Genomic DNA, 40,932 nt, shown 5'->3' on the forward strand with positions numbered 1-40,932 from the left:
TCACTGCCCGAACGCCGAGGCGGTCGTCATCCGCGCCGGAGCAAAAGGTTGTTTCGTGCGGCTGGCGGATGGCGGCGCCAAGGCCATACAAGGTTTCAACGTCGCCGCCGTCGATACCAACGGCGCCGGCGACACGCATATCGGCGCCTTCGTCAGCGCGCTGTCACGCGGCGTGCCGCCGTTCGGAGCGGCGGGCTACGCCAATGCGGCGGCAGCGCTCTCGGTCACCCGCCATGGCGGGTCGTCGGCGCCGACCGCCCACGAGATCCAGACCTTCCTCAGCCATGACGATCAATCCGTGCATGGCGGCAGGCAAGAGGCCCATTTCCGACAGCAAAAATGACTTAAACAAGCTCGCCAACCGGGCAAACAATGAGAGGAACGAACATGCGCATGCCCAAACTGACTGCTTTTCTGATGGCAACCGCCGTCTTCGCTTCCGCACTGGTCGCCAGCGCCGACGAGGTGCATGTGCTCAACTGGAAGGGCTACGGCGCCGACGAGCCCTGGGCCATCGCCGCCTTCGAGAAGGCGACCGGCAACAAGGTCGTCAACGACTTCTTCAATTCCGAACAGGAAATGCTGACCAAGCTCAGGACCAATCCCGGCCTCTACGACGTCGTCATGATCAACGCCGCCTTCAACGACCAGGCGATGGCGGAAAAGCTGATCCAGCCGATCGACGTCTCGAAAATCCCCAACTATGCCGACATCAGCGCGGACAAGGCAGGCTCGCCGATGCTCGCCCGCGATGGCAAGGTCTATGGCGTGCCATGGGTGTGGGGCTTGACCGCGCTCGCCATCAACGAGAAAGCCTTCGAGACGCCGCCGACCAGCATCGCCGAGATGTGGAACGAGGCGCATAAGGGCCGCGTCACCATCCGCGACGACGCGGTCGAGGCGGTCCAGTTCGGCGCCATCGCCACCGGCCAGAACATCAACGACATCAAGGATATGGAAGCGGTCAAGGCGAAGCTGACCTCGCTGATGCCGCAGATCAAGACGTTCTGGAGCTCGGAAAACGACTGGAACCAGATGGTCGCCTCCAACCAGATCGACATCGGCACTTATTGGAGCGGTTCGGCCGACCGCGCCAAGACGCATTTCAAGCTGCCGGTGTCGCTGGTCATCCCCAGGGAAGGCGCCGTCGCCTGGCTCGACGCCTTTTCCATTCCGGTCGGCGCCAAGAATGTCGCCGGCGCCGAGGCCTTCATCAACACCATGATCGACCCGAAATTCTACGTCGAATGGGTCACCAAGGTCGGCGCGCCGGTGTCGGCCAACGCCAAGGCGGTCGCCGCCCTTCCCGAAGACGCCTTCAACCGCAAGGTGATGGGCGACCCCGGCGTCGCCAAGCGCATCCAGTTCCAGGCGCCGATCAGCGACGCGCAGCGCGAGGCCTATCTGGCGCTGTGGCAGGAACTCAAGGTCAATGTGAAGTAACGGGCGGGGTGAAGTAACGGCAAGCTTTTCGGGAGGAACATATGGCAGGACAGGTCGCGACCGGTGCGAGGAGCGGATTGCGATCGGCTTTGCCGCTGCTTGTGCCCGCCTATCTCTGGCTGACGGTGGCGATCTTCATGCCGCTGTCGGCCATGGTGTTCTTCTCCTTCATGACCGAGCTGCCGCTGTCGGGAAAGGCGTGGTCGTTCACGCTGGACAATTATGCCACCTTCTTTGCGCAAGGCCTCTACCGGACGCTGCTGCTGGCCTCGCTCAAGCTCGGGCTCGAGGTGACGCTGTGGTGCGTCGTCATCGGCTATCCCGCGGCCTATGTGCTGGCCAAGGTGTTTAGGGGACGCAGCCGCGAGGCGATCTTCCTGCTCGTCATCCTGCCGTTCTGGTCGAACGGCCTGGTGCGCATCTTCTCCTGGGCGATGGTGCTGCGCGAGGGCGGCATTCTCGACACCGCACTCAACGCCGTGCTGCCGTTCAAGATCAACATCGACCTGATGTATTCCTATCCGGCCGTCATCATCGGCCTGGTCCACTCCTACGTGCCCTACATGGTGCTGACCTGTTACCTCACACTGCAGGCCATCGACGATTCGCTGATCGAGGCGGGCCGCTCGCTCGGCGCCTCGCGGCTGCAGATGCTGAAACGGGTGATCATCCCGCTGTCGATGCCGGGGCTGGTCGCCGGAGCGGCGCTGATCTTCGTTCCCGTCGTCGGCTCCTTCATGGAACCGCGTATCCTCGGTGGCCGCACCGGCACTTTCTACGGCACGATCATCGAGGACCAGTTCGTCGCCGTGTTCAACTGGCCGCTGGGTGCGGCGCTGTCCTTCATCCTGCTGGCCGTCGTGCTGGTCATCCTGGCATTGGCATCGCCGGTGTTGAAGAGGGCCGCGTGATGGCGACGACGCGCTTCCTGGAATGGTGCGGGCGCCTCTATATCTGGCTGCTGCTCGCCTTTCTCTACTTGCCTGTTATCATCATGGCGCTGATGTCGTTCAACGTTTCGCCCTTCTACCAGTTGCCGTTCGAATGGACGACCGAGTGGTACGCGTCGTTGTGGCAGAACGACCAGCTGATCTCGGCCACCTGGAACAGCATGGAGATCGCCATCATCAGCACCATCATCGCCACGGTGCTCGGCTCGGCGGCATCGCTGGCGCTCTATCGCCATGAATTTCGCGGCAAGAAAGTCCTGCAAGCGCTGCTGTTTCCACCGATCGCCATTCCGTGGCTGATCACCGGCACGGCGATGCTGATCTTCTTCTTCGGCGTCGGCATAGGCCGTGGCCTGTTCGCGATCCTGCTCGGCCATGTCGCGCTGGCGCTGCCCTATGTCATCGTCGTCGTCTCGGCCCGGCTGCAGACCTTTGCGCCGGAGCTGGAAGAGGCGGCGCGATCGCTCGGCGCCAACCAGTGGCAGGTGACTTCGCGGGTGACGCTGCCCTGGATCATGCCGGGCGTCATCGCCGGCGGGCTGTTCGCCTTCGCCGTGTCGTTCGACCAGTTCGTGGTGTCCTACTTCCTGTCGACGCCGGGCCAGACGACCTTGCCGGTCGAGATCTACGCCGCGATCCGCAAGGGTTTCACGCCGGAGATCAATGCCGTCTCGACGATCATCATCGTCGTCTCGATGGCGCTGATGCTGCTCACGGCAAAATTCTTCAAATTCGGCGGAGAGAAATAATGGCCGGCGTGCAGGTAGCGAATTTGTCGCGCAGTTTTGGCGCGCACAAGGCGCTGGACGATGTCTCGATCGATTTCGCCGACGGCGGTTTCTATGCGCTGCTCGGGCCGTCGGGCAGCGGCAAGACCACGCTCCTGCGCCAGATCGCCGGCTTCGATTTCCCCGACACCGGCCGCATCGCCATCGGCGGCGAGAGCGTCGAGCGGGTGCCGGTCGAGAAGCGGCGCATCGGCATGGTGTTCCAGAACTATGCGCTGTTTCCCAATATGAGCGTCGCCGACAATGTCGGCTTCGGCCTGTCGGTGCGCGGGCAAGCCAAGCCAACAATAGCCAGCGAGGTGCAGCGCGCGCTCGACCTGGTGCAACTCGGGAGGCTTGGCGGCCGCCGCCCGCACCAGCTGTCGGGCGGCCAGCGCCAGCGCGTCGCGCTGGCGCGCGCCATCGTCACCAAGCCGCGCGTGCTTTTGCTCGACGAGCCGCTGGGCGCGCTCGACAAGGCGCTGCGCGTCGACATGCAGATCGAGCTGAAACGCATCCAGCGCGACATCGGCATCACCACCATCTTCGTCACCCACGACCAGGAAGAAGCGCTGACGATGAGCGACCGCATCGGCATCCTGCGTGACGGCAGGCTGGTGCAGGAGGGGCCGCCCGAGGAGATCTACGACAGGCCGAAGAGCGAGTTCGCCGCCACCTTCCTCGGCGACGCCAACATTTTTCGCGGCGACAGCACCGGCACCGGCATCCGGCTGCCGGACGGCACGGCGATCGCCGCCGCGGCAGGCGCGACGCTTGCCGCCGGCGCCAGGGCCAGCTGCGCGGTGCGGCCCGAACGCATCCGCATTGCTACCGATTCAGGGACGTCCGATCCGAACGCCAATATGCTCCGGGGGCAGGTTTCCAGGCGCATCTTCGCCGGCAACAGCAGCACCTATTTCGTCGATCGCGACGGGCAAACGCTCAAGGTCATCGTGCAGAACACCGGCGTTGAAAGGTTAGCGGAGGGGCAAGAAGTGGTGCTGCGCTGGTCGCCGGAGAGCACGGTGCTGATCGCGGCAAACTGATCTTGCCAGGCGGACCGCAATCAGTGAGAGCATGGTCGGGCATAGTGCGGAAAAGCGGAACACCCGATGACGCTTGAACTCAGTGCGGGCGACCAGTCGATGCTCGACGGCGAGCACGGCCGGGCCTTGGCCGCAGCCATGAAGATACTGGTCGCCTTTTCCAACGCCGTCGGTGCGCGAAAATTGTTGGACATTGCCGGGGCGCATATCGACGGCTGCCTCTATCACGGCCAGGCCAGCCTCGATTTCGTCGAAAGGCTGGTCGAGGGCGGCGGCCGCGTTCGGGTGCCGACGACACTCAATGTCGGTTCCTTCGACCTCATCCATCCCGGGCTGGTGAAGATGCCGCCGGCGCAAGAAGTGCCGGCGCGGCGGCTGATGAAGGCGCATCTAAAACTCGGCTGCCAGGCGACCTTCACCTGCGCGCCCTATCAGACGCGGTTCCGGCCGGGCTTTGGCGAGCAGATCGCCTGGGGCGAGTCCAACGCCATCGTCTTTGCCAATTCGGTGATCGGCGCGCGCACCAATCGCTATGGCGATTTCATCGATCTGTGCTGCGCGATGACCGGGCGCGCGCCGGCCTGGGGACTGCATCTCAGCGAAAACCGACGCGGCCAGATCCTGTTCGAGCTGACCGGTTCTTTCGAACCTTCCGATGCCCTGTTCGTCGGCGTCGGGCTTATTGTCGGTCAAAGGAGCGGCGACCGTATTCCTGTGATATCAGGCCTGCCGCAGCCGCGCGACGAGGATCAGTTGAAGGCGCTTGGCGCGGCGGCGGCAACGACGGGTGCAGTGGCGCTGTTTCATGCGGTCGGCATCACGCCGGAAGCAAGGACGCTCGACGATGCATTTCGCGGCGTGGCGCCGGAAGCGACGATCCGGATCTGTCGCGCCGACATCGACCAGGCGCTGGCAAAACTGTCGAGCGTCCCCGACGGCGCGCCGCTTGCGGCCGTATCGCTCGGCACGCCGCATTTTCCCATGACGAGTGGATGCGCCTGCTGGCGTTGCTGCGCGAGGTGGCGCCGGGCAGGGGCATCCCGATCTACGTCAACACCGGGCGCGCCACTTTCAAGAGATTGCAGGACGAGGGCGAGCTGAATGATGCGCAAAAGTTCAACCTCATTCCGGTTACGGATACCTGCACCTATGTCACCTCGGTGCTCGAGCGTCTCGACGGCGTGGTGATGACGAATTCCGGCAAATGGGCGCATTACGCGCCGGGCAATATCGGCGTGTCGGTGGCCTTCGGCGACCTGGAAGACTGCGTTCGCTCGGCCGCTGCCGGGCGCGTCGTGCGAGGCGCGCGATGAGCCAACAGGACAGTCGAGCGCTGAAGAGAGTCGGCACGTTCCAGCTTGCCGGCGAGGCGCAGGGATCGGCGCTGGTGCTGTCGCATGCGCTCAGCTTCTGGGGCGGCGTCGATGCCGAAACGGGCGACATCATCGACCGTTCGCACCCGGGCGGCAACGTCGCCGGCAAGATCCTGGTGATGGCATCCGGGCGGGGGTCGTCGTCCTCATCGTCGGTCCTGGCCGAGGCGATCCGCAGGGGCACGGCGCCGGCCGGCATCATCCTGCAGCGGCCCGATCCGATACTGGCCGTCGGCGCCATCGTCGCCGAGTTCCTCTACGAAATCAGCATGCCGCTGGTCGTCTGCGACATATCGGGCATTGTCTCCGGCGACCGGATCGCGATCGGCGTGGCTGAGGGTGCGCAAGCGATGGTGAGCAGAATCTAGGCCCGTGTTGACAGTGCCACAGGCCGTTCAGATCTCCGGGATGCTCTCCCTAAAAATCACCTGCAGCCTCGGCTGGTGGAGTTCGTAGGGCAAGCCCCTGACCGCGTGGGTCAAGGTGTTGAGCGCTTCGCGGGCCTCGACGCGCGGGTTCTGGTCGATCACTGCATCGAGCGTGCCGTCGAGCAAAAGCTCCTTGGTGCCTTCCGTCACTTCATGGCCGAGAAACACGGTCGACAGCGCCCGCCCTCGCTCCTTGAGCGCGCGGGCGATGCCGGTGTTGCCGGCGCCGACATTGTAGATCGCGGCCAGGTCCGGATGCCGGTCCAGCAGGGCGGAGGCCTCCGCATAGGCCTTTTCCCGGTCGTCGAGCATCTCGCGCATCTCGACGATCTGCAGATTGGGCGATTCTTCCGTCAATATGTGGCGGAACCCCATCTCGCGTTCCTCATGGCCGCGATAGGAGAGCGAGCCGGCGAACAGCGCGACCTTGCCCGGACGACCGGCGCCCATGAAGCGGTTGAGCAGATAGCCGGCGAGCCGGCCGGCGGCGCGGTTGTCGATGCCGATATAGGCGACCCTCGGCACGTGCAGGATGTCGGACGCTATGGTGACGACCTTGACGCCGCTGGCCGACAGCGAACGGATCGCCTCGCGGACCGTCGGGTGATCGAGCGCGATGACGCCGACGCCCTGCGTCTGGCCGCGCAATTCCTGCAGCAGGCGGGCCAGCCGGTCGGGATTGAAGCCTTCGATCGTGGCGACGCGAACATCGAGGTCCGGCCGCGATTGCGCCTGCGTCTCGATGTGCCGGTGCAGCATCTTGATGAAGGAATTGGTGCCGGCGGGCAGGGCGAAGTCGAGCCGTATGACATCGCCGGGCGGTGCGTGGCGCGGGGTCGGGCTGTTCGAATTCTCAGCGATGTAGCCAAGCCGCTGCGCCGTTTCCAGCACGACCTCGCGGGTGCGCGCCCTAACCCCGGCGCGGTTGTTGAGCACACGATCGACCGTCGCGGCTGAAACGCCGGCTTCCCGGGCTATGTCTGTCACGGTGGACCGCACAGTCGATCACCTCACTGCTTGCGCGCTACCGCGCATCAAAATCGCGCGCTCAATGGTTCGAATGCCGGACGACCGCTTCATGCCATCCGCGATTCTGATGGGAAATGATGTATCCGGCCTTAGACGATGCGCAAGCCGGCGCTACACCAAATCGTCGAGCCGCGCCGCCCCTCAAATTCAAGCCCCTCAAAATCCAGCAGCGAGTGCGATGAGGCGATGATGATCGACTGCATTTTTCCTCCATTTGCGATGTTGTGATTTGTTTTGATTATTTATGATGTTGACAGCCTTCCCCCGGTGCCGTCAATATCCATCATGAGGGCCGTGGAGGAACAAGGCCCCCGAGGGAGGAGTTCCAATGTCTGATATGATCCGCATGTCGCGGCGCCGTCTGCTGGCGTCCGGTGGAAAGGCGGCCGTGCTTGTTGCCGCCGCAGGTATCGCACCGAAATTCATCCGCCCCAGCCGCGCCTATGCGGCCGATGCGCTGGCGCCGGGCATGATCGGCGGCCCGACCGGCTTCGACGGCTCGGAGCGCTATCAGTATGGTCCCGACACGCCGGAAGGCCGCGCCATCGAGGCGGCCAAGGCGATGAAGGGGGCCGGCAAGGCGCCGGCCAAGATTGTGCTTGGCCTGTCCGACGGCTCGATCGGCCAGCTGACGCAGCCATTTCCCGCCGGCGCGCCCTCGATCAAGGATCTGTGGGAGAAAGAAACCGGCATTCCGCTCGAGATCGTCGGCGTGCCGAACGGGCAGGAATTCACCAAGACGATGCAGGACATCTCCACCAAGGGTGGGGCCTATGACATCTACGCGGTGGAATGGAACCGTCTCGGCGATCTCGCCGAAACCGGCGGCATCCTGAAGCTCGACGACTTCGTCGCCCAGTACAAGCCGGAATGGGACGACCCCGAGCGCGGCTATGTCGACGGCGCCAAGGGCGTCTCGCTGCTCAACCAGTATCGCGGCTCGACCTATGGCGTGTCGCTGGACGGCGATTTCCAGACCTGGGTCTATCGCACCGATCTGTTCGGCGACGCGGCCGAGAAGAAAGCCTTCTCCGACAAGCATGGCTATGAACTGGCGCCGCCGAAGACCTGGAAGCAGCATGACGAGATCGCCGCCTTCTTCCATCGCCCGGACAAGGGTCTGTTCGGTTCGACCGATCTGCGCAACCAGGGCTGGGGCTACACCAATTGGTATCAGCGTTATGTTTCAATGGCTTCGCCAAATCAGTTCCTGTTCGACGATACCGGCAGGCCGCTGATCAATTCGCAGCAAGGCATTGCCGCTGTTAACGAGTACATCGCCTCGCTGGCCCATCATTCGCCGGATGCGATCTCGTGGGGCTGGCCGGAGCAGTACGGCAATTTTGCCAAGGGCGGCGCCGCGATGACCTGCGCCTTCTCCAACCTGCCGAAATTTTTGGACAATGCCGGCAACAAGGATTCAGCTGTCACCGGCAAGATCGGCTCGATGCTGCCGCCCGGCCGCGAGATCGACGGCAAGCTGATCAGCCGCTCGGTGCTGTGGCTCAATCTGTCGGCCTCGGTCTCGTCGCAGGCCAAGAATCCGGAGGCCTGCTACCTGTTCCTGCAGTGGCTCGGTTCGAGCCGTATCTATGCCTGGATGACCGCCAATCCGGGCGGCTATTTCGATCCGTTCCGGTTGTCGGATTTCTCCGACCCGCTGGTCCGCCAGACCTATCACGCCTACCACATGGATGTGGTGCGCGAGACGGTCGCCCGCACCGTCCCGACCATCAACTATCCCGGCGCCACCGCCTTCCACAACGCGCTGGACGAGAACCTCGTCGCCGCGCTGACCAAGGCCAAGACCGCCGAGCAGGCGATGGCCGACACCGAGGTCGAATGGAAGAAGATCGCCCGCCGCACCGGCGAGGAGAAGCTTCTCGAAGCCATCAAGACCAACAAGGAGGCCTGGCCCACGGTTCTCGACCCGGTCAGCTGATCCTCCTCCCAGGATCCGAATGGAGGCGAGGAGTTTGCGCTTCGCCCCCGCAAACGACGGTACCAGCAAAGCGGCAAGATGAAGCGTTCCGTTCCCTTCGAAATATTCCGCTATGCAGCGATCCTTGCCGCCATCGCGGTGACGCTGGTGCCGATCCTGTGGATGGTGTCGATGGCCTTCAAGCCGATCGCCGAATGGTCGGCGACCGGCGCCGAGCTGACCTGGTGGCCGAAGGATCCGACGCTCAGCAATTTCCGCTTTGTCTTCGGTGAATCGACCAACAACCTGATCGTCGCGCTCGACCGCACCGCCCTGAAGCCGATCCTGTCGTCGCTGCTGTCGGCCACCTTCGGAACGGCGATCGCCATGTCGGCGGGCACCGCGGCGGCCTACGGGCTGTCGCGCTTCGGCTCTGGCCAGAACCTGCCGCTGGCGCTGATCCAGCTCCGCCTGTTTCCGCCGATGGCGGTGATGACCCCGGTGATGATCATGTGGGCCTTCCTCAACTTCACCGACAGTTGGTGGGGGCTGTCGCTGATCTACGGCATCGTCACGCTGCCCTTTGCGTTCTGGCTGATGAAGACCTTCTTCGACGACATGCCGCGCGAGATCGAGGAAGCGGCGCTGGTCGAGGGCTGCTCGCGGCTGCGCGTCATCACCCGCATCACGCTGCCGATGATGCGCGCGCCGCTGGCCAGTGCCGCGCTGTTCGTCTTCATCCTCAACTGGTCGGACTATCTGATCGCGCTGCTTCTGACGACGCGCGAATGGGTGACGGTCCCCGTCTACATGGCCTCGCTGTCCTCCTCGATGACCGGGCAGCTCTATGGCGCCAAGGCAGCTCTCGGCCTGATCGCCGCGGTGCCGCCTGTGATCATGGGTATCGCCATCCAGCGCCATCTGGTGCGCGGGCTGACCTTCGGGGCGCTCAAGCAATGAGCGCCGCGACGGCCGCAATTTCGGAGCAGGCCCCCATCCCGGAGGACAACAGCCACGCGGCCCACGCAAACCCGGCTTTGCGTGATGAAGGGGCAAAGCTCGGTTTCCGGCTGACCTTGCCGGCGCAGATCCTGGTGCTGTTCATCGCGGTCTTCCCGCTCTTGATGCAGCTCTATATCAGCCTGACCGACTGGTCGCCGCTGTCGGGCCTCGGCTGGTGGAGCGCCTGGTCGCTGTGGAACAATTTTGCCAACTACACCGACCTTGCCGCCGACGCTCGGTTCTGGAGCGCGTTGAACCGCACCGCCATCGTCATGATCGTCTGCGTGCCGGCGGAATTCCTGCTCGGCCTGGCGCTCGCCACGCTGTTTGCCGACGAGTTTCCAGGCAAGCGGATCTTTTATTCGATCCTGCTGATGCCGATGATGGTGGTGCCGGCGGTGGCCGGCTACATGTTCTTCATGCTGTTCCAGTCGGGCGGCCCGGTCAACGACATCCTGTCGGCGCTATCAGGCTTTCCCGTCACCATCGCCTGGCTGTCGGACCCGACGCTGGCGCTCATCGCCGTCATGGTCGCCGATATCTGGCAGTGGACGCCGCTGATGTTCCTCATCCTGCTTGCCGGCCTGGTCGGCGTGCCCGAAGACCAGATCAAGGCGGCGACGCTGCTCGGCGCCAATCCCTGGCAACGCTTCGTCACCATCGTGCTGCCGAAGATGAAGACGATCATCATCATCGCGCTGGCGATCCGGGTGATCGAGAACTTCAAGATATTCGACACGCTCTACATCATGACCGGCGGCGGCCCCGGCGTCGCCACCGAAACCATCTCCGTCTATATCTACAAGGTCACCACCCAGGACCTGATCTGGGGCTATGTCGCGGCGATCGCGCTGGCCATATTGATCGTGCTGTCCATAGCCGCGGTGTTTGCCATGAAGCGCATGGCCCGGGCACGCGAGGTGACGGCATGAGCGCCATCCACCTGCAGAACCTGGTCAAGAAGTTCGGCGACTTCACCGCGCTGAAGACGATGGATCTTGCCATCGCCGACGGCGAGTTCATGGCGCTGCTCGGGCCGTCGGGCTGCGGCAAGTCGACGACGATGAACATGATCGCCGGCATGGAAGAGCCGACCAGCGGCAAGATCCTGTTCGGCGAGCGCGACATGGAAGGCGTGCCGATGGGACGCCGCGGCGTCGGCTTCGTCTTCCAGAACTACGCGATCTTCACCCACATGAGCGTGCGGCAGAACCTCGCCTACGGCCCCAAAATGCGCGGCGCGCCAAAGGCCGAGATCGACCGTCGCGTCGGCGCCATTGCCGAGATGCTGCAGCTGACTGCGCTGCTCGACCGCAAGGCCGACCGGCTGTCGGTCAACATATTGCAGCGGGTGGCGATCGGCCGCTCGGCGATCATGGAGCCGGCGATCTTCCTGCTCGACGAGCCGCTGTCCAATGTCGATGCCGCCTTCCGGGCGGTGATGCGGACCGAGCTGAAGCAGCTGCAGCGGCAGTTCCGGCAGACCATGGTCTATGTCACCCACGACCAGCTCGAAGCGATGACCATGGCCGATCGCATCGCGGTGATGGACCATGGCGTGCTGCAGCAAGTCGGCACGCCGTTAGAGGTCTACAACAATCCGGCCAACGTTTTCGTCGCCGGCTTCATCGGCGCACCGGGCATGAACCTGCTGAGGGGCAGGCCGGCGGAAAGCGACCGGGGCCTGGTCATCGACCTCGGCCCGCTCGGTGTCACGCCGCCGCTGCCGGACAATCTCGCCGTGGCGGTGAGGGCCGGGCGCGGAGATGTGCTCTACGGCTTTCGGCCGGAGCAGGTGATTCTCTCAGACCGCGGCCTGTCGATGCCGGTAACGTTTGTCGAGCGCATCGGCGCGCGCACCATCGTCCATCTCGGCCAGGGTGAGAGCGCGGTGAAGGCGGTGTTCGACAATGACGTCGGGCTGGCGATCGGGCAGACAGCAGTCGTCGCGCCGGCCCAGGCGTCGGTGCGCGTGTTCGATGCTGGTACTGGTTGCGCGATAAGGGCGGGAGGCTGAGATGTTCGTGCAGGTATTCTCAGGTCGGTGCTGCCCCTCACCCTTACCCTCTCCCCGTATAGAGACGGGGAGAGGGGGGCGCCGGCGTTGGAGCTTCACCCTTCTCCCCGTCACTATACGGGGAGCAGGTCCCGGCAGGCGGATGAGGGGCAGCGCCAACGCCGGTAGTCTGTCCGCAACCAGCGAAGCGGACTAAGACCATGGCCGATATCGTCTTCCGCAATGTGACGAAACGCTATGGAGACACGCTCGCCGTCGACGACGCCTCGTTCACTGTCAACGACAATGAGTTCTTCTGCTTCTTCGGCCCGCCGCTATCCGGCAAATCCACGATACTGCGCCTGGTGCTCGGACTGGAAACCCCCGATAGTGGCGAGATCCTGATCGGCGGCCGGCCGGTCAATACGGTGTCGCCAGCCGAGCGCAATGTCGCCATGGTGTTCCAGAACCTTGCGCTGTTTCCGCATATGAGTGCGCGCGACAATGTCCGCTTTCCCCTGGTCGAACGCCGGGTCGCCGAGGCCGATATCGTAAAACGTGTCGATGACGTCGCGGCCAAGCTGCATATCGGCCACATCCTGCACAAGCCGCCGGCGCAGCTTTCGGGCGGCGAGCGGCAGCGCGTGGCGATTGCCCGGGCGCTGGTGCGCGACCCCAATGCCTATCTGATGGACGATCCGATCTCGGCGCTCGATGCCAGGCTGCGCGAGGAGACTCGCGTCGAGCTGAAGCGCATCCAGCGCGAGCTTGGCAAGACGCTGATTTATGTCACGCACGACCAGGAAGAGGCGATGTCTGTCGCCGACCGCATCGCCATTCTGGAAAACGGCAGGATCAGGCAAACCGGCGCGCCGGCCGAGATCTATGATCGGCCGGCCAGCACCTATGTCGCGCGGCTGCTCGGTTCGCCGATGATGAACATCTTGAAGTCGGTGCGCAGCGCGGAAGGCGTCGAGGCGGCCGAAGGCGCGATCCGCATCGCGGACAAGGCCGCGCCGGCCGATGCCGTCGAGATCGGGCTCAGGCCGGAAGACATCAAGGTCCGGCCCTGGCTGGATGGGGAAATATCGGATGGCGGAATGTCGGTTGGGCGCGCGGGCCGCCCGGCACGAGTGTTCGAGGTCGAGCCGCTCGGCGGCTATACCGTCGTGACTCTCGCTGCCGGGCAGGCGCGCCTGCGGGCGCTGCTGCGCGGCCAGCCGGACATCAGGCCGGATGCGATGGTGGCGATATCCTGCGAGCCGGGCAGGGTGCATTATTTCGGGCAAAGCGGGGGAGCGCTGGCAAGATGACGGCGACCGCAAGCAACGAGGTTCGGGAGGAAGACATGGCGAGCGAAGGCGGGCCAAGAAACGGCTTCGAGCCGGACGTTAAAGTCCGCACCAGGGAGTACAGGATCGGCTGCGTTGGCGCCGGCATGATCATGGCCGAATGCCATCTTGCCGCCTACAAGGAAGCTGGTTTTCCCGTGGTGGCGATCGCCTCCAGGACCAAGGCCAGCGCCGAGAGGGTCGCCAGGCGCTGGGAGATCCCGACCGTCCACGACACGCCGGAACAATTGATCGAGGACAAAAACGTCGAGATCATCGACCTTGCGTTTCCGCCGGACCAGCAGCCGGCGCTGATCCGCCATGCGCTGAAGCAGCAGCATATCAAGGCGATCCTGGCGCAAAAGCCGCTGGCGCTGTCGCTCGATGAAGCGGTCAAACTGCGCGACGAGGCGGCCGTGGCCGGCAAGATCCTCTCGGTCAACCAGAACATGCGCTACGACCAGTCGATGCGGGTGCTGAAGCAGATCATCGACAGCGGCGCGCTCGGTGACATCGTCTTCGCCCAGATCGACATGCATGCGATCCCGCACTGGCAGACGTTTCTCGAGGACTACGACCGGCTGACGCTCGCCAATATGAGCGTCCACCATCTCGATGTGCTGCGTTTTCTGTTCGGCGATCCCGACGAGATCACCACGCTGACGCGCAAGGATCCGCGCACGCGCTTCGACCATTCCGACGGCATCACAGTTTCGACGCTGCGGTTTCCGTCCGGCGTGCTCGCTGTGTCGCTGGAGGATGTCTGGTCCGGCCCGCGCCAGGACGGCTACAAGGACGACCAGCACATCAACTGGCGCGTCGACGGCACTAAGGGCGTCGCCAAGGGCACGATAGGCTGGCCTACGGGTTCGGCCTCGACGCTGACCTATGCCTCGACCGAGACCACCGGCGGTGAATGGGTCACCCCTAGCTGGGAGACGATGTGGTTCCCGCATGCCTTCATCGGCGTGATGGAGCAACTCCAGCATGCGGTCAAGACGGGTGAGCCGCCGGCACTTTCCGTCGCCGACAACGTCAAGACCATGGCGCTGATCGAAGCCGGCTATCGCTCGATCGACGAGCGCCGCACGGTCAAGCTGTCCGAAATCTCGATAAACCCAATCAACTGAATCACTTACAGGGAGGATTTCACATCATGATGCAGGCAGGTATCTTCACGGGCTATTTCCCGTACGGCCTCAAGGAAACCGCGCAAAAGATCCGTGCGCTCGATTTCAACACGGTGCAGCTCGACCTGCATTTCAGGGATATCGACCTGTCGGCCGGGCAGATCACCAAGGACAAGGCCAGGACGGTTCGCGACACCTTCCGCGACCACAACCTGCCGGTGTGCTGCGTGTCGGGCTACACCAACATCATTCATCCGGACATCGGCGAGCGCGAGAGGCGCGTCGGCTATCTCAAGGAGATCATCCGCAATGCGCGAGAATTCGGCTCGCCTTACGTGATCTCGGAAACCGGCACCTACAACACCGAATCCGACTGGGTGCACCATCCCAAGAACAAGACCGAGGAAGGTTTTGAGGAATGCCGCAAGGTCATCGCCGACCTTGCCCAGACCGCCTACGACCACGGCGCGGTGTTCCTGCTCGAAACCTATGTCAACAATGTCGTCGGCTCGGTCGAGGAGACGGTGAAGATGTTCGCGCAGGTCGACCATCCCGGCCTCGGCCTGTTGATGGATCCGACCAACTATTTCGAGACCCATAACATCGACAGGATGGACCAGATCCTGAACCAGGTATTCGACACCCTGACCGACAAGATCAAAATAGCCCACGCCAAGGACGTCAAGCGCTCGGGCGGCGACAAGTCGGAGAAGCACGCCGATATCGGCGACGAGGACGCGCTGGAAAGCCACACTTTTCGCGGTGTCGGCGAGATCGAGCTGCCGGCGCCCGGCCTCGGTTCGCTGAACTACGACCTCTATCTCAAGCGGCTGTCCGAAAAGCACCCGAACATCCCGGTCATCATCGAGCACCTTTCGGAGGACGACGTGCCGCGCGCCAAGAAATTCCTCGACGAGAAATTCCGCGCCAACGGACTGTGACGGCCACAACAAAGGGAGGAAGAGAATGTTGAAATTCGTATCGAAAATCGCGGCTGCGGCGACCGTATTCGCCGGTGTTGCACTGGCTGAACCGGCGCTGGCGCAGGATGCTCAGAAGACGTTCTACCTGCTATCGCATGGCGGCCCGTCGGACGCCTTCTGGATCGACTGGAATGCAGGCGCGACCAAGGCCTGCGACCAGCTCAAGGTGACCTGCAAGATCTCGTTCAGCGGCGGCGACATGGCGGCGCAGAAGGAGGCCTTCAACTCCGCACTTGCCGCCAAGCCGGACGGCATCGCCACCACCTCGGCGCAGCCCGGCCTGTGGACCGAGGAGGTCAAGGCAGCCAAGGCGGCTGGCGTCCCGATCGTGTTCTTCAACACCGACGATCCGGCAACCGGCCGGCAGGCCTATGTCGGCGCCGACCTCAGGCAAGCCGGCGTCATCTGGGCGAAATATCTGGTCGACCACAAGATGGTGAAGCAGGGCGACAAGGTGTTCCTGCCGGTCGAGGTGCCGGGCGCCAGCTATCAGCAGCTCGAGACCGAAGGGATCGCCAGCGTCTTCGATCCGCTCGGCATCAAATACGACGTGGTCGATTGCGGCACCGATCCGGCCGGCATCATCGCCAAGATGACCGACTACATGGTCGCCAACAATCCGCCGGCAATCATCGCGCTCGGCGATTCCGTGGCGGCCAGCGTCAAGCGGGTGTTCGACGGCGCCGGCGTTCCGGCCGGCAAGATCCCGGTCGTCGGCTGGGGCAATTCCAGGGAAACCGCCGAAGCCGTCAAGACCGGCTTCGTCAACGCGGCTGCCTGGCAATTCCCGTCGGCGCAGGGCTTCATGCCGGTGGCGCTGCTCGGGCTTGCCGCCGCGGGCGAACCGATCGGCTACGATATCCACACTTTCAGCCTCTACGACGCATCGAGCGTCGAACCGATCCTGAAACTCTACGACAAGTGATTGAAACTGACGCCCGCTGCGCAGGCGGCGGGCGCCGCCCTGAGATATGGTCCAAGCAGTCATGACTATCGCCGCAGAACAGGAAATGCCGCGCTCCAAACGCAGGTCGAGCCTGATCCGCTCGCCGCAATTCTCTTCGCTCGTCATCCTGATTGTCCTGCTGGCGGTATTCGCGATCGCCGACGGGAACTTCCTGTCGCCGCTCAACATCTCCAACATGATGGCGTTCCTGCCCGAACTCGGCATCATCGCGCTCGGCATGACGCTGCTTCTGACGGCGGGCGAGTTCGACCTTTCGGTCGGCGCCGTGTTCGGCCTGGCGCCGGTCGTCGTCATGCTTTTGGTGCAGAACGGCGGGTTCGATATCGGCATCGCGCTGCTTGCCGGCCTGCTGCTCTGCATAGCGATCGGTGCGGTCAACGGGCTGATCGTCACCAAGATCGGCATCTCCTCGTTCCTGGTGACGCTGTCGATGCTGCTCGTCGTGCGAGGTGCAGCGCTCTACATCACGCAAGGCTTTCCGCTGAAATCCTGGGACCAGCCTGGCTTTTTCGTGACACTGCTGGCCGGCAGCTTCAATATCGGAACGTTCCGTTTCTATACCTCGCTGTGGTGGTTCATCGGCCTGTCGCTGCTGGCGATCTACGTGCTGCACTACGCCAAGCTCGGCAACTGGATCAGCGCCATCGGTTCGAACCGCAACGCTGCGGTGGCGCGTGGCGTGCCGGCCGACGCGGTCAAGGTCTGGCTGTTCATCCTGACCTCGGTGCTGGCGGGTCTGGCCGGCATGATCAGTGCGTTCCGCATCTCGGCCGCCTCGCCAGTGGCCGGCACCGGATACGAGCTCGAAGTGATCGCCATGGTGGTGGTCGGCGGCACGGCGCTGACCGGCGGGCGCGGCACCATCCTGGGCACCATCGTCGGCGCGCTGATGCTGCGCAGCATCCGCAACGGCATCGTGCTGATCGGCGTGCCCGGCCTCGCCTACAATATCTTCGTCGGCGTCATCATCCTTGCCATGCTCATCCTGCACGCTTTGCTGCAGAAGAACGCCGCCAGGAGCTGACCATGGAAGTGCTTCGACTGCACAATCTGCAAAAATCCTTCGGCAGCGTCCGCGCGCTGAAGAGCGCCTCCTTCACCCTCAACGAGGGCGAGGTGGTGGCCTTGCTCGGCGACAACGGCGCCGGCAAATCCACGCTGATCAAGGCGATCTCCGGCGTCTTCCCCGTCGACCGCGGCGACATTTATGTGCGCGGCCTAAAAGTCTCGATCCGCTCGACGCGCGGCGCCATGGATCTCGGCATCGAGACCATTCACCAGGACACGTCGCTGGCGCCGGACCTGAGCATCGCGCGCAATCTATTTCTCGGTCGCGAGCCGGTCAATCTGAAATGGCTGGGCGTGTTCGCGCCGCTCGACCTCGCCAAGCTGCGTGATGCCGCCGCGGCACTTTTGAAGCGCGTCGGCATCTCGAAAAAACTCGACGCCGATGCGCTGGTCAGCACGCTGTCGGGCGGTGAGCGCCAGTCGATCGCCATTTCGCGGGCCATGCAGTTCGCCGCCAAGGTCATCATCCTCGACGAGCCGACCAACAATCTCGGCGTCGAGGAAACGCACGGCGTGCTGCGTTTCGTCAAGGAGATGCGCGCCGCCGGCCATTCGGTGCTTTTGATCACCCACAACATCCATCATGTCTTCCAGGTCGCCGACCGCATCATCGTCATGCGCCGTGGCGAGATCGTCGCCGAGCAGACGGTCGCCGATACCGATCTGCTGACGGTGGAGAGTATCATCACCGGCGCCGACATGTCGGCCCTGCTCAAGGAGACGAGAGCGAAGTGAAGGAACTGGCCGTCACATGGTAGAACTTTACGGCAAGACGCTTTCGCGCCGGCAGGTATCGGAACGGTCCGGCATGCTGTCGCAATTCGCCGGCGTGCGGCTGATGACGCTCGGCGACGGGGTGGAGCGCGGCATCCGCATGCTCGAATTCCGCACCGGCTCCGGCCTGCGCTTCACCGCGCTGGTCGACCGGGCGCTCGACATCGCCGATTGCGATTTTAGGGGCCAGGCGATCGGCTGGCATTCGCCGAGCGGCTTTCGCCATCCCGGTCTGCACGAATATGAAGGCGAGGAGGGGCTGGCCTGGGCGCGGTCGTTTTCCGGCCTGCTGCTGACCTGCGGCCTTGACCATATATTGTTCATGAACGAGGTCCCCGCCGACAGCTACAATTATCCGCCGAAGAAGACGGTGCGCCATTCGCTGCATGGCCGCGTCAGCACCATCCCGGCGCGATTGACCGGCTATGGCGAGACATGGGACGGCGACCGCTGCGTGCTGTGGGCCGAAGGCTTCGTTCAGCAGTCGACGGTGTTCGGCGAGGATCTGCATCTGCTGCGGCGGATCGAGGCCGATGTCGGCGGCAACGAGATCCGGCTGTCGGACCGCGTCGTCAATCACGGTTTTAGCCGCACGCCGCATATGTACTTTTATCACATCAATGTCAGCCATCCGGTGCTCGACGAGGGCTCGCGCTACCTGGCGCCGATCCGCGACGTCGTCTGGGCGGGCCATGCCGGCGAGCGCTATGAGGCGCAGAAGGTCGGCTACCGCACGGCGCCGGCACCGCAACTGGGCTTCACGGAACAGGTCTGGCAGCACGAACTCGGCGCCGACGCCAACGGCGACGTGCCGGTGGCGGTGGTCAACGACCGTCTCGGCCTCGGTCTCGAAGTCGTCACCCGCAAGCACCAGTTGCCTTGCGCCTATGAGTGGCAGAATTTCCAGGCTGGGCATTATGCGCTCGGCATCGAGCCGTCGACGCATCATGTGCTGGGCAATCTGGCAGCGCGCGAACGCGGCGAGATGATCTGGCTGGAGCACGGCGAAAGCCGTTCGTACGAAGCGGTGTTTCGGGTTCTCGACGGCGCCGGCGAGATCGCCGCCGCCGAGAGCCGGATCGCAGCGATTGCCAGGCAGCCGCGGGAGGATTATCCGCGGCCATCGGGTCATTTTCCTGTTCTCGGAGGCAGGTCGTGACAATGGCGAAGGCGGTGCGAAACACCGGTTGGAAGGCTGGCCTTGGCCGGAGTGGAGAGGGCTCGCGGCGGTTCGAAAATTGGAGGTCACAATGGCTGGCAAGGTGAAGCGCGATTACAGCCTGGTCGGCGAAAGCACGCGGATTGCGATCGAGACCGGGCTAGCCTCGGCGGAGTGGTACCATACCGAGGTGCCGCGCAAGACGATGAAGGAACTGATGCACCGTTCCGACAGTCCGGCAATCCGCGACACGGCCATCTGGCTGGGCGCCATCCTGGTCTCCGCCGCCGCCGGCGTTTACTTCTGGGGCACCTGGTGGTGCGTGCCGTTCTTCTTCGCCTATGGCGTGCTCTATGCCTCGGCCAGCGATTCGCGCTGGCACGAATGCGGCCACGGCACGGCTTTCCGCACGCGCTGGATGAATGATGTCGTCTACCAGATTGCCAGCTTCATGCTGATGCGCAACCCGGTGACCTGGCGCTGGAGCCATGCCCGCCACCACACCGACACCATCATCGTCGGACGCGATGCCGAGATCGCCGTGATGCGCCCGCCGGACCTGCTGCGCACCGCACTCGCCTTCACCGGTATCCTCGACTTTCGCTATTCGCTTCCGGCACTGGCACGCCAGGCGTTCGGCAAGCTGACGCCGGACGAGAAAAGCTACGTGCCCGAGATGGAACAGCACAAGGCCGTCATCGCCGCGCGCTGGCATGTCGCCATCTACATCGCCACGATTGCGCTCGCCCTCACTATGCAGTCGTGGATACCGCTGGTGCTGATCGGCGGGCCGCGCCTCTACGGCACCTGGCATATGGTGCTGACCGGCCTGCTGCAGCACATCGGCCTGGCCGACAATGTGGTCGATCATCGGCTCAACAGCCGGACCGTCTACATGAACCCGATCAGCCGGTTCATCTACTGGAACATGAACTACCACGTCGAGCATCACATGTTTCCGATGGTGCCCTATCACACGCTGCCCAGGCTGCACGAATTGATCAGACACGATCTGCCGGAGCCGAACCCATCGATGTGGCATGCCTATCGCGAGGTTTGGCCGGTCCTGCTCAGGCAGCTCAAATATGAGGACTATTTCCTCAAGCGCGAACTGCCGCCGACGGCACGGCCCTATCGTGGCGAGTTCCACGAAGTGAACATGTCGGCAGCAGCTGAATAGCACTGTGCAGCAGCGCAAGGCGAAAATTCGGGAGAAAATAGAGATGGCCGATTGGGTCGAGGCGTGCACTGTGGACGATGTCGACGAAGAGGATGTCATCCGCTTCGATCATGACGGCCGCAGCTTCGCGATCTACCGTTCGCCGGATGACGAATTCTTCGCTACCGACGGCTTTTGCACACATGAAAAGGCGCATCTGGCCGATGGGCTTGTCATGGACGACATCATCGAATGCCCCAAGCACAATGGCCGCTTCAACTACAAAACCGGCCAGGCCAAGGGCGCGCCGGTCTGCGTCAATCTGCAGACCTATCCGGTGAAGGTCGAAGCTGGCAAGGTGATGATCCAGATCTAAAGCATGAAAAGTGGGAACCGGTTTTTGCTGCGCTGACCTTCGGTTCGGAAAAAATCATGCAAAATTGAAGCCTGACCAGCCTTCCGTAATGCAACATAGGGGACCAGAATCGATGAGCCGGAAAAGACCGACGGTGGCAGACCTGCGCGCCATGAAGGGCAAGCGGCAATTGACCATGCTGCGGGTGCTGACGATGGACGAGGCCGAGGCCGCTGAACGAGCCGGAGTCGACATTGTCTCGGTGCCGCCGGAACTGGTGCTCGATCCGCAATACCGCGATGCCGCACCCAGCCTGTTCACCATGCCGGGCGACAATTTCTACGAGATCGGCACAGCCGACGATTTCGTCCGCTGGGCGTTCCGGCTCTACAAGGCGAGCGCCGACGCGGTTTATTGCAGTGCCGGCTTTGCCACTGTCAAACGGCTGGCCGATGACAATATCCCGGTGATCGGCCATGTCGGCCTGATTCCGTCCCGCGCCACCTGGACCGGCGGCTTCAAGGCTGTCGGCAAAACCGCCGACAGCGCCATGCAGATTTTCGAGGCAGTCAAGCAATACGAAGCGGCCGGCGCGATCGGCGCCGAAATCGAAGTGGTGCCGGTCGAGGTGGCCAAGGCGATTTCGGAGCGAACCTCGCTGATCATGCTGTCGATGGGGGCCGGCACCGGCTGCGACGCGCAATATCTGTTCGCCGACGACATCCTTGGCCAGAACCGTGGCCACATGCCGCGCCATTCCAAGGTCTATCGCAATTTCGCCGCCGAATATGACCGCCTGCAGGCGGAACGCATCACTGCTTTTTCCGAATATGTCGCCGACGTCAACAGCCTGGCCTATCCCGAAGACAAGCATGTGGTGCATATGGACCCGGATCAGCTCGGTCAGTTCATGGAGAAGATCGACGCCGGATGAGATGCTCCGGCCAGGACCTGCTGTGACCTTCTCCCACAACAAGGGGAGAAGGAAAGGGCGCTGCTCGCTACACCGGCCGATATACCTTCTCTGCCGTGACTGGTCGCGAAACGACACGAAAGTTTGTTGGGCCATGTCTGGACGTCGTCGCCCAAATGCTGTTCAAACCGGTGCGTCATCGATTTGCCGGACAATCGCCTGGTCCCAGTGACGCGGGAAAACCTTTCGTACAGTTCTGCGCATGACCGCCATTCCCGAAAACAAAGCCTTGCCCGAAACCGCGACGGCGGCGCGGCAGGCGCGGCGCGTGGCATTGATCGTCGCCGTCGCCTTCTTCATGCAGCTTCTGGATTCGACGATCATCTCGACATCGCTGCCGCAGATGGGAGAATCCTTCGGCGTGCCGGCAGTGGCGATGAGCATCGGCATCACCGTCTACATGCTGACCATGGCGGTGTTCGTGCCGCTGTCCGGCTGGCTCGCCGACCGCTTCGGCGCGCGCAACATCTTCCTCGTGGCGATCGCCCTGTTCACGCTGGCCTCGATCGCCTGCGGCATCTCGCAGAACCTGACCCAGTTCGTCGCCGCGCGTGCCGTGCAGGGCCTGGGCAGTGCGCTGATGACACCGGTCGGCCGCATGCTGGTGCTGCGCAACGCCTCGAAGTCCGAGCTCCTCAACGCCACCGCGCTGATCACCTGGCCGGCGCTGTTCGCGCCGGTGATCGGGCCGGTGCTTGGCGGCTTCATCACCACCTATCTGTCCTGGCACTGGAATTTCTTCATCAACATTCCGCTCGGCGCGGCCGGCCTGGCGCTGGTCGCCCGCTTCATTCCCGGCGACCGCGCTTCCGAAACCAGGCCGCTCGACTGGCCGGGCTTCCTTGTGACCTCGGTCGGGCTTGCCTCAATGCTCTACGGCCTCGAACGCATCGCCCATCCGCAAGACGGCGCCTTGCCGACCGTGGCGCTGCTTGGCGCCGGCGTCCTGATCGGCTGGCTGGCCGTGCGGCACCTGGCGCGCGCCAAAAATCCGCTGCTCGACCTTGCGGCATTCAAGGTGCAGACTTTCGCCATATCGACACTGTCGGCCGGCACCATTTTCCGGGTCTCCATCAACGCCACGCCGTTCCTGCTGCCGCTGCTGTTCCAGGTCGGATTTGGCCTGAGACCCGTCGATGCCGGCATGCTGATCCTGGCTTATTTCCTCGGCAATCTCGGCATGAAGACGGTGACGACGCCGACGCTGAAGCGCTTCGGTTTCCGTTCGGTGCTGGTCGTCAACGGCGTGATCGCATCGCTGTCGATCATGGCCTGCGCGGCGATATCGCCGCAGACCCCGCAAGCGCTGGTGGTGGCGCTGATGCTGATTGCCGGGCTGACGCGGTCGATGCAGTTCACCGCGCTCAACACGCTGGCCTTCGCCGATATCGCTTCGGCGCAGCGCAGCTCGGCGGCGACGTTGTCCAGCATGCTGCAGCAGGTGGCGATGCTGTTCGGCGTGGCGGTCGCCGCGGCGCTGCTCAACCTGTCGCAGATCGCCAGGGCCGGGGCGGCGCCCGACCTGGTCGACTTCCGCCTCGCCTTCCTGGCGATCGGCGCCATCGGGCTCGTGGCCTCGTTCCGCTTCCTGGCGCTGCCGCCTGCCGCCGGCGCCGAGGTTTCGGGTCATCGGGCGTGACCTTCTCCCACAAGGGTGTTTGGAAGGGGGGCAGCGCGTCACACCGGCCGATATACCTTTTCCGCTGTGTTCCAAAAAATGTCCGCCTCTGCCGCCGCACCATGCTTGGCTGCCGCCTCCCGGTGCGCCTTGATCAGTTCGGCATGGCTGGTCCATAGCTTTTCGATCGGGAAGTTGGAGCCGAACATCAGACGGTCGCTGCCGAGGATGTCGATTGCGTTGTCGACGATGTAGGCGATCAGCGCCGGGTCGTTGCGGTGGACGAAGGTGCCGAGGCCGGACAGCTTGGCGTAGAGGTTTGGCGCTGCTGAAAGCGAGCGCAGGCCGGCCTTCCAGGCTTGCGTGGTTTCCTCCGACATGTCGGTCAGCATGCCGGCATGGGTGAGGATGAAGTTGGTCTCGGGATTTTCGCCGACAAGCGTCAGCCCGTCCTTCATCTGGGCCGGGAAAAGCTGCAGGTCGAAGGACAGGCCATAGTCCTTCAGCCGCGCCACATTGGCCCGCACCTTCGGGTCGACGACCTGATCGGCGGACGCGGCAAAGCGGAAGGCCGGCGTTTCGTGCCAGTGCAATTGCATGCGCACGCCGCGCAGCAGGGGGTACTTGATCAGTCGGTCGATCTGATGGCGTACATCGTCCACCGTCATGTCGGCATAGCCGACGATGGCGTGCGGCCAACCGGTTTCGTCAGCCGTCGTCTGCAGGAAGGCGACTTCCTTCTCGAAATCCTCCTTGGCCCAGTTGGTCTGGACATAGACCGCCTTCTCGACATCAGAGCCTTGCTGGTCGGCGAGGAATTCCTCGATCGGGTAGTCGCGTCGGATCGGCTCGTAGGGACCGAAGATGCGCGGCACCATCGGCCCGCGCAGCCAGGGCTGATCCTCCTGGCGCCAGATATGGAAATGCGCGTCGATCGCCTTTTTCATCATGAAACCCTTTTCCAGATTGCTGCCGCCGCCGGAGCGGGGCGGGCGAGCGACAGGATGAAATCGGTGAGACCGGCGATCGAAGAACCGTCGACGAGATCGTCGAGCACCGGCAGGATGGCGCGAAGTGCTGCCGTCGCCGGCCGGAAACGCGGATCGCCGGCCAGAGGCGTCGCCAGCGAAAGCCGGAAGGCGCGTGCGCTCAGCCGGCGCATCGCCATTTCCAGCTCGGCATGGTCGCCGCGCTCCAGCGCATCCGACAGGATGACGACCGCCGCGCCGCGTGCAAATGAGGAAAAGCGCGGCACCGACAGGAAGGCGAGCAGCGTCGGTCCCATTCGGGTGCCGCCATCCCAGTCGTCGACCAGCGCTGCCACGCGAGCGAGCGCCTGGTCGCGGTCGCGAATGCGCAGCGCCATGGTGATGCGGGTCAGCCGCGTGCCGAAGGTGAAAATTTCAGCCCGGTCCGCGCCTTGCACCGCTGCATGCGCCAGCTTGAGATAGTCCGATGTGTAGAGCTTCATCGAGCCGGACACGTCGATCAGCAGCAAAAGCTTGCGCGGCACGGTCTGCCGGCGGCGCAGCAGCGGCGACGGTATATCGCCGTCGGCACTGACGATTTCGCGCAGCGACCGGCGCAGATCGAGCTTGCCGCGCGCGTGCGTGCGTACGGTGCGGAAGGAGCGACGGGCGGGCAAGGCGCTAGCAAGTTTGCGGCGGAAGGCGGCAAGGCCGTCGCCGTCACGCTTGAAGTCGCGGGCGCTCAACTGTTCGGCGCCGGACGACAGCGCACCGCCTTCCGCCTGGCGCGCCACCTCGTTGTCCTCGTCGCTGGCGCCGCCGTCGTCCTTGATGCGGGTTTCCCCGTCGGCCTCGCCCTCGACGAGGGCAGCCGTGTTGCCGTAGAAATAGCTTTGGAAATGCGCCTCGAATTCGCCGCGGCGGTCGGGCGGCGGCGCCAGCGTGGCAAGCGCCGCCTCGTGGATGTCGGCTATCGAGCGGGGCCCGAGCAGCGTCACCGCCTGCATGAAGCCTGACACCTGCTCGGGCGCCACTGGAAAGCCGTAGCGGCGCAGCAGCCGGCCAAAGCCGAGCAAGGGTGCAGCCGCCCGGGGTAGGGCCGCGGGGCTCACGCCAATGCCTCCTCGACGATCCGGCCAAGCTCGGGGGCGATGTAGGACAGGTCCTCCTCATCCTTGATCAGCACGCCGATGGCGCGGCGGAACGCTTCCGGCCACGGGCTGCCGCCCTTTTCGAGGATCGTCGCGGCGTTGGCCCATTCGACCGCTTCGGCGATGCCCGGCGGCTTGGCCAGCGGGCGGGCGCGGATGTCGCGCACGGCGGTAGCCACGGCGCGCGCCGTGGCGTTGGCGACGTCGCCGGCGCGCAGCATGATGATTTCGGCCTCGCGCTCGGCGTCGGGATAGGTGATCCAGTGGTAGACGCAGCGCCGCCGCAGCGCTTCCGCCAGTTCGCGGGTGCGGTTCGAGGTCAGGACGACGATCGGCTGCGTTTTGGCGTGGATGGTGCCGCGCTCGGGAATGCTAATCTGGAAGTCGGACAGGAACTCCAGCAGCAGCGCTTCGAATTCATGGTCGGAACGGTCGATCTCGTCGACCAGCAGCACGCGCTTTTCCGGCGCCTTCAGCACCTGCAGCAGCGGCCGTGCGATCAAAAAACGGTCGTCATAGATGTCGACCTCATGCTCGCCGGCATGGCGGATGGCGAGCAACTGGCGCTGGTAGTTCCATTCGTAGAGCGCGTGTGCTGCGTCGATGCCTTCGTAGCATTGCAGCCGCACCAGGTCGCGCCCGAGCAGTTCGGCTATCGCCTTGGCCGCTTCGGTCTTGCCGACGCCCGGCGCGCCTTCGAGCAGCAGCGGCTTGCCCAGCCGGATCGCCAGGAAAATGGCGGTGGCCAGGCTTTCATCGGCCAGATAGCGCGAGGCGGCGAGGCGCGATGCCACCGCCTCCGGCGAGATCACGACAGTGTCGGCGCTTCTAGTCCGGCCGCTTCTTTTGGGCATTTCCAGCACTCAGTTCGAGGCTTGCGCCTTCAGCGCCCGCAGGATGCGTTCCGGCGTGATCGGCAGCGTGTCGATGCGCACGCCGACGGCGTCGAAGACCGCGTTGGCGACCGCCGGGATTTGCGGGTTGGCGCACATTTCGCCCGGCCCCTTGGCGCCAAAGGGTCCGTCGGCCGAGGGCCTCTCCAGCACGATGATCTCGGTTTGCGCAAGATCGCCTGGTCCCGGCATCAGATACTGGTTGAAGTCGGTGCCGCCATGATCGCGGTCGGGGTAATAGGGTTCCGTCGTCTCGTAGAGCGCGTGGCTGATGGCCATCCACGAGCCGCCGACGAGCTGCTGCTCGACCATTTTCGGGTTCAGCGCGCGGCCGATCTCGAAGACATTCCTGACCGTCAGCACGGTGACCTCGCCGGTTTCGTCGTCGACCTCGACCTCGGCCACGGTGCAGGCGTGCGCATAGCAGGTCGACGGTTTCATCGCGCCGGTTTCTTTCTCGGGATAGGAGCGCGGGATCAAGAACATGCCGCGGCCGGAAATCGAGCGGCCGCGCTTGAAATGCGCCGACAGCGCGACATCGAAGATCGAGATCGATCTTTGCGGCGCACCCTTGACCAGGATGTTGCCCTGGCCGTCGGTCTCGAGGTCCGAGGCGTTCACTTCCAGTTCCTCGGCCGCCACTTCCAGCATGACCTGGCGGGCTTCCCTGGCCGCCTGGATGACGGCGTTGCCAGCGCGATGTGTGCCGCGCGAGGCGAAGGTGCCCATGCAGTGCGGGCCGGTGTCGGTGTCGGCGGTGTCGACAATAACGCGGTCGGTCGGCACGCCGATCGTCTCGGCACAGATCTGCGCCATGATCTGCTTCATGCCCTGGCCGAGATCGACGCTCGACAGCGTTACCATGAAATTGCCGGTCGGCGTCGAATGGACCAGCGCCTGGGTTGGATCGCCGCCGAGGTTCATGCCTGTCGGATAGTTGATCGCGGCGACGCCGCGCCCGCGCCTGATCGCCATTTCAAGCTCCCTTCGCGTAGGACGATATCGCCATGAATTTTTCCGCCACCGGCCAGTTGGCGGCGCGCGAGGCTTCCTGCATGCACTCGATCAGAGCCGCGCCCTCGGTCGGCTGGCGGTGCGCCTTGATGTCGCCGTCGCGGTAGGCGTTGATGAAGCGGAATTCTAGCGGGTCCATGCCGATCAGCCGGGCGAGCTTGTCCATCTGCACCTCAAGCGCGAAATCGCCGATGGTGACGCCGAAGCCGCGCATGGCGGAGGAGGGAGTGCGGTTGGTGTAGACGCAGTAGGTGTCGATCCAGACATTCGGGATGGTGTAAGGGCCGGGATAGTGGCCGGCGCCCTTCTGCGCGCCATAGGGCGAATGGCGCGAATAGGCCCCGGCGTCGGTGTAGCCGGTGACTTTTCTGGCGACGATGCGGCCATCCTTCATGACGCCGTCCTTGATGACGACCTTTTCGGCGGCGCGCGGCGAGGAAATCTGCATCTCCTCCTCGCGGCTGTAGATGAAGGAGACCGGCCGCCCGGTCAGCTTGGCGCCGAGGATGGCGATCGGCTCGACGATGACGTCGACCTTGCCGCCAAAGCCGCCGCCGACGGTGCCGCCGACGAAATGCAGTCTGTTGCCGGGCATCTGCAGGATGATCGAGGCGTTGTCGAGGGTGAAGAACATCGCCTGCGTATTGGTGTAGCAGGTGAAGCGGTCGTTGCCCTCCGGCGCGACGATGCAGCCGGTCGTCTCGGTCGGCGCGTGCTCGATCGGCGACGATTGATAGGTCTGCTCGAGCACGTGATCGGCGCCGGCGAAACCGGCCTCGACATCGCCGAAGCGCACCTTGCGGCATTCGCCGCTGTCATAGAGGTAATAATTCCGGCCGTGATATTCGTTGACAACAGGCGCGCTGGGCTTCAGCGCTTCTTCCATGTCGAAAACGGCCGGCAGCACCTCGTAGTCGACCTTGACCTTGGCCGCCGCTTCCTGGGCGGCACGCTCGGTCTCGGCCAGCACCGCTACCACGGCTTCTCCCTTCCAGCGCACCTTGCCGTCGGCCAGCACCGTCTCGTCCTCCGGGCCGATCTGGATCAGGATCAGGATGGTGTAGACATTGTGCGGCACGTCCTTGGCGGTCAGGATTTTCACCACGCCCGGGTGCTTCTGCGCCTCTGAAGTGTCGATGCTGCGGATGCGGGCGTGATGATGCGGGCTGCGCACCATCTTCAGATGCAGCATGCCTGGAAAATTGCGGTCGGCGAAATAGGCGGTCTTGCCGGTGACGTGACCGGGCGAATCGGAGCGCGGCCGTGGTTGGCCGATCTCGTGCAGATCGTCCGTGCGCTGGTCGGCGAAGTAGCTCTTGCGGAGTTCCATCTTTTCGACTCCCCTCAAGCTGCGTTCTGCGAATTGGACCGCGCGGCGGTCAGCACCGCCTGGATGATCGGCTCGTAGCCGGTGCAGCGGCAGATATTGCCCGACAGCGCCTCGACCACCTCGTCGCGGCTGGGGTCCGGCGTGTGATCGAGCAGCACCTTGGCGGCCATGAGCATGCCCGGCGTGCAGAAGCCGCATTGGGTGGCGAAGGCGTCGAGGAAGGCGCGCTGCAAGGGATGCAGCACGCCGCCTTGCGAAAGCCCTGACGTCGTGGTGATCGCCGCACCGTTGCAGGTTTCGGCGAGCGTCAGGCAGGACAGCCGCAACTCGCCGTCGATGATGACCGAGCAGGCGCCGCATGTGCCCTGATGGCAGCCGCCTTTCGGCGAGGTGTCGCCGATCTTGTCGCGCAGCGCATTGAGCAGCGTCGTGCCGCTGTCGATGAATTCGGCCTTCTCCGCGCCGTTGAGCATGAACTGAACCGGGATCTTTGCCATCTTTTACTCCTTGCGCCGCAGCCGGGCGGAGATGCGCGCCATCGGCTTTCAGGCGAGCAAAAGCCGGCCGAGATGGACCGGCAGGACTTCGTTGCGATACCAGGCACTGGCGACCGCATCGGTAATCGGCGAGGTGCCGTCGCTCGCGACGGCCAGCGCCGGCGCGATGCCATCGCTGGTGAGTTTCCTGCCGAGCAGCGCCTTCTCCGCCGCCTTGGCGCGCATCGGCCGGTCGGCCAGGCAGCCAAGCGCGATGTGCGCCGATGACACGGTTCCGTCCGGCGCTTGTTCCAGCACGGCGGCGATGCTCAGCACCGAGACGCCCTTCGGCTTGACCCGCGATATTTTCAGGAAGCGAAAGCCGCCCTCCAGTGGCAAGCTGAAGCCGACCGAAGTGACGATGGCGTGATTGTCTTCGCGTTTTGCCAGGAAGGTTTCGATCGGCACCTCGCCGTCATCGGTGCCGACGGTTGCGCCCAGTGCCAACAGCGCGACGGTGAAATCGCCATAGGGCGCCGGGGCGAAGAGATTGCCGCCGATGGTCGCCATGTTGCGGATCGCCGGGCCGCCGACGGCGCGCGCGGCGCGGGCAAGGGAAGACAGATCCGGGTGACGGGCCATCGCCGCCATGGTCACCGAAGCGCCGATGCGGACCTCCCTGCCGGAAACGGTGATGGCCGACAGCGCCGGTTCGGTCGACCTGATGAGGCCGGAGACCGAAACGTCGCCTTCATTGGCGGCGCGCACGACCAGCGTGCCGCCGCCGAGATAGCGGGTGCCGGCGGCTTTCAGCGCCGCATTGGCGTCCTTGACCGTCGAGAAAGTCTGCAGTGCAAGCGCCATGGAACGCTCCTTTTTTGTGAGCCCCATTCAGCTCAACCCTGGCCGGCGAAATGGGTCTTCAGGGCGTTAAAGCCGCCCTGGAAGACGTTGGCGCCCATGCCTTCGGCCAGCTTGTCAGATTCTTCCGGGGCCGCGTCGAAGCTGGCGGTCCATTCGGCATAGGTGCGGTCGCCATCGGTCACCCGACGCAGCTGCAGCGTCGCCTTGTGGTTGGTCAGCGGTTGCGGCGTCTCCAGGATGGAGTAGCTGACGAGGAAATTGTCGTCGGAGAAGTCGAGCAGCTTCTCGCGGATGCGGGCGCCGCTGGCGAGCTGGAAATTGCGCACGCAGCCGATCGCTCCGGCTTCCTTGCCGTCCTCGATATGGCTCTCGACCATGCGCGGGTGCCAGCTCGGCAGCCCGTTGAAGTCGCGTATGCGCGCCCAGACCTTTTCGACCGGTGCGTCGATGACGCTGGAGACGGTGACTTTCGCCATATGATGCTTCCCTTGCAGATAGCTGTGTCGCGAGGGTAGGGCGGCGAGCCCGGCAGCGCTTATCAATGCGTCTTGAACGCCTATCAATAAGTCTGAAAAAACCGGCAATCTGAAAAAAAGGGCAGTGTGAAAAGCGGGCAGTCTGAAAATTGGCTCAGGAAATGGCCCGCGCCGCCTCGCGATAGAGTGTCGGCGGAACGCCGACATGGTCGCGAAAGAAGCGCGAGAAATTGCCCTGCGTGGTGAAGCCGAGATTGCAGGCGACCGAAATCAGCGGTTCCTGCGACCACTGCAACTGCCGCACCGCTTCCTCCATGCGCAGCGTGTTCCAGTAGACATTGGGCGTCAGATTGGTCTGCTCCTTGAACAGCGCGAAGAAATGCGGCCGCGACAGGCCGACGCTGCGCGCCACCTCGTCGAAGCAGATGCGTTCGCAGACATTGGCCTTCATCAGCTGGATCGCCTTGCGGACACGGAAATCCTGCACGCAGTGGACGCGGGCGCGCGCCATTTGTGGCGCCGAGGCATCGGCGGCGTCGAGCACGCTGTCGATGAAGCGCTCGATCTCGTAATTGGCGATGTCGTCGATGCTCTCATTGTCGCTGAGATGGTCGAGAAGATTGGCTGCCGCCTTGTGCAGCCACGGCTCCAGCGTGATCGCCGGTGCCGAAAACAGCGGCGCGGTCGACGGCAGGTCGCGGCGCCGGCGCGCCCAGTCCGGATCGATGTAGAAGGCGAGGAACAGGCCGGGCCGGCCGTCGCGGGACAAAGCGTGGCTGTGCGGCTGGAAGGAATTGATGCCGGCGGCGGTGCCGGGCCCAAGCCGCACCGTCTCGCGGCCGATGGTCATCTCGCCGGCCGTGCCTTCCAGCCAGATGATGATATGCGCCTCGACATGGGCATGGGTGACGAAGTCGCTGGCGACGTTCAGGACAGAAACATGTCCGAACCGGCCCCAGTAGAGCCTGATCGCTTCCGTCATGGGTATATCCTCCCGCAGGCGCTGGCCTCCCTTCGCCTGCAATCGGGATAGTGCGGCTCAGTCCGGGCCTGCGTCAAGGCGCATGTGCGCGCGTGGTGGCCGTCATGAACCGTGCCGGCCGATTTTCAGACTGAGCGATAGGAGCGCGTCCCCTTCTCCCCCTGTGGGAGAAGGTGGATCGGCGCGCTAGCGCCGAGACGGTTGAGGGGTGTTGGAAGAAATGAGGCGTTGGTGGTCTCTGGAACACCCCTCATCCGACCTCGCTGCGCGAGGCCACCTTCTCCCACAAAGGGGAGAAGGGGACGTTGGGGCTTGAACGTCACTCGTTGCGCCGGAAATTGCGGAGCCGGTCGAACAGGACCGCCATCAGAATGGCACCGCCGATGAACACCCCCTGCCAGAAGGCGTTGATGCCGAGCAGGCCAAGGCTGTTGCGGATCACTTCGATCAGCGCCGCGCCGACGACGGCGCCAAAGGCCGTGCCCATGCCGCCGGCCAGGTTGGCGCCGCCGATGACGGTGGCGGCGATGACCTGAAGCTCCATGCCGTTGCCGAGATTGGTGGTGACGGCGCCCAGCCAGCCGGTCTGGATGATGCCGGCAAGGCCCGCCGCCAGCGCCGAGATCATGTAGACAGCGACCTTGATCTGGCGCACCGGAACGCCGGTCAGCGTCGCCGCATGCTCGTTGCCGCCGATGGCGAAGATGTGCCGGCCGAATTTCGTCCAGCGCAGGACGAAGCCGGTGATCAGCGCCAGCACGATCATGTAGAGCACCGGATTGGCGATGCCGAACACAAAGGCGCCGCCGCCCAGCGCCAGAAGCTTGTCGTGGTCGGGCCCGAACTGGAAGACGACGGTGTTGTTGGAGGCGACCATGGCCAGGCTGCGCGCGATCGACAGCATGCCGAGCGTCACCACGAAGGGCGGAAACCCGAGATAGGCTATCAGGATGCCGTTGAAGGCGCCGATGATCAGCGCCGTCGCGATCGCAGCGGCAATGCCGATCTCGATGCCGTAGCCGGCATGCATGGTCACCGCCAGCACCATCGAACACAGGCAAAGTACCGAGCCGACCGACAGGTCGATGCCGCCGGTGATGATGACGAAGGTCATTCCGAGCGCGACGATGGCGACGAAGGTGATGTTGCGGGTGATGTTGTAGAGGTTCTTCGTCGTGGCGAAGGAATCGGTGGCGACGGACAGGAACAGGCAGGCGAGGATGACCGCGATCACCACCCAGAAGGTCTGGCTGGCAAACACCCTGGTCAGCAAAGTGTGCTGTTTCTGCGCGATCGTCTGGTCAAGAGTTACTGCCATCGTCGACCTTTATCTGCTTGCGTGGTGAAACCGGCTGGCATCAAACCTGTTCGATGGCGCCGGTGATGAGCCCGGTGACTTCCTCGGGCGAACTCGACGCGATCGTCTTGTCGGCGACCTTGCGGCCGCGCCGCATGACGATGACGCGGTCGGCAACGTCAAAGACGTCGGGCATGCGGTGGCTGATCAGCACGACGGCAATGCCCTGGTCGCGCAAATGGCGGATCAGGTTCAGCACCTCGGCGACCTGCCGGACCGAGATCGCCGCCGTCGGCTCGTCCATCAGCACGATCTTGGCCTGCGAAAGCATGGTGCGGGCGATCGCCACCGCCTGGCGCTGGCCGCCCGACATCTGCTTGACCAGATCGCGCGGGCGGGTTTCGGATTTCAGCACGGCAAAGATCTGGCCGGCGCGCTTGTACATGGCGGCGTAGTCGAGGATGCGAAACGGCCCGACGCCGCGGCGCAGCTCGCGGCCGAGATAGACATTGGCGGCGGCCGTCAGATTGTTGCACAACGCCAGATCCTGATGGACGATCTCGATGCCGTGCTGGCGCGCCTCCACCGGCTTGTGCAGGATCAGCTCCTTGCCGTCCATCTGCATCGTGCCATGGCTCGGGCGGAAATTGCCGGCGATCATCTTGACCAGCGTCGACTTGCCGGCGCCGTTGTCGCCCATCAGCCCGACCACCTGTCCGGCCTCGATCGACAGCGAAACGTCGTTGACGGCCTGGATGGCGCCGAAATGTTTTGAGATGTTGGCGAGTTCGAGAACCGGCACCAGTCTGCTTCCTCCGTGCTTTCGGCCTGCGGTCCTGCCGCGGCCTCGCTCTTCCCAGCTCCTCCCGGGAACCGCGCTTTCGCCCATTTACGCATATGCCCCCTTGCCGTCAACAGCGGCTTCTTTCGAAAAATCCGTTTTGTAGGACAAATAGCAATTGACGTCCGTCGCAAGCCGATATTAGCTAGGCGTCGGAGGAGATTATGCCGATCTCCTGCCCCGGCTCGCCGGGGCTGAGCAGGCGGAGGTTTATCGGTCGAGGATCTGGCAGCGTCCCTATCGCGCTGGTCTGCAACCGCATCTGGAAATTCTTATCGGCCCGGCTTGACGACACGAGCGCTCGCGAAACGAACCTCTGTCATCGCGCATCCGGGCTGGTCTGTGTGGCGGGCACGCCGTGTCCGTCTGTTTCAAGGGAGGACTGAAATGAGGAAGTCACTATTGCTCGCTGCCGTCGCCATGCTGGCGCTGGGCGCCGGGCCGGCTTTGGCCAAGAAACAGCTCGTCATCGTGGTCAAGGGGCTCGACAATCCGTTCTTCGAGGCCATCAACCAGGGTTGCCAGAAATGGAACAAGGAAAACGCCGATTCGGAGTATGAGTGCTTCTACACCGGTCCGGCATCGACCTCGGACGAAGCCGGCGAAGCCCAGATCGTCCAGGACATGCTGAGCAAGCCGGACACGGTGGCGATGGCGATTTCGCCGTCCAACGCACCGCTGATCGCCCAGACGATCAAGAGCGCCAATCCGTCGATCCCGATCATGACGCTCGACGCCGACCTCAGCAAGGAAGATGCGGGGCTGCGCAAGACCTATCTCGGCACCGACAACTACCTGATGGGCTACAAGATCGGCGAGTACATCAAGAAGGGCAAGCCGGATGGCGGCAAGATCTGCACCATTGAAGGCAATCCGGCGGCTGACAACATCCTGCGCCGCGCCCAGGGCATGCGCGACGCGCTTTCAGGCCAGAAGGATCTCCCGGCGCTCAAGGGCGAGGGCGGCTGGACCGAGGTCGCCGGCTGCCCGGTGTTCACCAATGACGACGGCGCCAAGGGCGTGCAGGCGATGACCGATATCCTCGCCGCCAATCCCGACCTCGATGCCTTCGGCATCATGGGCGGCTGGCCGCTGTTCGGCGCGCCGCAGCCCTATCGCGACCTGTTCAAGCCGATGGCCGACAAGATCGCCAAGAACGAGTTCGTCATCGGCGCTGCCGATACGATCGGCGACGAAGTGGCCATTGCCAAGGAGGGTCTGGTGACCGCGCTGGTCGGCCAGCGGCCGTTCGAAATGGGCTACAAGGCGCCCTCGGTGATGATCGACCTGGTCGAAGGCAAGCCCGTCGCCGATCCGGTCTTCACCGGTCTCGACGAGTGCACCAAGGATACGGTCGATACCTGCATCCAGAAGTAGGTTCGCAGTTTCGGGGCGTCCGCTCGACGGGCGCCCCGTCACACCGGTTCACGAAAACCTGCGAGGCGACAGTGCTGGGGCGAACCGCTCCTGCTTTGCTGCGCCTTGAGTTCAGCCTGTGCCGGGGAACATGGATGTCGGACGCCAGATCGAAAAAGCGACTTACCACTGTCAAGGCACGGGCTACGGTCAAGGCACGGGCCAAGGTCAAGGCACGGGCCAAGGTCAAGCCGCCGGTCGCCCGCCCGGCCGGCGCCCGCCGGACCGATGCGGCGCTGATCCCCGGATCGAGCGTGCATGCGTCGCTGGCCAACGAGATCGGCCTCAGGATCGTGCGCGGCGACTATCCGCCGGGAACCATCCTGCCCAACGAGGCCAAATGGTCCGAGACTTTCGACGTCAGCCGCTCGGCGGTGCGCGAAGCGATAAAAATGCTGATGGCCAAGAGCCTGCTGGCCTCACGCCCCAAGATCGGCAGCTGGGTCGAGCCGAAAGAGCGCTGGAACCTGCTCGATCGCGACGTGCTCGCCTGGTATGCGACAGCGCCCGATCGCGAAATGTTCCTGCGCACTGTCCAGGAATTCCGTCACATCATCGAGCCGGAAGCCAGCGCCTTTGCGGCGATCCGGCGCAGCGACGAGCAGATGGCCGAGATCAGCCAGGCCTGCCGGGAGATGGGCGAGGCGGCGACATTGCCGGAGCGCACCCGCGCCGACACGCGTTTTCACCTGGCTATCCTGCGCGCCTCGGGCAATGACCTCCTGGTCCCGCTCGGCGTGCTGATCGAATCGGCGCTCGATCATCTCTTCGTTTTCGTCACGCGCGAAACCAGCGACCAGCCTCGGGCGCAGGCGCTGCATGAGGCGATCGAGAAGAACATCCGCCTCCGGCGGCCGGCGGCAGCCCGCACCGCGGTGCACCGACTGCTCGCCAACACCGACGAGGTTATCGGGCGGTCGCGGCGGTAAGGTCAAACGCAATCGCTCTGAACGGCCAGGGAGCGGCGACTTGGAAGACTCACGTCGGGCCTGAAACCCCATATGCTTCGTTGACCTCGTCAGAGCGAGGAACGAACCCATTTGCCAGCACTCTTGCTGAGGAGTATCCTTTTGCGCAAAGCTGGCGGTGAGTGTCGGTTGAGAGGGGGAGCATGGCCAGACTTGTCGCACTCTACAAGACTCCGAAAGACGTGGTCGCCTTCGACCGTTACTATGTTTCGACCCACATTCCTCTGGCCAAAGCCATTCCCGGCTTGAGGAAATACGAAATCAGTGATGGCGGCGTCCATTCACCGGGTGGGGCCTCAGGCTATCATCTTGTTGCTACGCTCTACTTCGATTCCGTTGCGGATATTCAAGCGGCCTTAGCGTCCCCCGAGGGTCGGGCCACGGCGGCTGATCTTGGCAATTTTGCAGATGGCGGAGTGGAGCTAATGCTCTTTGAGACTAGGGAAGTCTGAACCTCGCACAATCCGACCCCAGCAAAGTTTCAACGGCTACCACTATCCGTTCCCGGGCGTTGGCCATGTCGTGAAGGAGGGCGATGGCTTTCGCTGGCTGCCGGCGGACTGGGTCTGGGATAGAGAAACCTGACCTGTTTGCGTTTCCTGGGCGATCTGCTGTCGGCGGATGTCACGCCTAAACGTCGATTGACACGGATCGCGGTTCTCAACGACGTCCCGTGGAAAAGCCACTGTCACCAACCGATCCGCCATCAAGTGGCCGTCAAGGCGGGACTGGAAATCCGCTGGGGCGCGTGAGCCATCGAAGAGGGCTTCTGAAGCATTGATGGCGTTTTCCGAGCGCCCACTTGGTGTATTAGATGTCGGATGTCATCTGCAGTATGACCGTAGATTGCCATGATCGTCAGGATGATCGGCTCGCTCAGGAGATCGTCAAGCGTAGGTTCACACTCTCGCGTCATGGGTCGCCTCAAAATTCTTGTTTATTCCCGCACCTTCTCCTCGAACGATGACAGTGAGACGGCGTTCGGGAAATTCCTCAAAAAGAGGTAGTCTGCATCGTCGTTGTCGACGACTGATATGGGTGCAGGTTGCCGCCATCGTCACGCGCGAAACCAGCGACCAGCCTCGGGCGCAGGCGCTGCATGAGGCAATCGAGAAGAACATCCGTCTCCGGCGTCCGGCGGCTGCAAGGAGTGCCGTGCACAGGCTGCTCACCAACACCGACGAGGTTATCGGGCGGTCTCGGCGGTGATTTCATGCGCCTTTCCTTCTCCCCTTGTGGGAGAAGGTGGCCGCGAAGCGGCCGGATGAGGGGTGTTGGAAGAAATGAGGCGTTAGCGTTCCCTGGAACACCCCTCATCCGTCCTCGCTTCGCGAGGCCACCTTCTCCCACAAGGGGAGAAGGGACGGCGGAAGCCTCAAATCGTCTGTTTCTTCCCATCCTTCGTCGGCGTCAAATCGACGCCGTTGACCTTGCCGATATGCGTCGCCAGCATCGGCACATATTGATCGGTGGGCCCAGCGGCGAACGCGCCGGCGAAGGCGTTCTTGGTGGCGTTGCCGAGCGGGTTGGCGATGCCGGCGGCACCGGCCATCGATTCGAGATAGGTGAGGTCCTTGAAGGCGTTGGCGATGGTGAATTTGTGCGCGTCGCGGTCGCCTTCAAGCGTCCAGCGCATAAAAGTCTGGTAGAAGCCACAATCCATGCGGCCGTTGCGGATGACGCTGTCGAAGCGCGGCGGCGAGATGCCGACCTTTTCGGCCAGCGCCAGCGCCTCCGAATAGATCGCCGCATAGCCCAGCGAGATGAAATTATTGAGCAGCTTCATACGGTGGCCGTCGCCGGTGTCACCGATATGGACGATACGTCCGGCCCAGGTGTCGAGCACTGGCTTCAGCCGGGCAAAGAGCGCGTCGGATGCACCGACCATGGCGTCCAGCGTGCCTTCCCAGGCCTCCTTCGGGGTGCGGCTGAGCGGGGCATCGACATAGTCGACGCCGATCGCCTTGAGTTCGGCGGCAAGCGCCATCGTCGAGGTCGGGTCGGAGGTCGAGCAATCGACGATCACCGAACCCTTGTTCAGGCCCTCCTTGAGGCCGCCCGGCCCGCGGATGATGGCCTCGACCTCGCGCGAGCCGGTGACGCAGATGAAGACGATATCGGATGCCGCTGCCACCTCGCGCGAGGTTGCGGCTTCCTTCGCACCGCGGTCGAGCATGTCCTGCGCCGGCGCGCGGTTCTTGCGGCCGAGAAACGTCAGGGAATAGCCCTTGTCGATGATGTTCTTCGCGATTCCGTGTCCCATCAGGCCAAGGCCGATGAAGCCGATCTTTTCGCTCGCGGCGGTGGTGTTCATGTCGTGTAATCCCTGTTGCGGTCTCGATGACGGCGCCGCACTTCGGCAGGCGAATTGTTGAAGCAGGTTTTTGCCGCAAGCGGTTGGCAGACGATTGCAGAGTTCGATATTGTCTGACAATACACATGAATCCTGGAGAATGTGGAGAGCAAAATGACGAAGCGGATCATGTTCACCGGCGGCAGCGGCAAGGCCGGGCGCCATGTCGTGCAGTATCTGGTCGAGCAGGGCTGCCAGGTGCTCAACATCGACACCAAGCCGCTCGACAATCCCAAGGTGCGCACCTTGATCACCGACATCACCGACAGCGGGCAGGTGTTCAATGCGCTGTCGAGCTATATGGGCCTGCATGAATTCGACCCGTCGCTGCGCGCGCAGCCGGTCGATGCCGTAGTGCATTTCGCGGCGATCCCGCGCATCATGATCACGCCCGACAACGAGGTGTTCCGCATCAACGCGCTCGGCACCTATAATGTCATCGAGGCGGCGGCAAAACTCGGCATCCGCAAGGTGGTGATCGCCTCCAGCGAGACGACCTATGGGCTGGTTTTCGCCAACGAGCCGCGCGATCCGACGCATTTCCCGCTCGATGAGGATTATGACGTCGATCCAATGGACAGCTATGCGCTGTCGAAGATCGTCAACGAGAAGACGGCGCGCGCCTTCGCGCTGCGCAGCGGCATCGACATCTACGCCTTGCGCATCGGCAACGTCATCGAGCCGCATGAATATTCGCTGTTCCCGAAATGGTTCGCCGATCCAGGTTTCCGCAAGCGGATCGCCTGGAGCTATATCGACGCGCGCGACCTCGGCCAGATCACGCTGCGCGCCATCGAGACGGACGGGCTCGGCTATCAGGTGTTCAACGCCGCCAATGACGACACCTCGTCCGACCTGCCGACGGCCGAACTCTTGAAGCGGTTCTATCCCGGCGTGCCGGTCAAGGTTGAACTCGGCGAATACGAGACGCTGCTTTCGAACCGCAAGGCGCGGGATATGCTCGGCTTCCGCCCGGAACACAGCTGGCGGAAATACGTCAGGACGGCGTGACGAGGCCGACGCATCCCGGCTGATCTGTGCACAGAGGCAGGCTTTGCCGCCCGAGGCTGTTCCGGTGCTTGACAGCTTTCGCAATCCGGACTTTGTGAACGCATGCGGGACGGCAAGCCGAATAAGCCAAAAACACCGGCCAGGGCGGCGTCGGCCGAGCGCCCGGCTGTCGTTCGCCGTGCCGATACGGCGCGCATGCCTGGGGCGAGCGTGCATGCGTCGCTGGCCAACGAGATCGGTCTCAGGATCGTGCGCGGCGACTATCCGCCGGGAACCATCCTGCCTAATGAAGCCAAATGGTCGGAGACTTTCGACGTCAGCCGCTCGGCGGTGCGCGAAGCGATAAAAATGCTGATGGCCAAGAGCCTTTTGGCGTCGCGTCCAAAGATCGGCAGCTGGGTCGAGCCGAAAGAGCGCTGGAACCTGCTCGACCGCGACGTGCTGGCCTGGTACGCGACCTCGCCCGACCGCGAGGTGTTCCTGAAGACGGTGCAGGAGTTCCGCCACATCATCGAGCCGGAAGCGACCGCCTTTGCCGCGATGCGGCGCACAGACGAGCAGATGGCCGAGATCAGCCGGGCCTGCCGGGAGATGGGCGCGGCGGCGACGCTGCAGGAGCGCACGCGCGCCGATACGCGTTTTCATCTGGCGATCCTGCGCGCCTCCGGTAACGACCTCCTGGTGCCGCTCGGCGTGCTGATCGAATCGGCGTTCGATCATCTGTTTGCCTATACGACGCGGGAACTGGACGATCTGCAGCACGCGCAGAAACTGCACGAGGCGATCGAAAGGAACATCCGCCTGCAGCGGCCGGATGCGGCACGCAACGCGGTGCGCAAGCTGTTGGCCAACACCGACGGCGTCATCAAATCGCGCTGATAAAGCGCGGCGGACCACTGCAGCGCTTCATCTTCTTTCTCCACCGCCCGCAATTTCGCCGTTCGCAATCTCCCCGTTCGCGATCGCCGCCGGGCCACAGCCGCCAATCTCCAAGATTTGAGATTAGCCGCAGGGTCCCATGCCTTCGTCATCCTGGGGCGAAGCAAGGAGCGAAGCGACGCCGCGCAGACCCCAGGATCCATGCGTGCGCCAGGCATGGCGCGTAGCGCCGTGACTGGCGCTGTTTCGGCCGCTGTGGTGGCGGTCGAGGTGACTTGGAGGTGCAAGTCCTCTGCGGGCCCGGGTGATGGGAACCGCTAGCCGAACAGCAAGGGCGTCGCCGCGAGGCGGGGTCTGAAGGAAGCTGCAAGCAAAGTGCCGGCCTGACGAACAGCAAGCGCATATGAGGCGGCCGCAACCGGGCGAGGGGGCGCATGGACCCGAAGCCCGATATCACCCCGGAGGGTGCGGCCGTAGATGCGACAGGCACATGGCACGAAGGTCACGCGTCTTACCCTGGGAGGCCTGCCGGCCTGCCCCT

39 protein-coding genes and 2 pseudogenes (1 of these 41 only partly in view) are annotated in these 40,932 nt (G+C 63.8%); 28 read left to right on the forward strand and 13 right to left on the reverse strand.

Features of this window, described 5'->3' with window-relative positions; all coding sequences use genetic code 11:
* The 7 genes and pseudogenes from BLT09_RS27515 to BLT09_RS27545 form a co-directional block, all read left to right on the forward strand.
* A protein-coding gene (locus BLT09_RS27515; protein WP_091599092.1) for a PfkB family carbohydrate kinase crosses the window boundary here: on the forward strand, positions 1–343 show its 3' end. 638 nt of this gene lie to the left of the window's left edge; only the last 343 of its 981 coding nucleotides appear in the window; its start codon lies beyond the left edge, outside the window; the stop codon is at positions 341–343.
* Between the two features lie 44 nt (positions 344–387).
* Positions 388–1,443, forward strand: a complete 1,056-nt coding sequence (locus BLT09_RS27520; protein WP_091599095.1) for an ABC transporter substrate-binding protein — start codon at positions 388–390, stop codon at positions 1,441–1,443.
* A gap of 41 nt (positions 1,444–1,484) precedes the next feature.
* Positions 1,485–2,354 carry an ABC transporter permease gene (locus BLT09_RS27525; protein WP_091599098.1) on the forward strand — a complete coding sequence of 290 codons (870 nt, stop codon included), beginning with the start codon at positions 1,485–1,487 and terminating at the stop codon, positions 2,352–2,354.
* The gene (locus BLT09_RS27530) at positions 2,354–3,142 is read left to right on the forward strand and encodes an ABC transporter permease (RefSeq protein ID WP_091599101.1); all 789 of its coding nucleotides are present in this window, start codon (positions 2,354–2,356) and stop codon (positions 3,140–3,142) included. The genes BLT09_RS27525 and BLT09_RS27530 overlap by 1 nt, the downstream gene beginning before the upstream one ends.
* Positions 3,142–4,206, forward strand: coding sequence for an ABC transporter ATP-binding protein (locus BLT09_RS27535; protein WP_091599104.1), 1,065 nt, complete (start codon positions 3,142–3,144; stop codon positions 4,204–4,206). Before BLT09_RS27530 ends, BLT09_RS27535 begins: the two co-directional genes overlap by 1 nt.
* A 66-nt stretch (positions 4,207–4,272) precedes the next feature.
* Positions 4,273–5,519, forward strand: a pseudogene (locus BLT09_RS27540) (aconitase X).
* Positions 5,516–5,947: an aconitase X swivel domain-containing protein gene (locus BLT09_RS27545; protein WP_091599107.1), complete on the forward strand. Its 432-nt coding sequence runs from the start codon at positions 5,516–5,518 to the stop codon at positions 5,945–5,947. Before BLT09_RS27540 ends, BLT09_RS27545 begins: the two are co-directional and overlap by 4 nt.
* A gap of 27 nt (positions 5,948–5,974) precedes the next feature.
* Here the strand turns inward: BLT09_RS27545 and BLT09_RS27550 are convergent, their stop codons facing one another.
* Positions 5,975–7,006: a LacI family DNA-binding transcriptional regulator gene (locus tag BLT09_RS27550; protein WP_091599110.1), complete on the reverse strand. Its 1,032-nt coding sequence runs from the start codon at positions 7,004–7,006 to the stop codon at positions 5,975–5,977.
* A gap of 358 nt (positions 7,007–7,364) precedes the next feature.
* Here BLT09_RS27550 and BLT09_RS27555 point away from each other — a divergent pair, with 358 nt between their 5' ends.
* From BLT09_RS27555 to BLT09_RS27625, 15 genes are all read left to right on the forward strand, one after another.
* Positions 7,365–8,978, forward strand: a complete 1,614-nt coding sequence (locus BLT09_RS27555; protein ID WP_091599112.1) for an extracellular solute-binding protein — start codon at positions 7,365–7,367, stop codon at positions 8,976–8,978.
* A 78-nt stretch (positions 8,979–9,056) separates the two neighbouring features.
* Positions 9,057–9,917, forward strand: a complete 861-nt coding sequence (locus tag BLT09_RS27560; protein WP_091599115.1) for a carbohydrate ABC transporter permease — start codon at positions 9,057–9,059, stop codon at positions 9,915–9,917.
* The gene (locus BLT09_RS27565; RefSeq protein ID WP_236473369.1) at positions 9,914–10,891 is read left to right on the forward strand and encodes a carbohydrate ABC transporter permease; all 978 of its coding nucleotides are present in this window, start codon (positions 9,914–9,916) and stop codon (positions 10,889–10,891) included. The genes BLT09_RS27560 and BLT09_RS27565 overlap by 4 nt, the downstream gene beginning before the upstream one ends.
* Entirely contained in the window at positions 10,888–11,976 is a 1,089-nt protein-coding gene (locus BLT09_RS27570) for an ABC transporter ATP-binding protein (RefSeq protein WP_091599118.1), read from the forward strand. Before BLT09_RS27565 ends, BLT09_RS27570 begins: the two co-directional genes overlap by 4 nt.
* Before the next feature lie 200 nt (positions 11,977–12,176).
* Positions 12,177–13,268, forward strand: a complete 1,092-nt coding sequence (locus BLT09_RS27575; protein ID WP_091599121.1) for an ABC transporter ATP-binding protein — start codon at positions 12,177–12,179, stop codon at positions 13,266–13,268.
* Between the two features lie 35 nt (positions 13,269–13,303).
* Positions 13,304–14,416 (forward strand): Gfo/Idh/MocA family protein, encoded by a 1,113-nt coding sequence (locus BLT09_RS27580; protein ID WP_091599199.1) that lies wholly within the window; start codon positions 13,304–13,306, stop codon positions 14,414–14,416.
* Positions 14,417–14,442: 26 nt separating this feature from the next.
* Positions 14,443–15,357, forward strand: coding sequence for a sugar phosphate isomerase/epimerase family protein (locus tag BLT09_RS27585; protein WP_091599124.1), 915 nt, complete (start codon positions 14,443–14,445; stop codon positions 15,355–15,357).
* A 25-nt stretch (positions 15,358–15,382) separates the two neighbouring features.
* On the forward strand, positions 15,383–16,324 hold the full coding sequence (locus BLT09_RS27590; RefSeq protein WP_091599127.1) for a sugar ABC transporter substrate-binding protein: 942 nt from the start codon (positions 15,383–15,385) through the stop codon (positions 16,322–16,324).
* A 61-nt stretch (positions 16,325–16,385) separates the two neighbouring features.
* Positions 16,386–17,390, forward strand: a complete 1,005-nt coding sequence (locus tag BLT09_RS27595) for an ABC transporter permease (protein WP_236473371.1) — start codon at positions 16,386–16,388, stop codon at positions 17,388–17,390.
* Positions 17,387–18,169: an ATP-binding cassette domain-containing protein gene (locus BLT09_RS27600; protein WP_167366554.1), complete on the forward strand. Its 783-nt coding sequence runs from the start codon at positions 17,387–17,389 to the stop codon at positions 18,167–18,169. Before BLT09_RS27595 ends, BLT09_RS27600 begins: the two co-directional genes overlap by 4 nt.
* Positions 18,170–18,185: 16 nt before the next feature.
* Positions 18,186–19,367: an aldose 1-epimerase family protein gene (locus BLT09_RS27605; RefSeq protein WP_091599136.1), complete on the forward strand. Its 1,182-nt coding sequence runs from the start codon at positions 18,186–18,188 to the stop codon at positions 19,365–19,367.
* A gap of 91 nt (positions 19,368–19,458) precedes the next feature.
* Positions 19,459–20,547 carry a fatty acid desaturase family protein gene (locus BLT09_RS27610; RefSeq protein ID WP_091599139.1) on the forward strand — a complete coding sequence of 363 codons (1,089 nt, stop codon included), beginning with the start codon at positions 19,459–19,461 and terminating at the stop codon, positions 20,545–20,547.
* A 43-nt stretch (positions 20,548–20,590) separates the two neighbouring features.
* Positions 20,591–20,902, forward strand: a complete 312-nt coding sequence (locus BLT09_RS27615) for a MocE family 2Fe-2S type ferredoxin (RefSeq protein ID WP_091599142.1) — start codon at positions 20,591–20,593, stop codon at positions 20,900–20,902.
* Between the two features lie 112 nt (positions 20,903–21,014).
* Entirely contained in the window at positions 21,015–21,815 is an 801-nt protein-coding gene (locus tag BLT09_RS27620; RefSeq protein WP_091599145.1) for a 3-methyl-2-oxobutanoate hydroxymethyltransferase, read from the forward strand.
* Between the two features lie 241 nt (positions 21,816–22,056).
* Positions 22,057–23,493, forward strand: coding sequence for a DHA2 family efflux MFS transporter permease subunit (locus BLT09_RS27625; protein WP_091599148.1), 1,437 nt, complete (start codon positions 22,057–22,059; stop codon positions 23,491–23,493).
* A gap of 38 nt (positions 23,494–23,531) precedes the next feature.
* On the opposite strand, the gene BLT09_RS27630 is transcribed toward BLT09_RS27625, so the two are convergent.
* From BLT09_RS27630 to BLT09_RS27680, 11 genes are all read right to left on the reverse strand, one after another.
* Positions 23,532–24,419 carry an amidohydrolase family protein gene (locus BLT09_RS27630; protein ID WP_167366555.1) on the reverse strand — a complete coding sequence of 296 codons (888 nt, stop codon included), beginning with the start codon at positions 24,417–24,419 and terminating at the stop codon, positions 23,532–23,534.
* Positions 24,419–25,495, reverse strand: a complete 1,077-nt coding sequence (locus tag BLT09_RS27635) for a vWA domain-containing protein (RefSeq protein WP_268931418.1) — start codon at positions 25,493–25,495, stop codon at positions 24,419–24,421. Before BLT09_RS27635 ends, BLT09_RS27630 begins: the two co-directional genes overlap by 1 nt.
* Before the next feature lie 53 nt (positions 25,496–25,548).
* Positions 25,549–26,445: an AAA family ATPase gene (locus tag BLT09_RS27640; protein ID WP_091599202.1), complete on the reverse strand. Its 897-nt coding sequence runs from the start codon at positions 26,443–26,445 to the stop codon at positions 25,549–25,551.
* 9 nt (positions 26,446–26,454) lie between these two features.
* Entirely contained in the window at positions 26,455–27,459 is a 1,005-nt protein-coding gene (locus tag BLT09_RS35585) for a xanthine dehydrogenase family protein molybdopterin-binding subunit (protein WP_091599157.1), read from the reverse strand.
* A 1-nt stretch (position 27,460) separates the two neighbouring features.
* Positions 27,461–28,828, reverse strand: coding sequence for a xanthine dehydrogenase family protein molybdopterin-binding subunit (locus tag BLT09_RS35590; RefSeq protein WP_091599162.1), 1,368 nt, complete (start codon positions 28,826–28,828; stop codon positions 27,461–27,463).
* Between the two features lie 14 nt (positions 28,829–28,842).
* Positions 28,843–29,325 carry a (2Fe-2S)-binding protein gene (locus BLT09_RS27655; RefSeq protein WP_091599165.1) on the reverse strand — a complete coding sequence of 161 codons (483 nt, stop codon included), beginning with the start codon at positions 29,323–29,325 and terminating at the stop codon, positions 28,843–28,845.
* A gap of 48 nt (positions 29,326–29,373) precedes the next feature.
* Positions 29,374–30,168 carry an FAD binding domain-containing protein gene (locus BLT09_RS27660; protein ID WP_091599205.1) on the reverse strand — a complete coding sequence of 265 codons (795 nt, stop codon included), beginning with the start codon at positions 30,166–30,168 and terminating at the stop codon, positions 29,374–29,376.
* 32 nt (positions 30,169–30,200) lie between these two features.
* Positions 30,201–30,644 carry an SRPBCC family protein gene (locus BLT09_RS27665; protein WP_091599167.1) on the reverse strand — a complete coding sequence of 148 codons (444 nt, stop codon included), beginning with the start codon at positions 30,642–30,644 and terminating at the stop codon, positions 30,201–30,203.
* Between the two features lie 154 nt (positions 30,645–30,798).
* Positions 30,799–31,626, reverse strand: a complete 828-nt coding sequence (locus tag BLT09_RS27670) for an AraC family transcriptional regulator (protein ID WP_091599207.1) — start codon at positions 31,624–31,626, stop codon at positions 30,799–30,801.
* A gap of 319 nt (positions 31,627–31,945) precedes the next feature.
* Positions 31,946–32,944 carry an ABC transporter permease gene (locus BLT09_RS27675; RefSeq protein ID WP_077382937.1) on the reverse strand — a complete coding sequence of 333 codons (999 nt, stop codon included), beginning with the start codon at positions 32,942–32,944 and terminating at the stop codon, positions 31,946–31,948.
* Positions 32,945–32,984: 40 nt separating this feature from the next.
* Positions 32,985–33,725 (reverse strand): ATP-binding cassette domain-containing protein, encoded by a 741-nt coding sequence (locus tag BLT09_RS27680; RefSeq protein WP_027154335.1) that lies wholly within the window; start codon positions 33,723–33,725, stop codon positions 32,985–32,987.
* Positions 33,726–34,151: 426 nt separating this feature from the next.
* On the opposite strand from BLT09_RS27680, the gene BLT09_RS27685 reads away from it, so the two are divergent.
* From BLT09_RS27685 to BLT09_RS35250, 4 genes and pseudogenes are all read left to right on the forward strand, one after another.
* A complete protein-coding gene (locus BLT09_RS27685; RefSeq protein ID WP_091599170.1) occupies positions 34,152–35,141 on the forward strand; it encodes a sugar-binding protein in 990 nt (329 codons plus the stop codon).
* A 134-nt stretch (positions 35,142–35,275) separates the two neighbouring features.
* A complete protein-coding gene (locus BLT09_RS27690) occupies positions 35,276–36,109 on the forward strand; it encodes a FadR/GntR family transcriptional regulator (RefSeq protein WP_091599173.1) in 834 nt (277 codons plus the stop codon).
* A 182-nt stretch (positions 36,110–36,291) separates the two neighbouring features.
* Positions 36,292–36,600 (forward strand): EthD family reductase, encoded by a 309-nt coding sequence (locus BLT09_RS27695; protein WP_091599210.1) that lies wholly within the window; start codon positions 36,292–36,294, stop codon positions 36,598–36,600.
* A gap of 604 nt (positions 36,601–37,204) precedes the next feature.
* Positions 37,205–37,357 (forward strand): annotated as a pseudogene (locus tag BLT09_RS35250) (FadR/GntR family transcriptional regulator); the annotation flags it as partial.
* Between the two features lie 166 nt (positions 37,358–37,523).
* Here the strand turns inward: BLT09_RS35250 and BLT09_RS27705 are convergent.
* The gene (locus BLT09_RS27705; protein ID WP_091599179.1) at positions 37,524–38,462 is read right to left on the reverse strand and encodes an NAD(P)-dependent oxidoreductase; all 939 of its coding nucleotides are present in this window, start codon (positions 38,460–38,462) and stop codon (positions 37,524–37,526) included.
* Positions 38,463–38,615: 153 nt separating this feature from the next.
* Between BLT09_RS27705 and BLT09_RS27710 the strand changes: the two genes are divergently transcribed.
* Together BLT09_RS27710 and BLT09_RS27715 are read left to right on the forward strand one after the other, a co-directional pair.
* Positions 38,616–39,512 carry an NAD-dependent epimerase/dehydratase family protein gene (locus BLT09_RS27710; RefSeq protein ID WP_091599213.1) on the forward strand — a complete coding sequence of 299 codons (897 nt, stop codon included), beginning with the start codon at positions 38,616–38,618 and terminating at the stop codon, positions 39,510–39,512.
* A gap of 102 nt (positions 39,513–39,614) precedes the next feature.
* Entirely contained in the window at positions 39,615–40,391 is a 777-nt protein-coding gene (locus BLT09_RS27715) for a FadR/GntR family transcriptional regulator (protein ID WP_091599182.1), read from the forward strand.
* The last annotated feature ends 541 nt before the right edge of the window (positions 40,392–40,932 follow it).

The sequence above is a fragment of the Mesorhizobium muleiense genome, from assembly GCF_900099905.1.
Lineage (GTDB): Bacteria > Pseudomonadota > Alphaproteobacteria > Rhizobiales > Rhizobiaceae > Mesorhizobium > Mesorhizobium muleiense.

Excerpts from the sequence above, each read along its gene's own strand:
- BLT09_RS27520 (WP_091599095.1), top strand. The coding sequence starts at position 388 with ATGCGCATGCCCAAACTGACTGCTTTTCTGATGGCAACCGCCGTCTTC.
- BLT09_RS27525 (WP_091599098.1), top strand. The coding sequence starts at position 1,485 with ATGGCAGGACAGGTCGCGACCGGTGCGAGGAGCGGATTGCGATCGGCT.
- BLT09_RS27530 (WP_091599101.1), top strand. The coding sequence starts at position 2,354 with ATGGCGACGACGCGCTTCCTGGAATGGTGCGGGCGCCTCTATATCTGG.
- BLT09_RS27535 (WP_091599104.1), top strand. The coding sequence starts at position 3,142 with ATGGCCGGCGTGCAGGTAGCGAATTTGTCGCGCAGTTTTGGCGCGCAC.
- BLT09_RS27545 (WP_091599107.1), top strand. The coding sequence starts at position 5,516 with ATGAGCCAACAGGACAGTCGAGCGCTGAAGAGAGTCGGCACGTTCCAG.
- BLT09_RS27555 (WP_091599112.1), top strand. The coding sequence starts at position 7,365 with ATGTCTGATATGATCCGCATGTCGCGGCGCCGTCTGCTGGCGTCCGGT.
- BLT09_RS27560 (WP_091599115.1), top strand. The coding sequence starts at position 9,057 with ATGAAGCGTTCCGTTCCCTTCGAAATATTCCGCTATGCAGCGATCCTT.
- BLT09_RS27565 (WP_236473369.1), top strand. The coding sequence starts at position 9,914 with ATGAGCGCCGCGACGGCCGCAATTTCGGAGCAGGCCCCCATCCCGGAG.
- BLT09_RS27570 (WP_091599118.1), top strand. The coding sequence starts at position 10,888 with ATGAGCGCCATCCACCTGCAGAACCTGGTCAAGAAGTTCGGCGACTTC.
- BLT09_RS27575 (WP_091599121.1), top strand. The coding sequence starts at position 12,177 with ATGGCCGATATCGTCTTCCGCAATGTGACGAAACGCTATGGAGACACG.
- BLT09_RS27580 (WP_091599199.1), top strand. The coding sequence starts at position 13,304 with ATGGCGAGCGAAGGCGGGCCAAGAAACGGCTTCGAGCCGGACGTTAAA.
- BLT09_RS27585 (WP_091599124.1), top strand. The coding sequence starts at position 14,443 with ATGATGCAGGCAGGTATCTTCACGGGCTATTTCCCGTACGGCCTCAAG.
- BLT09_RS27590 (WP_091599127.1), top strand. The coding sequence starts at position 15,383 with ATGTTGAAATTCGTATCGAAAATCGCGGCTGCGGCGACCGTATTCGCC.
- BLT09_RS27595 (WP_236473371.1), top strand. The coding sequence starts at position 16,386 with ATGACTATCGCCGCAGAACAGGAAATGCCGCGCTCCAAACGCAGGTCG.
- BLT09_RS27605 (WP_091599136.1), top strand. The coding sequence starts at position 18,186 with ATGGTAGAACTTTACGGCAAGACGCTTTCGCGCCGGCAGGTATCGGAA.
- BLT09_RS27610 (WP_091599139.1), top strand. The coding sequence starts at position 19,459 with ATGGCTGGCAAGGTGAAGCGCGATTACAGCCTGGTCGGCGAAAGCACG.
- BLT09_RS27615 (WP_091599142.1), top strand. The coding sequence starts at position 20,591 with ATGGCCGATTGGGTCGAGGCGTGCACTGTGGACGATGTCGACGAAGAG.
- BLT09_RS27620 (WP_091599145.1), top strand. The coding sequence starts at position 21,015 with ATGAGCCGGAAAAGACCGACGGTGGCAGACCTGCGCGCCATGAAGGGC.
- BLT09_RS27625 (WP_091599148.1), top strand. The coding sequence starts at position 22,057 with ATGACCGCCATTCCCGAAAACAAAGCCTTGCCCGAAACCGCGACGGCG.
- BLT09_RS27630 (WP_167366555.1), bottom strand. The coding sequence starts at position 24,419 with ATGAAAAAGGCGATCGACGCGCATTTCCATATCTGGCGCCAGGAGGAT.
- BLT09_RS27640 (WP_091599202.1), bottom strand. The coding sequence starts at position 26,445 with ATGCCCAAAAGAAGCGGCCGGACTAGAAGCGCCGACACTGTCGTGATC.
- BLT09_RS35585 (WP_091599157.1), bottom strand. The coding sequence starts at position 27,459 with ATGGCGATCAGGCGCGGGCGCGGCGTCGCCGCGATCAACTATCCGACA.
- BLT09_RS35590 (WP_091599162.1), bottom strand. The coding sequence starts at position 28,828 with ATGGAACTCCGCAAGAGCTACTTCGCCGACCAGCGCACGGACGATCTG.
- BLT09_RS27655 (WP_091599165.1), bottom strand. The coding sequence starts at position 29,325 with ATGGCAAAGATCCCGGTTCAGTTCATGCTCAACGGCGCGGAGAAGGCC.
- BLT09_RS27660 (WP_091599205.1), bottom strand. The coding sequence starts at position 30,168 with ATGGCGCTTGCACTGCAGACTTTCTCGACGGTCAAGGACGCCAATGCG.
- BLT09_RS27665 (WP_091599167.1), bottom strand. The coding sequence starts at position 30,644 with ATGGCGAAAGTCACCGTCTCCAGCGTCATCGACGCACCGGTCGAAAAG.
- BLT09_RS27670 (WP_091599207.1), bottom strand. The coding sequence starts at position 31,626 with ATGACGGAAGCGATCAGGCTCTACTGGGGCCGGTTCGGACATGTTTCT.
- BLT09_RS27675 (WP_077382937.1), bottom strand. The coding sequence starts at position 32,944 with ATGGCAGTAACTCTTGACCAGACGATCGCGCAGAAACAGCACACTTTG.
- BLT09_RS27685 (WP_091599170.1), top strand. The coding sequence starts at position 34,152 with ATGAGGAAGTCACTATTGCTCGCTGCCGTCGCCATGCTGGCGCTGGGC.
- BLT09_RS27690 (WP_091599173.1), top strand. The coding sequence starts at position 35,276 with ATGTCGGACGCCAGATCGAAAAAGCGACTTACCACTGTCAAGGCACGG.
- BLT09_RS27695 (WP_091599210.1), top strand. The coding sequence starts at position 36,292 with ATGGCCAGACTTGTCGCACTCTACAAGACTCCGAAAGACGTGGTCGCC.
- BLT09_RS27705 (WP_091599179.1), bottom strand. The coding sequence starts at position 38,462 with ATGAACACCACCGCCGCGAGCGAAAAGATCGGCTTCATCGGCCTTGGC.
- BLT09_RS27710 (WP_091599213.1), top strand. The coding sequence starts at position 38,616 with ATGACGAAGCGGATCATGTTCACCGGCGGCAGCGGCAAGGCCGGGCGC.
- BLT09_RS27715 (WP_091599182.1), top strand. The coding sequence starts at position 39,615 with ATGCGGGACGGCAAGCCGAATAAGCCAAAAACACCGGCCAGGGCGGCG.